Origin of the sequence: Oryzibacter oryziterrae, from assembly GCF_021864535.1 — a bacterium.
Lineage (GTDB): Bacteria > Pseudomonadota > Alphaproteobacteria > Rhizobiales > Pleomorphomonadaceae > Pleomorphomonas > Pleomorphomonas oryziterrae.
Window position 1 is genome coordinate 1 of sequence record NZ_JAKJIC010000025.1, and the last position, 53165, is coordinate 53165.

The 53165-nt window shown below is 63.9% G+C and carries 48 protein-coding genes, 1 tRNA gene and 1 pseudogene; 19 read left to right on the plus strand and 31 right to left on the minus strand.

Annotated elements, in window-relative coordinates:
- Together L2I41_RS19115 and L2I41_RS19120 are read left to right on the plus strand one after the other, a co-directional pair.
- Window positions 1-495: pseudogene (locus L2I41_RS19115) on the plus strand (hypothetical protein); the annotation flags it as partial.
- A gap of 93 nt (window positions 496-588) precedes the next feature.
- A complete protein-coding gene (locus L2I41_RS19120) occupies window positions 589-918 on the plus strand; it encodes a phage tail protein (RefSeq protein WP_313791152.1) in 330 nt (109 codons plus the stop codon).
- A gap of 60 nt (window positions 919-978) precedes the next feature.
- Here L2I41_RS19120 and ldtR read toward each other — a convergent pair whose 3' ends face one another.
- Both ldtR and L2I41_RS19130 read right to left on the minus strand, forming a co-directional pair.
- Complete coding sequence (gene ldtR, locus L2I41_RS19125; protein WP_237155185.1) at window positions 979-1494, minus strand: transcriptional regulator LdtR; 516 nt, start codon at window positions 1492-1494, stop codon at window positions 979-981.
- Between the two features lie 303 nt (window positions 1495-1797).
- Complete coding sequence (locus tag L2I41_RS19130; protein ID WP_237155186.1) at window positions 1798-2226, minus strand: DUF6163 family protein; 429 nt, start codon at window positions 2224-2226, stop codon at window positions 1798-1800.
- 203 nt (window positions 2227-2429) lie between these two features.
- Between L2I41_RS19130 and hemB the strand changes: the two genes are divergently transcribed.
- The 3 genes from hemB (at window position 2430) to L2I41_RS19145 (ending at window position 6271) form a co-directional block, all read left to right on the plus strand.
- Window positions 2430-3419: a porphobilinogen synthase gene (gene hemB, locus L2I41_RS19135; protein ID WP_237155230.1), complete on the plus strand. Its 990-nt coding sequence runs from the start codon at window positions 2430-2432 to the stop codon at window positions 3417-3419.
- A 14-nt stretch (window positions 3420-3433) separates the two neighbouring features.
- Window positions 3434-4828, plus strand: coding sequence for a branched-chain amino acid ABC transporter permease (locus L2I41_RS19140; RefSeq protein ID WP_237155187.1), 1395 nt, complete (start codon window positions 3434-3436; stop codon window positions 4826-4828).
- Window positions 4829-4984: 156 nt separating this feature from the next.
- On the plus strand, window positions 4985-6271 hold the full coding sequence (locus L2I41_RS19145; protein ID WP_237155188.1) for an O-acetylhomoserine aminocarboxypropyltransferase: 1287 nt from the start codon (window positions 4985-4987) through the stop codon (window positions 6269-6271).
- 97 nt (window positions 6272-6368) lie between these two features.
- On the opposite strand, the gene L2I41_RS19150 is transcribed toward L2I41_RS19145, so the two are convergent.
- Together L2I41_RS19150 and L2I41_RS19155 are read right to left on the minus strand one after the other, a co-directional pair.
- Entirely contained in the window at window positions 6369-6623 is a 255-nt protein-coding gene (locus L2I41_RS19150) for a hypothetical protein (protein WP_237155189.1), read from the minus strand.
- Between the two features lie 19 nt (window positions 6624-6642).
- Complete coding sequence (locus L2I41_RS19155) at window positions 6643-7707, minus strand: COX15/CtaA family protein (RefSeq protein ID WP_237155190.1); 1065 nt, start codon at window positions 7705-7707, stop codon at window positions 6643-6645.
- Between the two features lie 110 nt (window positions 7708-7817).
- On the opposite strand from L2I41_RS19155, the gene L2I41_RS19160 reads away from it, so the two are divergent.
- Complete coding sequence (locus L2I41_RS19160; RefSeq protein ID WP_237155191.1) at window positions 7818-8027, plus strand: DUF2842 domain-containing protein; 210 nt, start codon at window positions 7818-7820, stop codon at window positions 8025-8027.
- Window positions 8000-9115: a GNAT family N-acetyltransferase gene (locus L2I41_RS19165; protein WP_237155192.1), complete on the plus strand. Its 1116-nt coding sequence runs from the start codon at window positions 8000-8002 to the stop codon at window positions 9113-9115. Before L2I41_RS19160 ends, L2I41_RS19165 begins: the two co-directional genes overlap by 28 nt.
- Here the strand turns inward: L2I41_RS19165 and L2I41_RS19170 are convergent.
- Entirely contained in the window at window positions 9095-11278 is a 2184-nt protein-coding gene (locus L2I41_RS19170; protein ID WP_237155193.1) for a GumC family protein, read from the minus strand. The genes L2I41_RS19165 and L2I41_RS19170 overlap by 21 nt on opposite strands.
- Window positions 11279-11750: 472 nt before the next feature.
- Between L2I41_RS19170 and L2I41_RS19175 the strand changes: the two genes are divergently transcribed.
- From L2I41_RS19175 to L2I41_RS19195, 5 genes are all read left to right on the plus strand, one after another.
- Window positions 11751-12323, plus strand: a complete 573-nt coding sequence (locus tag L2I41_RS19175; protein WP_237155194.1) for a polysaccharide biosynthesis/export family protein — start codon at window positions 11751-11753, stop codon at window positions 12321-12323.
- A gap of 244 nt (window positions 12324-12567) precedes the next feature.
- The gene (locus tag L2I41_RS19180) at window positions 12568-13794 is read left to right on the plus strand and encodes a glycosyltransferase (RefSeq protein WP_237155195.1); all 1227 of its coding nucleotides are present in this window, start codon (window positions 12568-12570) and stop codon (window positions 13792-13794) included.
- Between the two features lie 19 nt (window positions 13795-13813).
- Window positions 13814-15331, plus strand: coding sequence for an undecaprenyl-phosphate glucose phosphotransferase (locus tag L2I41_RS19185; protein WP_237155196.1), 1518 nt, complete (start codon window positions 13814-13816; stop codon window positions 15329-15331).
- 135 nt (window positions 15332-15466) lie between these two features.
- Entirely contained in the window at window positions 15467-16765 is a 1299-nt protein-coding gene (locus tag L2I41_RS19190) for an O-antigen ligase family protein (RefSeq protein WP_237155197.1), read from the plus strand.
- 274 nt (window positions 16766-17039) lie between these two features.
- Window positions 17040-18053 carry a LysR family transcriptional regulator gene (locus L2I41_RS19195; protein ID WP_237155198.1) on the plus strand — a complete coding sequence of 338 codons (1014 nt, stop codon included), beginning with the start codon at window positions 17040-17042 and terminating at the stop codon, window positions 18051-18053.
- A 201-nt stretch (window positions 18054-18254) separates the two neighbouring features.
- Here L2I41_RS19195 and L2I41_RS19200 read toward each other — a convergent pair whose 3' ends face one another.
- Window positions 18255-18497 carry a hypothetical protein gene (locus tag L2I41_RS19200; RefSeq protein ID WP_237155199.1) on the minus strand — a complete coding sequence of 81 codons (243 nt, stop codon included), beginning with the start codon at window positions 18495-18497 and terminating at the stop codon, window positions 18255-18257.
- A gap of 8 nt (window positions 18498-18505) precedes the next feature.
- Complete coding sequence (locus tag L2I41_RS19205; RefSeq protein WP_237155200.1) at window positions 18506-19087, minus strand: GNAT family N-acetyltransferase; 582 nt, start codon at window positions 19085-19087, stop codon at window positions 18506-18508.
- A gap of 114 nt (window positions 19088-19201) precedes the next feature.
- Here L2I41_RS19205 and L2I41_RS19210 point away from each other — a divergent pair, with 114 nt between their 5' ends.
- Complete coding sequence (locus L2I41_RS19210; RefSeq protein WP_237155201.1) at window positions 19202-19420, plus strand: hypothetical protein; 219 nt, start codon at window positions 19202-19204, stop codon at window positions 19418-19420.
- A gap of 90 nt (window positions 19421-19510) precedes the next feature.
- On the opposite strand, the gene L2I41_RS19215 is transcribed toward L2I41_RS19210, so the two are convergent.
- The 7 genes from L2I41_RS19215 to L2I41_RS19245 all read right to left on the minus strand — a co-directional run bounded on the left by L2I41_RS19215 (window position 19511) and on the right by L2I41_RS19245 (window position 24476).
- A tRNA-Pro gene (locus L2I41_RS19215) sits at window positions 19511-19588 on the minus strand.
- A 148-nt stretch (window positions 19589-19736) separates the two neighbouring features.
- Window positions 19737-20468: a MerR family transcriptional regulator gene (locus L2I41_RS19220; RefSeq protein ID WP_237155202.1), complete on the minus strand. Its 732-nt coding sequence runs from the start codon at window positions 20466-20468 to the stop codon at window positions 19737-19739.
- 232 nt (window positions 20469-20700) lie between these two features.
- A complete protein-coding gene (locus L2I41_RS19225; RefSeq protein ID WP_237155203.1) occupies window positions 20701-21018 on the minus strand; it encodes an integration host factor subunit alpha in 318 nt (105 codons plus the stop codon).
- A 152-nt stretch (window positions 21019-21170) separates the two neighbouring features.
- The gene (locus L2I41_RS19230; protein ID WP_304610566.1) at window positions 21171-22142 is read right to left on the minus strand and encodes a beta-ketoacyl-ACP synthase III; all 972 of its coding nucleotides are present in this window, start codon (window positions 22140-22142) and stop codon (window positions 21171-21173) included.
- The gene (gene plsX, locus L2I41_RS19235) at window positions 22139-23209 is read right to left on the minus strand and encodes a phosphate acyltransferase PlsX (protein WP_237155204.1); all 1071 of its coding nucleotides are present in this window, start codon (window positions 23207-23209) and stop codon (window positions 22139-22141) included. The genes L2I41_RS19230 and plsX overlap by 4 nt, the downstream gene beginning before the upstream one ends.
- A 149-nt stretch (window positions 23210-23358) precedes the next feature.
- On the minus strand, window positions 23359-23907 hold the full coding sequence (locus L2I41_RS19240; protein WP_237155205.1) for a YceD family protein: 549 nt from the start codon (window positions 23905-23907) through the stop codon (window positions 23359-23361).
- On the minus strand, window positions 23904-24476 hold the full coding sequence (locus tag L2I41_RS19245; RefSeq protein WP_237155206.1) for a ubiquinol-cytochrome C chaperone family protein: 573 nt from the start codon (window positions 24474-24476) through the stop codon (window positions 23904-23906). The genes L2I41_RS19240 and L2I41_RS19245 overlap by 4 nt, the downstream gene beginning before the upstream one ends.
- Window positions 24477-24645: 169 nt before the next feature.
- Here L2I41_RS19245 and L2I41_RS19250 point away from each other — a divergent pair, with 169 nt between their 5' ends.
- Window positions 24646-25098 (plus strand): outer membrane protein assembly factor BamE, encoded by a 453-nt coding sequence (locus L2I41_RS19250; RefSeq protein WP_237155207.1) that lies wholly within the window; start codon window positions 24646-24648, stop codon window positions 25096-25098.
- 76 nt (window positions 25099-25174) lie between these two features.
- On the opposite strand, the gene rarD is transcribed toward L2I41_RS19250, so the two are convergent.
- The 7 genes from rarD to nusB all read right to left on the minus strand — a co-directional run bounded on the left by rarD (window position 25175) and on the right by nusB (window position 36330).
- On the minus strand, window positions 25175-26101 hold the full coding sequence (gene rarD / locus L2I41_RS19255) for an EamA family transporter RarD (RefSeq protein ID WP_237155208.1): 927 nt from the start codon (window positions 26099-26101) through the stop codon (window positions 25175-25177).
- 167 nt (window positions 26102-26268) lie between these two features.
- Window positions 26269-28404 carry a sodium-translocating pyrophosphatase gene (locus tag L2I41_RS19260; RefSeq protein WP_237155209.1) on the minus strand — a complete coding sequence of 712 codons (2136 nt, stop codon included), beginning with the start codon at window positions 28402-28404 and terminating at the stop codon, window positions 26269-26271.
- Between the two features lie 273 nt (window positions 28405-28677).
- Window positions 28678-29889: an MFS transporter gene (locus tag L2I41_RS19265; RefSeq protein WP_237155210.1), complete on the minus strand. Its 1212-nt coding sequence runs from the start codon at window positions 29887-29889 to the stop codon at window positions 28678-28680.
- 16 nt (window positions 29890-29905) lie between these two features.
- The gene (locus L2I41_RS19270) at window positions 29906-30487 is read right to left on the minus strand and encodes a YqaA family protein (RefSeq protein ID WP_237155211.1); all 582 of its coding nucleotides are present in this window, start codon (window positions 30485-30487) and stop codon (window positions 29906-29908) included.
- A gap of 304 nt (window positions 30488-30791) precedes the next feature.
- The gene (locus L2I41_RS19275) at window positions 30792-34247 is read right to left on the minus strand and encodes an autotransporter outer membrane beta-barrel domain-containing protein (protein ID WP_237155212.1); all 3456 of its coding nucleotides are present in this window, start codon (window positions 34245-34247) and stop codon (window positions 30792-30794) included.
- Window positions 34248-34829: 582 nt separating this feature from the next.
- On the minus strand, window positions 34830-35828 hold the full coding sequence (gene thiL / locus L2I41_RS19280) for a thiamine-phosphate kinase (protein ID WP_237155213.1): 999 nt from the start codon (window positions 35826-35828) through the stop codon (window positions 34830-34832).
- 1 nt (window position 35829) lies between these two features.
- A complete protein-coding gene (gene nusB, locus L2I41_RS19285; protein ID WP_237155214.1) occupies window positions 35830-36330 on the minus strand; it encodes a transcription antitermination factor NusB in 501 nt (166 codons plus the stop codon).
- Between the two features lie 283 nt (window positions 36331-36613).
- Here nusB and L2I41_RS19290 point away from each other — a divergent pair, with 283 nt between their 5' ends.
- Window positions 36614-37315, plus strand: coding sequence for a MarC family protein (locus L2I41_RS19290; RefSeq protein ID WP_237155215.1), 702 nt, complete (start codon window positions 36614-36616; stop codon window positions 37313-37315).
- A 46-nt stretch (window positions 37316-37361) separates the two neighbouring features.
- Here L2I41_RS19290 and L2I41_RS19295 read toward each other — a convergent pair whose 3' ends face one another.
- The 3 genes from L2I41_RS19295 to L2I41_RS19305 all read right to left on the minus strand — a co-directional run bounded on the left by L2I41_RS19295 (window position 37362) and on the right by L2I41_RS19305 (window position 40387).
- Entirely contained in the window at window positions 37362-37679 is a 318-nt protein-coding gene (locus L2I41_RS19295; RefSeq protein WP_237155216.1) for a hypothetical protein, read from the minus strand.
- 139 nt (window positions 37680-37818) lie between these two features.
- The gene (locus L2I41_RS19300) at window positions 37819-39903 is read right to left on the minus strand and encodes a molybdopterin-containing oxidoreductase family protein (RefSeq protein WP_237155217.1); all 2085 of its coding nucleotides are present in this window, start codon (window positions 39901-39903) and stop codon (window positions 37819-37821) included.
- A 94-nt stretch (window positions 39904-39997) separates the two neighbouring features.
- Window positions 39998-40387 carry a hypothetical protein gene (locus tag L2I41_RS19305; protein ID WP_237155218.1) on the minus strand — a complete coding sequence of 130 codons (390 nt, stop codon included), beginning with the start codon at window positions 40385-40387 and terminating at the stop codon, window positions 39998-40000.
- Window positions 40388-40472: 85 nt separating this feature from the next.
- On the opposite strand from L2I41_RS19305, the gene L2I41_RS19310 reads away from it, so the two are divergent.
- Window positions 40473-41075, plus strand: a complete 603-nt coding sequence (locus L2I41_RS19310; protein ID WP_237155219.1) for a TetR/AcrR family transcriptional regulator — start codon at window positions 40473-40475, stop codon at window positions 41073-41075.
- On the opposite strand, the gene L2I41_RS19315 is transcribed toward L2I41_RS19310, so the two are convergent.
- Window positions 41047-41406 carry a carboxymuconolactone decarboxylase family protein gene (locus L2I41_RS19315; RefSeq protein WP_237155220.1) on the minus strand — a complete coding sequence of 120 codons (360 nt, stop codon included), beginning with the start codon at window positions 41404-41406 and terminating at the stop codon, window positions 41047-41049. The two genes, L2I41_RS19310 and L2I41_RS19315, sit on opposite strands and share 29 nt — an antisense overlap.
- Before the next feature lie 691 nt (window positions 41407-42097).
- Between L2I41_RS19315 and L2I41_RS19320 the strand changes: the two genes are divergently transcribed.
- Complete coding sequence (locus L2I41_RS19320) at window positions 42098-44044, plus strand: methyl-accepting chemotaxis protein (RefSeq protein ID WP_237155221.1); 1947 nt, start codon at window positions 42098-42100, stop codon at window positions 44042-44044.
- Between the two features lie 71 nt (window positions 44045-44115).
- On the opposite strand, the gene L2I41_RS19325 is transcribed toward L2I41_RS19320, so the two are convergent.
- Together L2I41_RS19325 and L2I41_RS19330 are read right to left on the minus strand one after the other, a co-directional pair.
- A complete protein-coding gene (locus L2I41_RS19325; protein WP_237155222.1) occupies window positions 44116-45336 on the minus strand; it encodes an NAD(P)/FAD-dependent oxidoreductase in 1221 nt (406 codons plus the stop codon).
- A 79-nt stretch (window positions 45337-45415) separates the two neighbouring features.
- Window positions 45416-46825 (minus strand): pyridoxal phosphate-dependent decarboxylase family protein, encoded by a 1410-nt coding sequence (locus L2I41_RS19330; protein ID WP_237155223.1) that lies wholly within the window; start codon window positions 46823-46825, stop codon window positions 45416-45418.
- 532 nt (window positions 46826-47357) lie between these two features.
- Here L2I41_RS19330 and L2I41_RS19335 point away from each other — a divergent pair.
- Window positions 47358-47798: a hypothetical protein gene (locus L2I41_RS19335; protein WP_237155224.1), complete on the plus strand. Its 441-nt coding sequence runs from the start codon at window positions 47358-47360 to the stop codon at window positions 47796-47798.
- Window positions 47799-47894: 96 nt separating this feature from the next.
- On the opposite strand, the gene L2I41_RS19340 is transcribed toward L2I41_RS19335, so the two are convergent.
- Together L2I41_RS19340 and L2I41_RS19345 are read right to left on the minus strand one after the other, a co-directional pair.
- Complete coding sequence (locus tag L2I41_RS19340; protein WP_237155225.1) at window positions 47895-49280, minus strand: class II 3-deoxy-7-phosphoheptulonate synthase; 1386 nt, start codon at window positions 49278-49280, stop codon at window positions 47895-47897.
- A 157-nt stretch (window positions 49281-49437) separates the two neighbouring features.
- Window positions 49438-49872, minus strand: a complete 435-nt coding sequence (locus L2I41_RS19345) for a DUF1489 family protein (RefSeq protein ID WP_237155226.1) — start codon at window positions 49870-49872, stop codon at window positions 49438-49440.
- A gap of 164 nt (window positions 49873-50036) precedes the next feature.
- Between L2I41_RS19345 and L2I41_RS19350 the strand changes: the two genes are divergently transcribed.
- Entirely contained in the window at window positions 50037-50225 is a 189-nt protein-coding gene (locus L2I41_RS19350; RefSeq protein WP_237155227.1) for a hypothetical protein, read from the plus strand.
- A 78-nt stretch (window positions 50226-50303) separates the two neighbouring features.
- Here the strand turns inward: L2I41_RS19350 and L2I41_RS19355 are convergent, their stop codons facing one another.
- Window positions 50304-52220 carry an ABCB family ABC transporter ATP-binding protein/permease gene (locus L2I41_RS19355; protein WP_237155228.1) on the minus strand — a complete coding sequence of 639 codons (1917 nt, stop codon included), beginning with the start codon at window positions 52218-52220 and terminating at the stop codon, window positions 50304-50306.
- A gap of 165 nt (window positions 52221-52385) precedes the next feature.
- A partial coding sequence (locus tag L2I41_RS19360) for a LysM peptidoglycan-binding domain-containing protein (protein WP_237155229.1) occupies window positions 52386-53165 on the minus strand: 780 nt, incomplete at its 5' end.

Genomic DNA, 53165 nt, shown 5'->3' on the forward strand with positions numbered 1-53165 from the left:
GGGCCGCAGGGTCTCAAGGGCGATACCGGCGCGGCTGGACCGCAGGGCCTCAAGGGCGACACCGGCGCGACCGGGCCGCAGGGCCTCAAGGGCGACACCGGCGCGACCGGACCGCAGGGTCTCAAGGGCGACACCGGCGCGACCGGACCGCAGGGCCTCAAGGGCGACACCGGCGCGACCGGACCGCAGGGCCTCAAGGGCGACACCGGCGCGACCGGGCCGCAGGGTCTCAAGGGCGACACCGGCGCGACCGGACCGCAGGGGCCGACCGGCGCGACCGGGGCACAAGGTCCGGCGGGGGCAACCGGAGCGCAGGGACCGAAGGGTGATGCCGGGGCAACCGGCGCAACCGGGGCAACCGGCCCGCAAGGCCCCGCCGGATCGGGCGGAGTCTCGATAGTGGTCAAAAGCCTGCCGGCTTTCTGCGAGCACTATATGGTGATGGCCTACGATGCCCAGGGCAATCCGCTGTCCCTGTGCATCACCACACCCTGACACCCGATCATCATGTCAAAGGGCAAAGGGACAATCTACGCATCCGCTTTGCCCTGAACCTCAAAACCGCACCCTCGTTTCGGGATCCGACACATGTCACGCATGATCATGGCCGCGCTGCTGGCGGCTTCCACGGCCCTGCCCTCAACGGCGTACGCTAGCGAGACGCCGCATCTCGGTGAGGTGGCGACCTTTGCCTTCAATTACTGCCCCCAAGGCTGGGCGCCCACAAACGGGATGCTGCTGTCCATTCAACAGAACCAGGCTCTCTTCTCACTCCTGGGGACAAAATTCGGCGGCAACGGCGTCAACAGTTTTGCCTTGCCCAAGTATAGTGTGATCAGCGCACCGACGAACAGCGCTCCCGGACAGTTGATGACCGTCTGCATTGCATTGCAAGGGATTTACCCTGCGCAACAATGACGACAAAGCCGGCTGGCCTTGCGGCCAACCGGCTTTTTCTGCGCTTGGAGAGGCGATCGATCAGAGACGATAGAGGATCTGATCGGTCCAGAAGCGTTCGAGCCGCTGCAGCGACTTGTTGAGCGCCTTGAAATCGTCGCGGTTGATGCCGCCAACGGTCTCGATCGAGATGATGTGGCGATTGTAGAGCTTCTCGACGATGTCGGCCACGGCCTGCCCCTTGTCGGTGAGCTTCACGCGGACCGAACGGCGGTCCATGCGGGAACGCTGGTGATGGATATAGCCCATCTCGACCAGCTTCTTGAGATTGTAGGAAACGTTGGAGCCGAGGTAATAGCCGCGGGTGCGCAGCTCGCCGGCGGTCAGTTCGCTACCACCGATGTTGAACAGCAGCAGGGCCTGGACGGCGTTGACGTCGGTGCGGCCGGTACGATCGAACTCGTCCTTGATCACATCCAGAAGGCGGCGATGCAGACGCTCGACGAGGCGCAGCGCTTCAAGATAAAGCGGCTGCAGGCCCTGTTCGTCGTCCTGCTCGGTTGCGTATAGGTCGAAGGCGCGCTTCGCGTTGGCCATGGTAGACTGCCTCTCTGTCACATCATTTTTTGTACGGCTCTTTGTCCGTATTGATGGTGACTGTAGCCGACAGCCTTGAAAATCAGCTTAAGGGGCAGGCTGAATATTGTTTTAACAGCAATCTCGACATTTGACGCAGCAGGCGACCGATCCGCGCAATAACGGATGGCCAAGATGTCTTGGAATCCGGGCATTCATCGGCAAATCTGGCAAATTAGACTCAGTTTGCTAGCAGACGAACGGAAGCGAATCTGGACCTTGCGAAGAATTCGTCAATTTTATCGAATAAGACTCTGTTGACTCTCACTGACGATCGCGAGCGCGTTCATACAGATAGGTGAGAGCGGCGTAGAGGACGACGCTGCCGATGTGAAAGGCCATGACAGTGTAGTTCCGGCCGAACTGGGCGGCGAAGGCGCCGTAGAGCGCCGTCTCGGTCAGAGCGCTGATCATCCAGACGACGGTGCCCCAGGAAGCGAGCAGCCACAGGCCGACGGCGGCGACGAGATCGGCAACAGAAAAGAACAGCGTGGCGACGATCACCGGTGACGGCTGGGAGAGAAAATCGCCGCCATCAAGGCTGATGCCGAGGATGGTGGCCCAGCGGGCGAGGCCCGAGAACAGGAATACCACCGAGAGAACGCGCACGTAGACGACAAGGACAAGGCGCGCGTCAAAGCGGGCCCGGCCGATACCGGGGTTCTTCATGGGTCCGTTGGCAGATCCGCTCATGGCGCCGTTCCCGTTCGCATCCGACGCGAGGGGCGCGTCACGCCCATCGAATAGAGCATCGCCGCAGTGCGATCAATTCTCATCTCCAATGGTGGAGCGCTCGCGGACAGCGTGCTAAGAGGCTTCATCCTCAATCCCGTCCCCCACACCTTGAGTCTGCCATGAACGACAAGCGCGCCGCCTCTCATGCCCCCCTCCCCGACATGCGGGACATTCTCGGCGGCAAGCGGATGCGACGGTTGCGGCAATCGGACTGGTCGCGCCGGCTGGTGCAGGAGAATGCGGTAACGGTCAACGACCTGATCTGGCCGATCTTCGTCATCGACGGCGAGAAGACCCGCACGCCGATTGCCTCCATGCCCGGCGTCGAGCGGGTGACCGTCGACGAGGCGGTGAAGGATGCGCAGGAAGCGGCCAAGCTGGGCATTCCCGTGATCGCGCTGTTTCCCTATACCGATCCGAACTTGCGCGATCCGGACGGCTCCGAGGCGCTGTCGCCGGACAATCTGGTCTGCCGTGCCCTGCGCGCCCTCAAGGAAGCGGTGCCGGAGATCGGTCTGATGACCGACGTGGCACTCGACCCCTATACGAGCCACGGGCATGACGGGCTGCTGGACGGCGACACCATTCTCAACGACCAGACGGTGGCCGTGCTGTGCCAGCAGTCGGTCAATCAGGCGCGTGCCGGCGCCGACATCATCGGCCCCTCCGACATGATGGACGGCCGCGTGGGCGCCATCCGTCAGGCGCTCGACGCGGAAGGCTTCGAGCATGTGCAGATCATGGCCTATTCGGCCAAGTATGCGTCGGCCTTCTACGGCCCGTTCCGCGACGCCATCGGCACCAACAAGACGCTGCGCGGCGACAAGCGGACCTATCAGATGGATCCGGCCAACACCGACGAGGCGATCCAGGAAGCCGCCCTCGACATCGCCGAAGGGGCCGACAGCATCATGGTGAAGCCGGGCATGCCCTATCTCGACGTTGTGCGGCGCCTGAAGGACGAGTTCGGCGTGCCGACCTTCGCCTATCAGGTGTCGGGCGAATACGCGATGATCAAGGCCGCCGAGCTCAACGGCTGGCTGGACGGCGAGCGGGCGATGATGGAGAGCCTGCTGGCCTTCAAGCGCGCCGGCGCCGACGGCATTCTCACCTATTTCGCGCCGGCGGTGGCGCGCAAGCTCAGGGGATGAGGCAGGCCTACCGCATGCGCGCCCTGGTCCGCCTTGTCCTGACACTGGGATGCCTGCTGGCCGGCGCGGTGTTGCTGGCCGGCTGTTCATCGGTCGACCCCGGTCAGGCCGATCTCTGCCGGCAGATGCTGCCGGCACTGGAACCGGACGGGATGGTGCGCGTGCTCTCCATACAAGGAGAAGCTCAGCTCGCCCATGTGATCCGCGTCGCGTATCAGGTGGAGGAACCGGGCGACATGCCGCGCGGGGGGCTGTTGCGCTGCGCCTTCGGCGGCGGGTCCTTCGACGAGGACCGGATGAAGATCACCGGCATCGAGCAGGATGGCCAGCGCATTGGCGATGCACGGCAGTTCTTCCTCGAGCGCTTCTGGCTGGGCAAGCCCGACGCCATGCGCGAGGGCGAGGCCCGCCTTCTGGGCAAGATGAGCTTCGACCCGATCCTGCCCTTCAAGGTCTCGAGCGACACCGGCTATTTCGTGCAGCAGATGATCAATGCGCTGCCGGTGGGCGCCTTTTATGCCTTCCTGGCGGTGGCCTATGCACTGGTTTACGGCCTCGTGGGCCGGATCAACCTCAGCTTCGGGCAGCTCGCTGTCGCCGGCGCCTATGGCGCGGTGGCGATGACGGCGCTGGTGGGCAATGCGCTGACCGCGCTCTCCTCGCAAGGGGTTATGCTGGCGGCGCTGATCACGCTGGCAGCGGCGACGCTCTATGGTGCGGTGATCGGCGAGGTGACGGGGCGCGCGGTGTTCCTGCCACTGATGCGCGCGGGCAGCCGCAGCTTCCTGATCGCCAGCATCGGCCTCGGCATCGTGATGGCCGAAGTGGTGCACCTGGTGGCCGGGGCGCGGGTGAAATGGGCGCAGGTGATCCTCGACAATCCCATCGCCGTCATTGGCGGCGGCTTTGAGGTGACGATCACGGTGATGCGCGTCTTTGAGGTGGTGGGCGCCGTGGTGGTGCTGGGCGGCCTGATGGTGGCCATGCGCCGATCGGACTTCGGCCGGCGCTGGCGGGCGATCGCCGACGATCGGCAGATGGCACGCCTGCTGGGCATCGACGTCGACAGCGAGACGCTGGCAACGATTGCGCTCGCCTCCGCCCTCGCCGCGTTGGGCGGGGCGATGATGGCGCTGCATTATGGCGAAGCGAGCTATGAGGTGGGTCTCGCCTTTGGCCTCAAGGCGCTGGTGGCCGCCGTGCTGGGTGGCATCGGCTCGCTGCCGGGGGCGGCGCTGGGCGGCCTCATCATCGGCATCACGGAAACGCTGTGGTCGGCCTATCTTCCCAACGACCAGCGCGAGATTGCGATCTATGCCGTGCTGATCTTGGTGCTCATCTTCAAGCCCAGCGGGCTGTTCGGCATCAGCGACGACGGGCGCAGCTTGCCGGACCGTTCAGAGGTATAAATTAAGGTGAGGGTGAAAGGGCGCAAAACCATTTCCCTTTCAACCTACCTTGCAGCAACGCATTCCATCGAGCCGCATTTCTGTGGGATAATCTTCGTCGTCCTCAGGGCCCCGCTCTGCAATGATCACAGATAGAATTCAAACGGGAGGTTTGTCATGACCGATCATACGCCTGGCTTTTCCACGCTCGCCATTCATGCCGGCGCCGCGCCCGACCCGACCACGGGCGCGCGTGTGACGCCGATCTACCAGACCGCCTCCTATGTGTTCGAGGACGTGGATCACGCCGCCAAGCTGTTCGGTCTCGAAGCCTTCGGCAACATCTACACCCGCATCAACAACCCGACGCAGAGCGTGCTTGAAGAACGCGTCGCGGCGCTGGAAGGCGGCACGGCGGCGCTGGCCGTCGCCTCTGGCCATGCGGCGCAGCTGCTGGTGTTCCACACGCTGCTGCAGCCGGGTGACGAGTTCATCGCCTCGCGCAAGCTCTATGGCGGCTCGATCAACCAGTTCACCAACTCGTTCAAGAACTTCGGCTGGAACGTTGTCTGGGCCGATCCGGCTGACATCTCGAGCTTCGAGAAGGCCGTGAGCCCGCGCACCAAGGCGATCTTCATCGAGTCCATCGCCAATCCGGGCGGCATCGTCACCGACATCGCCGCCATCGCGCAGGTGGCCAAGCGCGCCGGCGTGCCGCTGATCGTCGACAACACGCTGGCCTCGCCCTATCTGGTGAAGCCGATCGAGCATGGCGCCGACATCGTCGTGCATTCGGCCACCAAGTTCCTCGGTGGCCATGGCAACTCGGTGGGCGGTGTGATCGTCGACGGCGGGTCGTTCGACTGGTCGCGCGAGGGCCGCTATCCGATGCTGAGCGAGCCGCGGCCGGAATATAACGGCGTAGTGCTGCACAAGACCTTCGGCAACTTCGCCTTCGCCATCGCCTGCCGCGTGCTCGGCCTGCGTGACCTTGGCCCGGCGATCTCGCCGTTCAACGCCTTCCTGATCCTGACGGGCATCGAGACGCTGCCGCTGCGCATGCAGCGCCATTCGGACAATGCCAAGGCCGTGGCCGAGTTCCTCTCCAACCACCCGAAGGTGGCCTGGGTGTCCTATGCCGGCCTGCCGGGCGACCGCTATCACACGCTGCAGGAGAAATATGCGCCCAAGGGCGCCGGTGCGGTGTTCACTTTCGGCCTCAAGGGCGGCTATGACGCGGGCATCGCGCTGGTGAAGAATGTGGAGCTGTTCAGCCATCTCGCCAACGTGGGCGACACGCGCTCGCTGATCATCCACCCGGCCTCGACGACGCACCGGCAGCTCACCGACGCCCAGAAGTCGGCCGCCGGCGCCGGTCCGGACGTGGTGCGCCTGTCGGTCGGCATCGAGGACGTGGCCGACATCATCGCCGACCTCACCCAGGCGCTTGACCAGATCGACTGAGGCAGGTGGAAAGGCCCGTCTCCGGGCTTTTTCGGCGCGGGGATGCGTGCTATATATCAGGAGTGGAGCGGGCAGCGCCAACCGCCCGCTCCGTTTATCATGCCTTGAAGCTTAGGCGGATCGTTATTGACCAGCGATCCGCCGTCTTCGAGAGCATGACTTCCAGCTTCCACGGTTTGAACCGCATCGTCTGGACTCCCTTATCGAGAGCGAGGCTGTCGCCACAGCCGTGGAAGCCCATTTTCCACGGTCGTGCTGCTGGCATGGCACTGCTGCTTCCGATCCTGATTTGTTCACCATCCAATAAGTTGCAAGCGCCGTCAATCCGCGGATTGCGCGGCTTGAAATCCATTTCCTCAGGTTGAGATTGTTCAGTCCTCGGCGACCGTGCGGCGGGCGTGGACGGTGGCGGCGGTGAGGGCCAGGACGGCGACCAGCTGGTGGGCGAGCGCGAGCGGCAGCGGGACCACCAGCAGCAGCGTGGTGATGCCGAGCAGCGCCTGGAAGCCGACGATGCCCATGAGGATGGCCGCGCGGCGGCGGACCAGCGGATCGACGCTGTGGCGGGCGACGAAGAGATGGTAGGCCGTCAGCGCCAGCACCACATAGGCGCCGAGGCGATGGACGAACTGCACGGTGGCGACATTCTCGAAGAAGTTGGTCCAGAGCGGCGACTGCGTGAGCAGGTCCGGCGGGATGAGCCCACCGTCCATCAGCGGCCAGGTGTTGTAGGTGAGGCCGGCGTTGAGGCCAGCGACCAGGCCACCCAGGAAGATCTGCACGAGGATGGCGGCCACAACGATGCGCGCGCTGCGACTGACGTCGCGCGGCTCGAAGTAGGCTGAGCGGCAGGCACGATAGCCTTCGGCGGTCCAGACGGTGGCCACCAGGATGAAGGAGGCGAGCGTCAGGTGCGTGGCGAGGCGATACTGGCTGACGTCGGTGCGATCGACGAGGCCGCTGGCCACCATCCACCAACCAACGGCCCCTTGCAGTCCGCCGAGCAGGAAAAGGACGCCGATGCCGCGATAGTTGTCGCGGTGGATATGCTTGGTGGCGACGAAGGCGAGAAACGGCACGAGAAAGACGAAGCCGATGAGGCGGCCCAGCAGGCGATGGCTCCATTCCCACCAGAAGATGAACTGGAAGTCGGACAGCGACATGCCCTTGTTGATCTCCCGATACTCGGGGATCTGCTGGTACTTGAGGAATTCCTCGTTCCACTCCGCCTCATTGAGCGGCGGGATGACGCCGTGGATCGGCTTCCATTCGGTGATCGACAGGCCGGACTGGGTGAGGCGCGTGGCGCCGCCGACCAACACCATGGCGATGATCATGACCGCAACGATCCAGAGCCACGCCCAGAGCGCCCTGTCCCGATCCGGATTGGAAATCGGGGGATACACCGGCGCCTTGCGAGGTACGATCTTGGTCATGGACAATCCCGGTACGGACTTTTCATCGATGAGCATGTAGCATAGCGACAGATCGGGTCAAATGTGCGAATGGTTTAGAGACCGGTCCAGAGTGTGTTCAGGAAGCCACAGTGTCGCCTCGCCTCAAGAAATTCATCGGAACTCTCATTCTGTTTGCGTTCCTGCCCTTCTACACGCTGACGGCCATGGTGTTTGCCGTGGCGCTGCTACCCGGCCAGAATTTCTGGCTGCAGGCCCTTTATTATGCGGTGGCCGGCCTCCTGTGGGTGTTACCGGCCGGAGTGGTCGTCACATGGATGTATCGCGCACCCAAGCGATGACGGGACAGATCTCGATCTCGGACGATCTCGGCGCCTTGCGGGATGCCTGGCGGCAGCTCGAACGGACGAACAGCACGCCTTTCCAGAGCTTTGCCTTCGTTGGTGCCTGGTTTCGCCACATCGGCCTGCCGCGCGGCCAAAAGCCGCTGGTGGTGGTGTTTGGGCCAGTGGAGGCACCGCGGTTCCTGCTGCCGCTGACGATCGGCAAGATGGGGCCCTTGCGCGTGGCCGCCTTTCCCGGGGGCTGTTTTGCGACGCAGAACGTCGGGGTCGGCGCCCCGCCGGCAGACGCCCTGCCCCTGCTGACAGCGGCGCTGGCAGCGCAAGGCATCGACCTGCTGCTGTTTGCCGACCAGCCCGTCGCGATCGGCGGAGAGAGCAATCCCCTTGTCGCCCACAACGCCCGCCTAGCGCCGCATCCCGCCTTTGCGGCTGATCTCGACGGCGACTTCGCGGCGCTGATTACGCGGCATGGCGGCGGGCGCAAGCGGCACCGATTGCGCACCAAGCTCAAGGCCTATGGCGAGGGAACGGCCGAACCGGTCGCGATAGAAGATCCGGCTGGGGTGCAGGCCAGCCTCGACGTGTTCTTCTGCCAGAAGGCACAGCGCTTTGCCGAGCGAGGGCTACCGGACGTGTTCGCGCCGCCGCAGGTGCGGCAGATGTTCAAGGACATTGCCGAAGTGCTTGAAGTTCATACGCTCTGCATCTCGGGCCGGGTGGCGGCCGTGCTGGTGCTGGGCAAGGCAGGGTCGACACGGCACCTGTTGATGAGCAGCTTCGACCCGATCTTCAGCAAGGCCAGTCCGGGCGAGAGCCTGTTGCATCTGGTGCTGGAGCGATGCGGTGAGCAGGGCGTCACCACGGTGGATTTCGGCCCGGGAGCCGAGCGCTACAAGACCGGCTGGGCCGACCGGACAGTGCCGCTCATGGAGAGCACGATCGGCTTGACGCTGAAGGGGCGCGTTGCCGCAAGCCTCTATCGCAGCTGGCGCCGGCTGCGAGCGACGCTGGCCGCGAGCAAGAGGCTGCGCGCGGCGATCCATCGGCTTCGCAGGCGCAGCACCTCAGGCGACAGCGCCGACTGAGGTGCTCTCCGGCGGAACCGCGATGGAGACGTCGGCGAGACCGTGCTTGAGCAGGATGTCGCGCGCGGTGGCGATCTCGGTATCCTGCTCGTCGCCCACCAGCACCACATGATCGGCAAGCGCGATGAAGGTGGTGATCACCGCATCCGAGCGCATGGGCCCGAGATCCAGCAGAACGAGATCATAGGTGCGGGCGAGCGCGTCGAGCATGGTGCCGACGCCGTCGCGATCGGACAGCGCTTCGTCCAGCGGCGACAGGCCGGCGGCGATCTCATGGGCGCGGGTGACCGGATTGCGGCGGATGATCTCGGCGAAATCGGCGTCGCCCATCAGCAGGTCGGACAGGCCCGGCAGGGCGGCGTGGCCCTCGACGGTGTCGGTCTCGATCACGACGACATGGGCGCCCTCCCCGGCGGCGCGGCGCGACAGGGCGTCGATGGTGCGGCGGCCGGCGGTGAGGTCGGAGAAGCCGACGACGGCGACGCGGACGCGGCCTTCCGACAACAGCAGCCCATGCAGACCGGCCACGGAGAGGAAGTCGGGATAGGACGCGGCGCGGGCCGGATCAGTGGCGGCAGCGGTGAGCGAGCCGACACGGGCGCGAAAACGGCGAACGCGTGGATCGAGCGTTTCATCATTGGTCGGCGCGGGCGGCGCGATGATTGCGATCGGTTCGGGTTGCGGCTTGGGCAGATCGGCGGACTGCGGCAGCGGTTCGACGGAGGCGGCGGGCTCGTCCTCGGCGTCATAGTGCGGCTTGCGCAGCGGCACCAAGGCGCGACCGGACGTGAATTCGGCGGTGATCACCCAGGCGACCGACAGCAGGAAGGCGGCCAGCGTGGCGACGATGCCCATGGGAATGACGCGCGGGAACACCGGTTCCGCCGGCACCATGGCGCTGGCGATGACGCGGGCGTCCGCCGGCGTGGCATCGGCATTCTGGCGGGCGAGCGCGGTGCGATAGCGCGCCATCAGGTCTTCGAGCAGGCCGCGCTGCGAGGCGGCGTCGCGTTCGAGGGCGCGGAGCTGCACTTCGCTCTCGCCATCAGCCGACGAAGCGGCCTTCAGTTGGTCGAGGCTGGTGGTGAGGGCGGTGATGCGGCTGCCGGCGACCTTGGCGTCATTGGTGAGACTGGCGAGGATGCGGCCGGCTTCGGCCTTCTCCTGGCTCATGATATCGCCGATCTGCGACTCCACCGCCTTCACCTGCGGGTGGGCGGGCAGCAGGGTAACGGACAGTTCGGACAGGCGCGAGCGCAGGGCGATCTCGCGGCTGCGCAGCGAGCGGAAGGTGTCGGACGTCAGCACGTCGCTGGCGGCGTCGAGACTGGACCCGCTTTTCAGCACGCCGGCGAGCAGCTGCGCCTTCGACTGGGCGGAGGCCTGATCGTTGCGCGCGGCGGCCATGGCGTTGGTGAGATCGGAGATTTGCTGGCGGGTCGGGGATGCATTGTTCTCTCCGACGATCAGGTCGGAGCCCGAGCGGTATTTCTCGACGGCGGCCTCTGCATCCTGCACCTTGGCCTGAAGGCGGGTGACCTCCTCGCCGAGCCACTTGGTCTGATCGGCGCCGGCGCTGCGCTTGGCCTCGCCCTGCAGCGTCATGTATTCGGCGACGATGGCATTGGCGACATCGGCCGCCAGCCCGCGATCGCGGGCGGTGAAATGCACGGTGATGACGCGCGAGCCATCGACGCGGAACACCTCGAGATGTTCCATGAAGGTGTCGATCATCCGCTCTTCGGGCGAGGCGCGCGAAGGATCGGCGTTGATGCCGAGCATGACCGCCACGCGGATCAGCGGATTGGTGAGCGCGCCGTTGAACTCGGAACTGTCCTGCAGGTGGAAGCGCGCAGCAACGCGGCGGGCAAGATCACGGGACGTGAGGAGCTGGACCTGGCTGGCGACCGATTCCTGGTCGAGCAAGGTCTGGTCGGTGGCGTCGGGCTGGGAGGACTGGGTGATGCCGACTTCCCGCCGCTCGATGAGGATCTTGGTCTCAGCCTGGAAGCTTGGCGGGATCAGCGACAGGCCGACGAACGCCACCACGGCGGTGAGGCCGGTGACTGCGACGATCCGCAGACGGCGACGCCAGAGCGCGGCCAGAATCCCCTTGAGATCCAGCGCGATATCGTCGTCGGGATGGGCGTGGTCAGCGGACATACTCGATACTCGACCTTTGCGCACCCACCGACCGGGTTGAACCAACCTGATCGACAAGCGGTTGCTCAAACTTTTGTCTCTGGAGCGATTTCGTCTCGAACTGACTTTGGTCAGATCGGAAAGCGCTCCAGCATTCCGGCCAGGCAGGCGCCGGCCCCAAGTTTTCCTGGCGGGGCAAACCCATACGGTAAACCGTTTGCCTGTCGCGGCGTCCGCGGCCAGCTTCACGGCGGCATCCGAACAGCGGAGTGCCGACGGAAAACGGCGCAGAGCTGCACAAATCCAGTTTCTTCTGCGTAATTCTTGAGGCTATTATGGTAACCACGGAGTTAAATTGGCTCAACAATCGCCGGCGCGCCAGTTCTTTTGATCCCGCCTATTAATAAACTGTCAATATTGGTAAACAGGCGTTTTCATTTCATTAACCATGAGCCCTTACCATGACGCGCGTCTGTCCAAGAGGTCTCATGGTATGGCCAACATGCACCGTCGCACTTTTCTCGTCATGGCTCTTGCTGGCCTGAGCGGATGCGTCTCCACGCGCCCGGCTCCGAAAGCAGACCCTGCCATGCCGACGGGGCTCGATGGTCCCTATCGCCTCGACAGCGGCGACAAGCTGCGCGTGACCGTGTTCGAGCAGGCCTCGCTCAGCAACACCTACAGCGTCGATCAAGCCGGCTATATCTCCTTCCCGCTGATCGGAAACGTGCCGGCGCGCGGACTGACGACGCAGGAACTGGCGGGGTCGATCGCCAAGGGGCTGCGAGCCGGATATCTGCGCAATCCCGACGTTTCGGTGGAGGTGGACACCTACCGCCCGTTCTTCATCATGGGTGAAGTACGCAATCCCGGCCAGTATACCTATGTGAACGGGCTGACCGCGCAGACGGCCATCGCGATTGCCGGCGGCTTCACGGCGCGGGCCAGCGAAGGCTCGGTGCAAATCACACGGCAGATCAACGGTCAGGTCTATACCGGAGCCATCCCGCTCACCGCACCCGTGCGGCCGGGCGACGTGATCCGCGTGGGGCAGCGCCTGTTCTGAACGGCGTCGAAAATGCCTGCGGCGGGACGCCTTGAATGACGTCCCAAAGATGAAAATGAATTTGCTCAAATAGATCGCTTTTCCTTCATGATCCGGAAAGCCTAAGACGCGTTTACCCAAGGGCTTAACGAAAATAAGATTGGTCCAAGCCGATAGTGCCCCCTGAAAAAACAACGCGCCGGACACCGGTGCGGACGGCGTTCGATCCTCGCAAACCGGACGTCGACAACAGGGAAGCGAAGAAATGTCGGATACGGGCAAACTCCGGATCGTACATATCGTGCGCTCGCCGATCGGCGGCATCTTTCGGCATATCGTTGATCTTGCGGAAGGGCAGATCGCAGCTGGCCATGATGTGGGCGTGATCTGCGACTCGCTGACGGGCGACGCCATGTCGGCGCGCTGGATCGCGCGTCTTTCACCGCAATTGAGCCTGGGACTGCATCGTGTGCCGATGCTGCGCACGCCCGGCCCGCAGGACATGCTGGCAGTGTGGAACCTTGCCCGCCTGATCCGCAAACTGTCACCCGACGTACTGCACGGCCACGGCGCCAAGGGCGGCGTGTTCGCCCGGGTGATCGGCAGCTGGCTCGGCTTTGTGGGCAAGCGCCCCTTGCGCATCTACTGCCCGCATGGCGGCAGCCTGCATTACGATCCGAAGTCGGCGCAGGGCCGCATCCAGTTCATGATCGAGCGCCTGCTGGCGCGGGTGACGGACGGCTTCATCTTCGTGTCCAATTACGAGGAGCGCACCTTCCGCACCAAGGTCACGGTGCCGCTGAAGCCGGTTCGGCGCGTGTTCAACGGCCTGAAGCCGGAAGAGTTCGAGCTGCTGGAACCGTCGGAATATGCAGCGGATCTGGTGCATGTGGGCATGCTGCGCAAGCTCAAGGGCACACAGGTGCTGATCGAAGCCCTGAAGCGGCTGGCCGAGCGCGAGAACCTGCGTCCGACGCTGCGCATCATCGGTGCCGGCGAAGATCGCCATGCCTTCGAGGCGCAAGTTGTCGAAGCCGGTCTGTCATCGCAGGTGCACTTCTTCGAGCCGATGCCGATCCGCGATGCGCTGGCGCAGGGACGGATCCTGGTGGTGCCGAGCCTTGCCGAGTCCATGCCCTATGTGGTGATCGAGGCGAGTGCGGCGGGGATGCCGGTGGTGGCGACACGCGTCGGCGGCATCGGCGAGATCTTCGGCGACCTGTCGGACCATCTGGTGCCGCCTGACAATCCGGCGGCCCTTGCCGCCAAGATCGGCTCGACGCTGCGAGCCGAAGCTGAGGCGCGCGAGCGGGCTCTGGCGATCCGGGAGGCGATTGCGGAAGACTTCTCGGCGGACCACATGGTCGCCAGCACGCTCGAGTTCTACGGCGATCTGATGACGCCGCGGCGTGCGCGCCGTGTCGAAGCTGCGGACACAACACAGCCGCAGGGCAAGCCTGCGCGCGGACGCACCCTCCCCCTTTCGCACTGACATTTCAGGACACGCCCCCATGGCCCTTCAGGAAACGTCACCCGACTTCGGGGTTCCGGCTGCCACGCCCCCCGCCTCCACCACAAGCGCGACGCCGCGCGGCGATCGAGCAAAGAGTGTAGCCAAGGCCTTTTCCGAGGCAACGATTGCGCCCTCGCTGGTCAGCGGCAGCGCGGCGGCCTTCGAGTTTGCCGCCCTGACTGCGGTTGGCGTTCTGATGGAGCGCCTTTGGGCCGCGCCGGCCTCTCTCGGCGACTATCTTCCCACGGTGGGGGCATCGCTGCTCGCCGTACTGACCGCGCAGGTGCTCGGCGCCAACGAGGTGCCGATGCTGCGCCGGCATGCGCATCGTCTCGGCCGGTTGCTGGGCGTCTGGGCCGCCGTGTTCAGCCTGTGCGCAGTGGTGATGATTGTGGGCGATTTGACGCCTGCGCTCGCACGCAGCTGGTACCCGGTGTGGTTCCTGAGCGGGTTCGTGACGCTGATCTTCGCCGCGGCCGTCTCGGCCACGGCCGTGCGCAACCTGACGCGGGCCGGGCGCCTGCAGAAGCGGGCCGTTATCGTCGGTGGCGGCCCCCTGGCGGAGAGCCTGATCAACGCGCTGGAAACCTCCGGCGGCAATGAGCTCAAGGTGCTGGGCATCTTCGACGACCGCAACGACGACCGCAGCCCGGAGAGCCAGCAAGGCTTCCCCAAGCTCGGAAATGTCAACGAACTCGTGGATTTCGCGCGCGTGGCCTCGGTGGACATGGTGATCGTGTCGCTGCCGCAGACCGCCGAGGTGCGCATCCTCCAGCTTCTCAAGAAGCTTTGGGTGCTGCCGCTGGACATTCGGCTGGCGGCGCACTCGAGCAAGCTGCGCCTGCGTCCGCGCTCCTATTCCTATGTGGGACGCGTGCCCTTCCTCGACCTGTTCGATCGGCCGATCGCCGGCTGGGACTCGGTGGTCAAGCGCGTGTTCGACGTGACCATCGCCTCGCTGGCCATCGTTGCCCTGTCGCCGGTGCTGCTGGGAACGGCGATCGCCGTGCGCCTGTCCTCGCCGGGGCCGATCCTGTTCCGGCAGAAGCGCTATGGCTTCAACAATGAAGTCATCTCGGTGATGAAGTTCCGCTCGATGTATAATGACAAGGCCGACTATGCGGCGTCCAAGGTGGTGACCAAGGGCGATCCGCGCGTGACGCCGGTGGGGCGCTTCATCCGCAAGACCTCGCTCGACGAGCTGCCGCAGCTTTTCAATGTGCTCAAGGGCGACCTGTCGCTGGTGGGACCGCGGCCGCATGCGGTCAACGCCCATACCGAACAGCGCCTTTGGGAAGAAGTGGTCGACGGCTATTTCGCCCGCCACAAGGTCAAGCCGGGCGTGACCGGCTGGGCGCAGATCAACGGCTGGCGCGGCGAAGTGGATACGCCGGACAAGATCCAGGCGCGCGTGGAGCATGACCTGCACTATATCGAGAACTGGTCGGTGCTGTTCGACCTCTACATCCTGATGCTGACGCCGATCCGCATCCTCAATCAGGAAAACGCGTACTGATACCATTTCGCCCAGGATGCATATGCATCGGCTCAATGACGAAATCTCGAACTTCTCAATTGCGTCAGAGGCGTGAGACGTTCGAAAGCGGAACACCAAGTGTCATTTCAACCACTCTTGGTGCAAGGTGCCCAGATGACGCTGGCAGTGGAGCCTATGCAGAGCCGTGGTGGCCTGGTCTCGCTTGCGAGGCTGGGCCGCGCCGTTCTGGCGCTGTCGGTGTTCCTCGGCGGCTTCGTGGTGTTCGAGCCGGCGCCTTACGAACTGTTTCTCGTGGCGGTGATCCCCCTGTGGTTTCTGGGCGGGCTGAAGATCCCGTCTTCGGTGGGGCCGCTGTTCGTGCTGCTGATCGTCTACATGTGCGGCGGTCTGCTCTCGACGACGCAAACCGGCGCGCCGCGCTTTGTCGACGCGTTGGTCTACATGGGCGTTTCGCTGTTCCTCTCTCTGTCGGCCGTATGGTATGCGGCGCTGATCTCGGAGGACGTGACGCGGGTGCGCCTGGTGGAGCGCGCCTATATGGCGGCGGCGCTGGTGTCGGCCCTGGTGGGCATCACCAGCTATTTCCATCTTCTGCCGGATTCCGATCTGTTCCTGCTCTATGACCGGGCTCGCGGCACCTTCCAGGACCCCAATGTCTTCGGCCCCTATCTGCTGCTGCCGACGCTTGTGCTGGCGCGGCGGCTGATGACGCGACCGGTGCTGACGCAGCCGGGCAATCTCTTGCTGCTGGCGATCTTGACACTGGCGCTGTTCCTGTCCTTTTCGCGCGGCGCCTGGGGCATGACCGCGCTGGCGCTGATCATCCTGGCGATGACGGTGGCGGCAACGGCGAGGACCAATCGGCAACGGCTGGTGCTGGTGGGCATGGTGGTGGCGGGACTGGTGTTCATCGTGGTGCTGCTCGGTATCGCAGCCTCGATCCCGTCGGTCCACGACATGCTGCTGCAGCGGGCCAAGCTGGTGCAGGACTATGACGGCAAGACCGGCGCCGAGCTCGGCCGCTTTGCCCGTCACTGGGTGGGCTTCATGATGGCGACCGAAAGACCGCTGGGCATCGGCCCCTGGGAGTTCGACCGCCTGTTCATCGAGGCGACACACAACACCTATCTGAAGGCCCTGATGGAATATGGATGGCTGGGTTTTGCAGCCTATGTGACGTTGATCATCTGGACCGCGCGCAAGGCTGGACGAATGATGTTGCAGCGCAACGATAGTTGTATAGATTTTTCACAATGTGTGGCGGCAGCCTTCTTCGCCCATGTAGCAGTCGGATGGATCATTGATACCGATCACTGGCGGCATTTCTACATGATCGTCGGACTGATCTGGGGGCTGGAATCGCAAAAAAAGGCCCGGCTCAAAGGGCCGGGCCAGTTGCAGGACCAGCGCAAACAAGTTCGCGCCGTTTCACCCGTTTTCCGCGCCGAGTGAACCCTGATCAAAACTAGTATGATTATTGATCAAAAATTTTAGCCGAAAGCAAGCTCCAGTCGCATCATGACGAGTGGAAATAAGCATTAGTTTTCAGTTTTTGGGATGGGCAAATGTGCCGAGCGGCTCAGGAAAGTGCCCATTTTGGCGGAAATTAATATATACCAATATGCATCGTTTAGCTTTATAAGCCTTGCAGCCCAACCGGTGTATCACCTAATTGAACACTATAGCTTGCATCGAGCTTGCCAGCGCCATACGGGATGTGAAGAACATGCAGCCCTTCGAGCAGGAACAAACGACACTAACAAAGTCTGCTTTTGATGACCCCTCGATCCTGAGCGGACAGTTCTGGGGCGAGTTGCGCGTCTTCCTTGCGGTCGCCAAGGCCAAGTCTTTCAACAAGGCCGCCGACATTCTGAACACCAGCCATCCCACCGTGTCGCGCCAGGTCAAGCGGCTGCAGGACATGATGGGCTCGCAGCTGTTCGTTCCGACCAAGAGCGGCGTGCGCCTGACGCCGAAGGGCGAAGAGCTGGCCCGTTCGCTGATCAATCTCGACCAGTCGCTGTTCTCGCTGACCAACGACCTCAAGGCCGAGTCGCGCGACACCGAGGGGCTGGTGCGCATTTCGATCACGGACGGCCTGAACACAGCCTTCCTGACGCCGAACCTGCCCTCGTTCACGTCCAACTATCCGCGCATCCAGATGTCGCTGAAGGCGCCGCAGAACGTCAACAGCCTGAGGGAAAACCAGACCGACATCATGATCGGCTTCTCGGTTCCCACGGCTGCCGACGTATCCTACAAGCAGCTCGGCTACCTGCACTTCATTCCCGTGGCTTCCCGCGAGTATGTGCGCCAGAACGGACTGCCCTCGCGCGCCAACATCCACCAGCATTTCTTCGTCCACTCGGAATATTACACCGCCAAGACGGGCCTGTGGGATCGCTGGCACAACATCATCCACCTGGGGCAGATCGTGCATCTGTGCGAGAACCCGGTGTCCTACGCGATGATGACGAAGGCCGGTGTCGGCATCGGCCTGCTCGCCAGCTACACGACGCTGGACCCGCAGCTGATCCCGCTGGATCTCGACATCCACGTGGCGGTGCCGATCTATGCGATTGCGCTGGCTGAGCGGCTGCAGGCGCGCCCGGTGCGCATCACCTATGACTGGCTGTGCGACATGCTGTCGACGCAGAACCCGTGGCTGGCGCGCGAGATGGTGCTCGGCATCCTGCCGAACGATTATGACCTCGGGTTCCGCCTGACGTTCAACATCTGAGCCCATCGGCGACACAGCTTGCGCCTCGCGGCGCCCTGCAAGCCGCCTGAAATCGACAAGGCCGGCCCGACGGGAACGTCCGGCCGGCTTTGTCATTCCGGTTCGCAGGATGCTGACGCATCGGCTCGTTGACGATCTTGGGTGGTTTCGCGCTGGCTGCGGAGGCGGATCGCCAGCAGCCGATACAACCGAAACCTGAGACTAAAGGCTGCCAAGCCAGCTTGAGAGCTCCGGAGCAACCGTCACCCGATCGGCTGCCTCCTCCGCCACACGCTGATAGAACTCCGCCATCTGCGTCAGCTGGGCAACCAGTGCCGGGCTCACCTCGTCGCTGTCGGTATCCAGGAGGCGTTGCAGCGCCTGCTGGTGGATGACGCCGGTGTCGCGGACCATGGCGACGAATGAGCGTTCCTCGGCCGGATCGAACTGCAGAAAGGAAGCCATCGCGCCGCCTACTGCCTGTTGTCGAGTTCGAAGACGGACGGCACGTCCCACTGGCCCTCGACGCGGAAGAGCACGGTGGCATCGGTCTCTTCCGAAATCATGTTCTCCGGCGGCACCAGCTCGCGCACGAGTTCCACATAGGGCTCGGCGTGACCGGCGAACTGGACCGGCTGCTTGTCGACCTGCTTGAAGCCGAGCAGCATGCGCCACAGGCGCGCATATTGCGGCATGGCGTGGGTGAGCACGCGGGTATAGCCCTTGCGGGCAATGTGATCGAAGGCGAACTCGGCGGCGGCCTTGATGGTGCGCGGATCGCGATACTCGGGACGGAAGCAGGTGCGTTCCATCTTGGCGAAGTCCTTGAACCAGCGGATGCGGACAGTGCCGGCCGGCTCGTCGTTCACGTAGCAAAGAACGTGAGTGGCCTGGTAGTCGTTGCCGTCGAAGGCCTGAGTCGCCTTGACGCCATGCTCTTCCATGAAGCCGATGGCGCGAATGGCATAGGTGTGCAGCAGCTGTTCGTATGAAGTTACAATTTCCGTGCGTATGGAGTTGTGGCTACGCGCTGGCTTGTCGGACTTGATCGACATGATGCGGCTCCTTTGTTTACCGTCCCTGCTGCAAGGATGAAATACCGCTTTGAGGCCAATCGGAATGGTGCGAAAATTGGAACCGTTGTACAGCATCGTTGAAGCGGAGAGATCATGCGGGTTGGCGATACGGCTATTCTGAAGCGTCTGGAATCCATCGCCCTCGATGCCGCCGTCGATCATGGTGCCGATTTCAACCGTGTGGTTGAGGCCATGCGGCAAGCAGTTGCAGCCATGCCCGCAGACGAGCGCCAATCGCTGGAAGACACGATCGCCATCCTGACGGATGAACGCTTCAGCCCGGCCCAATCAAGCCGCATGCTCAAGCCCTGAGGCGCAGAGGCCACGCCACGAAGCACCCAAGCGCATCGGCCAAGCGCCTGACGGCGCTTCCGCTACAATCGATCTTCAGAGAGAATTGGATGGTCGGGCAGAGAGGATTTGAACCTCCGACCCCGTGTCCCCCAGACACGTGCGCTAACCAGGCTGCGCTACTGCCCGTCCAACAAAGCGTCCGGTGCCTGTTCGTCCGGACGGGAGGGGTTTAGCCGGTTCGTCGGCCCCCGACAAGAGCTAATTTCGCAAAAACGCATTCACCGCCAAAGCCCGCGTCATGTGCGTGGCGGCGCTGTGGAAATGTTCGCCGGCATCACCGGGTCTGGTCGAGCAGGCGCTTGCACTCGAGCAGTTCGAACAGGGTGGACTGCAGGCGGCGAATGTCTTCGCGCGACAGAGCCCCCGTCGCCGACGCGTGGGTGGCACCGTGGTCGGACGAAGAGCCGCCACGGAAGCGATCCATGAACTTGAAGCCGCCGCGGGCGGGCGCGCCCTCGGGCAGAATGCCGGCGGGAAGCACGTCTTCCTCGACGGGCTGGGCCTGGGTCGCCTTGGCGACGGCGGCGGCCATGAAGGGCGCTGGCGCCGGACGGTCGACACGCGGCTCCAGAGGACGTGCAGAGACGCGTGGCGCCATGGGCGGCTCTGGCGGCGGTGCATAGGCCTCATCGGCCTCACCGGCGTCATCAGCGGCAAGCGACGGCTCGACATCGCTGCCCTCATCCTCATCCATGTCGGCGGCCGTGGGACGATCGAGCGGGATTGGGGCGCCGGGATTGTGCCAGATGTCCATGACGAAGCGGACACCCTGCTCTTTCAGAATCCGCTGCACACCCTTGATGGTGTAACCTTCGCCATAGAGGAGATACTGGATACCGCGCAGCAACTCGACGTCGTCGGGACGATAATATCGCCGCCCGCCGCCGCGCTTCATCGGACGAATCTGGGTGAACTTGGTCTCCCAAAAACGGAGAACGTGCTGCGGCAGATCGAGATCTTCCGCAACCTCGCTGATTGTTCTGAAAGCGTCCGATGCCTTTTCCACTCTGAAGGCCTGTCACTCAAATTCAGGCGCCAAAACGCCAAATCAAATCGCTCCGCGCACTATAGCGTCGAGCGAGAGGCAATTCCAAGCATCAGATTTGTGCTGCATTGCCTCAGGGAATACCATCTCGGGAAATCGCAGAAAACTGCAGTCCGTCGCGAGTGTGCGACGGCCCTGCAGCTCACTGCAGTTCCAGACAAGACAGCACGAAATCAGCAAGGCGGCGAGACGATCAGACGTCGTCTTCCATTTCGCCCTCGCCACCATTGATCTGGTGCTTGAGGACGTTGCTGGGCTTGAACACCAGCACGCGGCGCGGAAGGATGGGGACTTCCTCACCGGTCTTCGGATTACGGCCCACGCGCTCGGTCTTCGAACGGACCGAGAAGGTGCCGAAGGACGACAGCTTCACGGTCTCGCCGGTGACGAGGCAATCGGCAATCTCACGCAGGACCGATTCGACCAGTTCGGCCGACTCGCTCCGAGACAGCCCGACGTTCTGATAGACGGCCTCGCACAGATCGGCGCGGGTGACGGTTTTGCTCCCCATGGATCGCAAGCTCCCGTTTTCCATCAACCGAAGATAGACTCCGGTCGAGGCACATACATTGACGTTGGTCTCAGACGGTAGAGCCTGACGCAAGTCCGGTCAACCGATTTTTCAGCGCAAGTCTTTCCAAACACAGCACAAACGTCTGCATCCTACCAACGGACGACGATGGCACCCCAGGTGAAGCCGCCGCCCATGGCTTCCAGCAGCACGATGTCGCCGCGCTTGACGCGCCCATCACGCACCGCAAGGTCGAGAGCCAGCGGGATCGAGGCGGCCGAGGTGTTCCCGTGCTGATCGACGGTGACCACTACCTTGTCAGGGGCAATGCCGAGCTTCTTGGCGGAACCGTCGATGATGCGGCGGTTCGCCTGGTGAGGAATGAACCAGTCGATCGATTCGCCGGTGAATCCGGTGGCCTCGAAGGCGGACTGGATGACGTCGGTCACGGCGCCGACGGCAAACTTGAACACTTCCTGGCCCTGCATGCGCAGATGGCCAGCGGTCTGGGTGCTCGACACGCCGCCATCGACGAAGAGCTTCTCCTTGTGGCGACCGTCGGAGCGCAGATGCACGGAGAGCACACCGCGATCGTCGGTGGTGCCAGCCCCCTCTTCGACGCCGAGCACGACGGCACCGGCACCGTCGCCGAACAGGACGCAGGTGGTGCGGTCCTTCCAGTCGAGGATGCGCGAGAAGGTTTCGGCGCCGATCACCAGCGCCTTCTTGGCCAGACCGGCCTTCAGCATGCTGTCGGCGGTGCCGAGCGCAAAGACGAAGCCGGAGCAGACCGCCTGCACATCGAAGGCAACGCCCTTGACGATGCCGAGGCGGTTCTGAACTTCGACGGCGGTGGCCGGGAAGGTGTTGTCCGGCGTGGAGGTGCCGAGGACGATCAGGTCGATTTCGGAGGCGTCGACGCCGGCGCTTTCAAGAGCCCGCTGGGCGGCACGCGTGGCCAGATCGGAGGTGAACTGCCCGTCGGCGGCGATGTGGCGCTGGCGGATGCCGGTGCGCTGCACGATCCACTCGTCGGAGGTATCGACGAAGGTGGCGAGTTCGTCGTTGGTGACGGCCCTGTCCGGCAGATAGCTGCCCGTTCCAAGAATAACGCTGCGGATCACGCCCGGTCTTCCTTCTCGCTGTCCACCGGGCCACTCGCCTGACGCTCGCGGTAATAGTGGGCCAGATCTGTTTGAATCTTGCTGATCAAATTGTTTCGCGCCATGTCATAGCCGAGATCGAGGGCGCTTGCGAAGCCCAAAGCGTCGGTTCCGCCGTGGCTCTTGATGACAATGCCGTTGAGGCCGAGGAAAACAGCACCGTTGTGCTTGTTCGGGTCCATCTTGTCGCGCAGACGCTTGAAGGCGGACCGCGCGAACAGATAGCCGATGCGGGCCATCATGGTGCGACCCATGGCGGCCTTGAGAAAGGCGGCGAGCTGCTTGGCGGTGCCCTCGGCGGCCTTGAGCGCGATGTTGCCCGAGAAGCCCTCGGTGACGATCACATCCACATAGCCTTGGCCGATGCCGTCGCCTTCAACGAAGCCCGCGTATTCGAGGGACGGAAGGTCGGCATCGCGCAGCAGCTGGCCGGCGGTGCGGACTTCCTCGTTGCCCTTGACCTCTTCGACGCCGATGTTGAGCAGCCCGACGGTGACCTTGTCCTTCTGGAACAGGGCACGGGCCATGGCACCCCCCATCAGGGCGAAATCGAAGAGCTGCTGGGCGTCGGCGCCGATGGTGGCGCCCATGTCGAGCACCACCGACTCGGACCGCGTGGTCGGCCAGATGGCGGCGAGTGCCGGACGCTCGATGTCGGCCATCATGCGCAGGCAGAATTTGGACATGGCCATCAGGGCACCGGTGTTGCCAGCGGAGACGGCAACATGGGCCTCGCCGCGCTTGACCGCTTCGATGGAGCGCCACATGGACGATTTGCCGCGCCCGTGGCGCAGGGCCTGCGACGGCTTCTCATCCATGCCGATGGTGACGTCGCAATGATGGAAATTGGAGACGGCCTTGAGCGCCGGATATTTCTCGAGCTCCGGCAGGGCATGCGCCTGATCGCCGTAGAGTTCGAAGCGCAGATCGGGACGGCGCTTGAGTTCCATGTCGGCGCCGGCCAGCGTGACAGAGGGACCGAAATCTCCTCCCATCACGTCAATGGATATGATCGTAGGCTGCGCCATGATACCTCGGAAAGCGATCGGCAGACGGGATACGCCGCGGCCGGAATTTATCCATTCCCCCGCGGGATACAACAGCTAATCTGATGCTGTGGGAAACGGGCGAAATTGTGCGAGGCAACGGGAAATCCATGGCCTCGCAACGTTTTTTCCTACTTGTCCTTCAACGTGGACAAGGCGGCGAAGGGCGACGCAGGCGCGTCGTTGGAGCCATCATCCTCGATGAAGGGCTCGAACTCCACACCGGGCAGACGCGGATAGGGATCAAGGCCGACGGCGACGAATTCGGTGGCGAAGATGCCGAGATCGATGGTGGAGCCTTCGATGGGCTCGGAGGGGTCCTCGACATCGAGCAGAACCTCGACCTCGTCGGACACGGCCTCGATCTCCTCGGGCGGCAGGAAGGTCAGTTCGACCACTTCGCGGATGCGCTCGGCAACGGGATCGAGCGTGACGACGCAGGCCTGCTCGACTTCAGCCTCCACGGTGCCGACAAGCTTGTAGCCGGTGCGGCGCCAGGGCGTGAGAGTGAACTCGGCGTGGACGCGGGCGACGGTGAGGATATCCAGCGCCTCGGCGATGGCCGCGCACTCCGCCTCGGTGGCGTCGAGCGTCACGGTCGTGCCCTTGGGCTGGACACGGTCCCAGGCGAAGGGGCGCGAAAAGGGAATGGGGAGGCTCGGTTCGGTATGGTCGGTCATGAAAGCTGCGAATTCCGGAAGTCGGGCCCATCAGAGATGGGTTCTGCAAGAGCGGCGGACAATACGTCACCGGCAAGGATTGCCGCAAGCGGCGCGGCGGCAAGATTGGCATGCAGCCGCTGCACATGACGAGCAAGACGTTCGGCGGCCGCTTCGGAACCGGCGCCGTCCCAGACGTTGCGATTGAGCACGGTGGCCAGAGACGCCGGATCGGCCGCCGACAGGGCGGCGGTGTAGGCGGTGAGGCGGCCGTAGAAGGATTTGGCGACGTGACCCATGCGGCGCATCAGCGACTTGTCGGAGATGCCGTGTTCGCGCAGGACCACTTCCATCTCGCCGAAGAAGCGCTCGGACAATCGCTGGGCGACCTTGCGACCCTCCCCGCCGCCAGCCGTCAACCGGTCGACAACGAGACCGACGTGCAGCATCAGGAGCTCGAGCCGGCCCTCGACGGTATCGGGAACGCCGTCCGGGCCGTAAAGCCAGGCCGCCCGCGAAAGCGCGGTGACGGCAGCGTAGAGATGCTCCGCCGGATCGGGCCGCCTGCGACGCAGAAAACCGAAAACCATAGATTTGCCACCAAGGAGAGGAATGAAGGATCATCGGCCCTGACAAAGGGCGAACATTCCGGTGTGCATTGACGAATTGACGTTGCTTCGTCACCTATCGCAGGATAACCAAGTTGCCAAGTGTATTGGTTGGGAGGCTCAAGTGAAGTTTTGCCGGAGTGAACGCCCGTTGAGCACGAAATTCATTGCGAACGCCCTGGTGGTTACCCTTCTTGCCGCGACCGGACTCACGGCTTGCGGTACCCCGCCGATCCAGCATGGCTATGTGATGTCGGAAGACGCGCTGGCGCAGGTGCCGGTGGGCTCGTCGCGCGAACAGGTGGCGCTGGTGCTCGGCTCGCCCTCGACCACGTCGACCGTCGGTGGCGAGAGCACCTATTACTACATCTCCCAGACCATCGACGAGAACCCGCTGACGGGGCGTTCAATCACCGACCAGAAGGTGATGGCCGTCTATTTCGACGACAAGGGCCTGGTCAAGCAGATCGCCAACTACGGCCTGAAGGACGGCAAGGTATTCGACTTCATCCAGCGCAAGACGCGCACCGGTGGCGCCGATCTCAACCTGATCAGCCAGATCCTCGCCGGCGTCGGCAACGGCAATCCGCTGGCGCCGCACTGATCGCAGGCGCAAGCGACGAAAAGACAAACCCCGCGACGGTCGCCCGGCGCGGGTTTTTTGTTTGGGCCGTCGGCGATCAGGTGCGCCGGGCGAACATGGTGGAGGTGTAGAGCGCCAGCGCGCCCCAGATGCAGCCGAAGGCGATCATCTTGCCGGCGTTGATCGGTTCGCCAAAGACGAAGATGGCGATCAGGAAGATCATCGACGGGGCGATGTATTGCATGAGGCCGATGGTGCTGAGGCGCAGCAGACGCGCGCCGAGGCCGAACAGGATCAGCGGCACGGCGGTGACGAGGCCGGCGGCCATCAGCAGCCAGGTGTCCGTGGTGACGCCGGTGGCCGGGCTCCAGAAGTGGCTGTCGCCGGTGGCCAGCGTGTAGACGACATAGGCAAGCGCCGGCGGCGTCAGCACCAGGATCTCAAGGAGAAAGCCTTCGGTGCCGCCGATGGACAGCGTCTTCTTGAAATAGCCGTAGGCGGCAAAGCTCAGCGCCAGCACCAGCGATACCCAGGGCAGGCCGCCGCTCACATAGGTCATGATGGCAACGCCGACGACGGCCAGAGCGACAGCGACGCCCTGCACCGGCGTGAAGCGCTCGCGCAGCACGAAGATGCCGACGAGGATGTTGACGATGGGGTTGATGTAATAGCCAAGCGCCGTTTCAAGCGCCCTGCCCGCGGCAATGGCCCAGACATACGTGAGCCAGTTGACCGAGATCAGCGCCGCGGTGAGCGCTCCGAGAGCGAGGACGCGGGGATTGCGGGCTGCGGCGAGCACGCTGCCAAGCTTGCCCTGCCCCCAGAGAACTGCCGCCCCCACGGGCAGAGACCAGACGATGCGCTGGGCCACAACTTCAAGGGCCGGCACGTGCGCCACCGCCTTCATGTAGAAAGGCAGGAAGCCCCACATGAGATAGGCCGAGAGCGCAAAGACAAAGCCCTGCATGCCCTTGGCGTTGCCGGGCGTCGGGGTGGCGGTCGGGATGGGCGTGGTGCTGGACATGATGCCGATTTGACTTGAGAGGTGACGGTTGGGAACAACCGCGGGACGCGGTGGCCCGCATGGCGTCACCATGGGAGCGGCCGCCACACCGGCGCCACCCGAAAAGCAGATCGGCGGCCGGACAAGTCCGACCGCCGATCCATGAGTCGTTACTGAAGATCAGCTTATCAGCCGTGGGCAAGAACCGCCAGAAGCAGCAGGGCCACGATGTTGGTGATCTTGATGGCCGGGTTGACGGCCGGGCCGGCGGTGTCCTTGTAGGGATCGCCGACGGTGTCGCCGGTCACCGAAGCCTTGTGGGCGTCGGAACCCTTGAAGTGCTTGACGCCGTCCTTGTCGACGAAACCGTCTTCAAAGCTCTTCTTGGCGTTGTCCCAGGCGCCACCACCCGAGGTCATCGAGATGGCAACGAACAGGCCGTTGACGATCACGCCGAGCAGCGAGGCACCGAGAGCGGCGAAGGCGTTGGCCTTGGAGCCCGAAGCCAGCAGCACACCGAAGTAGACGACGAGCGGCGACAGAACCGGCAGCAGCGAGGGGACGATCATCTCGCGGATGGCGGCCTTGGTCAGCATGTCGACGGCACGACCGTAGTCGGGCTTGTCGGTGCCCTGCATGATGCCCGGCTTTTCCTTGAACTGGCGACGGACTTCTTCCACCACCGAGCCGGCTGCACGACCGACCGCGGTCATGGCGATACCGCCGAACAGGTAGGGGATGAGGCCGCCGAAGATCAGGCCGGCAACGACATAGGGGTTGGACAGCGACAGGTCGATCTCGCCGATACCCTGGAAATAGGGCACGCCGCTTTCGACGAAGTGCTTGATGTCGTTGGTGTAGGCAGCGAACAGCACCAGGGCGCCGAGGCCAGCCGAACCGATGGCATAGCCCTTGGTCACGGCCTTGGTGGTGTTGCCGACCGCGTCCAGCGCATCGGTGGTGTGACGCACGTCCTTGGGCAGGCCGGCCATTTCGGCGATGCCGCCGGCATTGTCGGTGACCGGGCCGAAGGCGTCGAGGGCGACGATCATGCCGGCGAGGCCGAGCATGGTCGAAACCGCGATGGCCGTGCCGTAGAGGCCGCCGAGCTGGTAGGTGGCGATGATGCCGGCGACGATCACGAGGGCCGGCAGAGCCGTCGATTCCAAGGATACCGCGAGGCCCTGGATGACGTTGGTGCCGTGACCGGTGACGGACGCCTGGGCGATCGACACCACGGGACGCTTGCCCGTGCCGGTGTAATATTCGGTGATCCAGACGATCAGGCCGGTGACGACCAGACCGAGGATGCCGCAGATGAACAGCTTGGTGCCGGTGACGGCAACGCCGTTGACCACGAGCACTTCACCCCAGCCGATGGTCAGCGAGGTGGCGCCGCCGAGGCCGATGATGGAGAGCAGAGTGGTTGCCCACAGGCCCTTGTAGAGGGCGCCCATGATCGAGTTGTTGGCGCCGAGCTTCACGAAGAAGGTGCCGATGATCGAGGTGATGATGCAGGTACCGCAGATCATCAGCGGGTAGAGCATCGCCTGCGACAGCAGCGGAGACGCGGCAAAGAAGATCGAGCCGAGCACCATGGTGGCGACCACGGTCACCGCATAGGTCTCGAACAGGTCGGCCGCCATGCCGGCGCAGTCGCCGACGTTGTCGCCCACGTTGTCGGCGATGGTGGCGGGATTGCGTGGATCATCTTCGGGAATGCCGGCTTCGACCTTGCCCACCAGATCGGCACCCACATCCGCGCCCTTGGTGAAGATGCCGCCGCCGAGACGGGCGAAGATGGAGATCAGCGAGGCACCGAAGCCGAGGGCGACGAGCGCATCGATGACCGTGCGATCGCTCGGACCGTAGCCCAAGCCGATCGTGAGGATGGCGTAGTAGACGGCGACGCCGAGCAGCGCCAGACCCGCCACGAACATGCCGGTGACGGCACCGGACTTGAAGGCGATGTCAAGACCGCCGGCCAGCGACTGCATGGCAGCAGCGGCGGTGCGGACGTTGGCGCGGACCGACACGTTCATGCCGATGAAGCCGGCCATGCCCGAAAGAATGGCGCCAACCGCGAAGCCAACGGCGACCAGCCAGCCCAGCAGCACGCCGACCAGCACGAAGATCACCACACCGACAGCGCCGATGGTGATGTACTGACGACGCAAATAGGCCTGCGCGCCCTCGCGCACGTAGCCCGAAATCTCCTGCATGCGCGCGGTACCCGCGTCGGATGCCATCACGGAGCGGATTGCCCATACGCCATAGGCGATGGACAGCAATCCGCAGACGATTACCACATATAGAGCGTTCATATTCCCTCCGCTAAACCATGCCGGTGATGTCCGACCCTGGCGCCTCGTGCCGAAAACGGAGCAGATAGACCGCTGACAGCCGGTCTTGCCGCATCCGCTTTGGGGAGCGACTCTCTTCTATTCTGCCAACACCCGTAGCATCGGAATCGGGTGGTAGCCCGTCCTGTTGTCATTGGCGAGAGCCGGACTACCGTATAGTCTCGGAATGGGACGTCAAGGGCGTGGATTCACCCATGGGAACGTTCCCATGGTGCATCGCAGCGTAAGGATATGTTAGCCTTTTGCCACAGCGCGGCGACGGGCGACCGCATCGGCGGAAATCAGCATCAGGCAAACGCCAACCACGGGAAACACAACGAGATTCACGGTTTGCCAGCCATCGGCCACCAGGATCTTGCCCGAGGAATAGGATGCCAGCGCCACCAGCCCGAACAGGATGAAATCGTTGACAGCCTGAACACGGAAGGACTCCTCGGGGCGATAGACTTCGGCAACCATGGACGTTGCAGCAACAAATCCGAAGTTCCAGCCGACGCCAAGGAGAATCAGCGCGCCCCAGAAGTGATAAAGCTCGGTGCCCGTCAGCGCGATGGTGGCGCAGAGGGCGATCAGCAACAGACCCGCGACAGCGACCACTTCCTTGCCCAGCCGCGCGATGACGGAGCCGGTGAAGAAGCTCGGCGCAAACATGGCAATGACGTGCCACTGGATGGCCAGCTGCGCGTCGGACTGGCTGTGATTGTGACCGATCATGGCAAGCGGCGAGGCGGTCATCACCAGCGTCATCAGCGCATAGGACGCGACGGCGGTGACCAGCGCGACGACGAAGCGGCGCTGGGTGATGATGGCGGCGAGCGGCCGGCCCGCGCTCTGTCGCAGGGCGGGCGACGGCGGCGGCACGCGCAAGAGCGACAGGATGGCGGCGGTCACCAGCAGCAGGGCGGACAGCGCGACGAAGGGGCCGGCGAAGGCCGCGCCGGAGATTGCCTCGCGCGTGTAGATGACGATCTGGGGGCCGAGCACGCCAGTGACGACACCGCCGACCATCACCCAGGAGATGGCCTTGGCCTTGAAGGCCGGTTCGGAGGCGTCGGCGGCGGCAAAGCGGTATTGCTGGCCGAAGGCGCTGGCGACGCCGAGCAGGAAGTTGCCGAGCGAAAGCAGCCAGAAGGACTGCAGCATGATGGCGGCGGCAACGCCGGCGGCGCAGGCCGCGCCCATCAAGGCACCGCCGACAAAGCCGGCGCGACGACCGACTCGGCGCATGAGCAGGGCCGCCGGTATGGAGGCGAGTGCCGAGCCGAGAATGAAGGCGGTGACCGGCAGCGTTGCCAGATACTGACGCTCTGCCGGCAGCAATGACGCGCCGATCAGGCCGCCCGAGCCGATGGCGATGACGCCGATGGAGCCGCCGATGGCGGTGGCAACCGCCAGCAGCAACGCCGTGCGGCGCGCCTCCGGCAAGGGCAGATGAGCTGAGGTCACGGTGACGGGCCGCCGGTCAGAAGGTGTATTTGGCGATGACGAAACCGCCGACGATGGCCACGAGAACGCCCATCATCACCCATTCAAGGCGCTTCTCGATGAAATCACGCACCGGCTCGCCGAACATGCGCAGCAAGGCCGCCTCGACGAAGAAGCGGAAGCCGCGGGTGATGGCGCAGAGCAGGATGAACAGCGGGAAATTGAAGGCGGCAAAGCCCGAGGCGATGGTGACCAGCTTGAAGGGGATGGGAGTCAGGCCCTTGATCAGGATGATCCAGACGCCGTAGTCGGCGAAGGTGGCGCGGAAGCTGTCCATCTTCTGGCCGTAGCCGTAGAGCTGGATCAGCCACAGGCCGACACTGTCATAGAGCCAGAGACCGATGAAATAGCCCAGGATGCCACCGGCCACCGAGGCAAGCGTGCAGACCAGGGCATAGAGGAAGGCACGATCGCGGCGGGCGAGCACCATGGGGACCAGGATGACGTCGGGCGGGATCGGGAAGAAGGAGCTTTCTGCAAAGGACACCAGCGCCAACCACCAAAGGGCACGCGGACTGGCGGCAAGCGACATGGTCCATGCGTAAAGCTTGCGAAACATGAATTCGGGCTCCAGTTCATGCCAACGCGCCAGAATGCTTGCGCATCGGCTCATCGAGGACAGTTCGAAGTTTCATCAGCCTCAATGGCATGAGAAGTTCGAAAGCGGAATACCGAGAGCCATTTTCAATGACGCGCGGCACCAATCGCCAATCAAACCGCTGGTCCAGCGACGGCTGTCCCTGACAGAGGACGACAAGCGCTAGCGAAGCAAAGGCCACAAGACAAGGCGAAAGATGAGGCGACCAAAGGCAACGGGGCGGCCACTGCTGTGACCGCCCCGTGATGGTTTGCGTGATTTGATCTCAGAAGGCGACTTTCAGGCCGAGGCGCCCGACATAGGACCGGGACTTGTCGCTGCCGAGGGTGCCCTCGACGCTGCCGTAGACACCGATGTTGCTGGTGAGCTGGCTGTCGAAGCCGACGCCCAGCGTTGCGCTCAGCACGTTCTTGTCGGACCGGTCGGTGATGGAGAAATCGCTGCCATCAAGGCTGGCCTTGAGGACCGAGTTGCCGACATATTGCGTGTCGCTCACCGCGCCGGTCAGCGTCAGCTGGGTGCGCAGGCCTTCTTCGGTCATCAGGGTATAGGCGAGGTCCACCTGCGCCCTGCCCTCTAGGGCATGCGACTGGCGGGCATCATAGGTGAGGTTCTGCATCGAACCGGTTTCGCTGTAGCCGTCGTAGAAGGCCCCGGTATAACGGCCCTTCAGGCTCGGCGTCAGCGTCCAGGTGTCGTTGAGGGCGATGGCGCGGCTGATGGCGACTTCGGGCGACAGGTAGATGCCCGTGAAGTCGCCCGTCGCCACTTCGGTACCGGCGTTGATCGAGCGATCGCTGGTGTTCCAGATGGCACCGAGGGTCAGCGCGGCGTTGAGGTCGAAGCCGTCGATGCGAGTGGAGCCATAGCTGCCAACGAAGCCGGTGTCGCCGGAGATCGAGGAAGCCCCGCCCTTGACGTTGCTGGTAATGTGACCGGCGCCTCCGAACAGGCCCAGGCGGTAGCCGTCGAACTGGTGGTCGACGCCGCTGATGAGACCGATGTAGCTGGAATCATTGGCCGGATCTGTGTTGCTGGCCGACTGGTCACGACCGCCGCCAAAGGCGCGGATCCAGAACAGGTTGCCGGCGGCATCGACGGCAAGGCCATCGCCAAGGGAGGCCACGGCGTTGGCGGCGGCGGTCTGCTTGCCCGTCTCGCCATAGGCGAGTGCGTTGGTGGAGGCCGACGGTGTGACCGTGGGACGGGCGACATCCAGCGAAAGGATGCTGCCGATCACCAGCGACGTCGACGCCGTGTACTGATTGCCGATCTGCGACGCCGACGGCAACTCGACCACATTGATGCTGCCGGTGGTGTCGGGGTGGTTGAGGACCACGGTCTGCGAGCCGTCGTGGAGCGTGATGGCATTTTCGGCATCGAGATATTCGGACGCGGCAATGTGATAGCTGCCGCCGCCGAAAGTCGTCGTGTTGCCGGTGGTGTTGTTGAAGTCGACCAGGCCGCCGAAGGTCGTCGACTGCGAGATGTTGAGGGTGTTGCCGCCCTGATTGTACAGGATCGCCGCGGTGCCGCCGGAGATGTGGCCGCTGGACGACAGCACGTTGCCGGACGAGTTGAAGACGATGCCATAGGTGGTGCCGTCAATGGTGCCGGTGTTGGTGATCGTGCTGGCGGCATCACTGACAGACAGACCGGTCGAGCCGGAAATGTCGCCCGAGTTGACGATGGTGGAACCGCCAAGCCCACTGATGTCCGCGCCGATTCCCGACGTCGCAGAGATCGTACCGGCGTTCAGCAAGGTAACCGGATCATGGCTGCCACCCAATACGACGCCCGACGCCCCGGAGATCGTGCCGTGGTTATCGAGCGAAACGCCATTGCTTATCACCGTCGCCTCAAAGGCTGCCCCGGTGGTGGCAGAGATGGTGCCGAAATTGGATGCGACCACTGAATCATGAGCGCCCAGGACCACGCCCGAAGCACCCGATATTGTCCCGGAGTTGCCAAAAGTCAGGTCGCCGTCGCTGGCCGCAGCGGTGAACCCGGTTCCGCTCGTCGCCGAAATGGTGCCACTGTTGGCAACGGACGCCGAGTCGATGCCGGACAGAAGCACGCCATCAAGTCCGGAGATTTCGCCCGCATTCTTGAGGATTGCGTCGCCGCCGTTTCCAGCAATGTAAGCACCGACCCCCGAAGTTGCCGTGATGCTGCCGACGTTGGTCACCGACGCGGACCCGTTGCCATCCAGAGAAATGCCCGAAGCGCCAACGATGTCGCCCGAGTTGCCGAACGCGATATCCCCGGCCACATGCGCCGCATCCACGGCGGTTCCGGTTGTCGCCGTAATGGTCCCGGTATTGGTCGCAGAGACATTGCCGCTGCTGTCCAGATGCACGCCAGAGGCACCGCGGATTTCGCCAGAGTTCTCGAAGGAGATATCACCGCTCACCGCTTGTATACTGACGGCAGTTCCCGTTGTGGCCGCGATGGTGCCCGTGTTGGCGACCAATGCCGAGCCAGAGGCGGCCAAAACCACGCCAGATGCACCGGAAATGTCGCCGGAGTTGCCGAACGACACGCTCCCGGAACTTGCCACCGCGTTGACGCCGGTTCCCGTTGTGGCCGTGACGGAGCCTTCATTGACAATCTCGACGTCCCCACCCGTCGCGTTCGCGCCAATGCCGCTTGCGCCCTGAACGTCGCCCTGGTTCAGGATTTCGATGTCGCCATCGGTGGTCATGGTATCGATGCCCATGGCCTCCTGCGAATGGATCGAACCACCGGTGGCATTGATGACCTGGACGTCGCCCTCGGTCAGCGACCAGGCCTGCACGCCGATCCCCGCATAGGACGACAGGGACAGGGTGGGGTCGGAACCGGCTTCGACCGTACCGCTGTTGACAATGGAGACGTCTCCGCCTGCCCAGCCCTGCAATCCGATACTGTCGTTTGAGGTCACCGAGCCCGTGTTCCGGATCGTCACGTCACTGGTGTCGGACCAGCCGATGATGCCTTGCATGGCATGCGAGAGGATCGTGCCGTTGTTCACGATCTCCAGCGTGTCATTGTAATTGATGCCGCGGATACCGGGGCGGAAGGCGTCCACGGTACCGTTGTTCTCGATGTAGACGCTACCGGCGCCAGGGGTCGACGAGCCGTTCTCGCCGTAGAGCCCGGCATCGTTGTTGCTGTTGCTCGACGTGGTGGTGACCGACCCATTGTTGACGAGGTGCACCGCGCCGCCGTTGGTAACAAGCGTGATCGCCGCACCTGTGTCGGTGTGAACCGTTGCGCCGCTGGTGAGCGAGAGATCGCCGGAGGTGTCGTTGCGGAACCAGATGCCGCCGAAGCCGCCGCCCGTCGCGGTAATGTTCACGCCGGAACCGATCTGAGCGGTGAGGTCGTGATTGGCAGCGTTGGTCTGCGAATAGACCCCGCTATAGCCGTTGTTGTAGATCGTCGAGTTGCCGACGATGTTCAGGAACTGGGTCGTGGCGCCAACCGACGGGTCCGACGTGGACATTTCGATGAACTTCGCGTCGGCGTCAGTGACGGTCAGCGTACTGGTGCCGGCGCCGGTCAGATATTGGACCACGTCTTCCGCGTCGGACTCGCAACGGGTGACGGTCGGCGTGGCGGTGCCGGAGAAATCGCAGGACGCCATGGCAAGACTGGACGATGCGGCGACAAGCGCAAACATGGAAGACGCGGTCATCAGCAGGCGCTGACGGGTCGTAATTGAAAGACGCTTGTTCACTTTGCCTCACCCCCAAATAGCCTGATCCACGCGGCACCAGACGTAAGGGGCAAGTGAAGCCCAGTAGAACCCACGCCGCAACAGCACGTATTGCGAGCAGAATTATCAGAGTCTCCCTGAGCGCGACTGATGCGAGAAGTGCAACAACCTTTACAGGTAGAACCGGCATCGAGAAACAAGCCAAGAAAAAACAACGCCATTGAAAATGGTTTTAATTCAACAAATTAATAAAATACATCGACTACCACCCATTGCCTACCCTTGATTTTTCGTGGCATCACTCACTCAACGATTGATTGCTAACATGCATGAATTTATATTCGCTACAATTTGTTAACGCGCAGCGTTGCGTCCGTGTCACAGTTCCGCCCGCCACGGCATCGAGTTATCCACAGCAGAGGCCTCAAATGATGCGGTGACGGCGCGCGTTGACGGCACGTGTTGAGGATTCGCTTCGGCTAAATGCCGGAGTTCATCCAGCCATCGCAAAGGGTGCCGATCAGTCCGGGGACGGCAATGACATCTGGAGTCAGGTGAGGATCGGCAGTGCCAGGCTGCCATCGCAGCGTCTGCCGCAGAAGCTCAGAAATGGCGATAGGAGCCGGTGCCGAGGTCGGGGATGGGGCGGAGGTCGGAGAAGACCTCGATGCCCTTGCCGCTCACCGCGCGGCCGATGACAGTGGCTTCGACGCCGGCTGCGTGGCAGGCGGATCGGAAGGCATCGACGGCGGACGGCGGGAGGCTGAGGGCGAGTTCGTAGTCGTCGCCGCCGGTGAGCGCGGTGACCATCAGCGCCGGGTCGGCAGCGACGGCAGCCTGGGCGGCTGCGGAGAGCGGCACGTGATCGGCGTTGATCTCCAGCGCGACGCCGGAGGCGGCGGCCATCTTGGCAAGGTCGCCGACGAGACCGTCGGAGATGTCCATGCCACCGTGAGCGAGGCGGCAGACGGCGTCCGCGACAGCGTTGCGCGGGCGCGGCAGGAGATAGCGATCGAGGAGGTGGGCGCGGTGAGCGTCGGCGAGGCCGAGGCGATCGGCCAGCGTCGGGTCAAGGCGCAGCTGCAGGCCGAGCGCGGCATCGCCGATGCTGCCGGTGACGACGATGACGTCGCCGGGCATTGCGCCACCGCGGCGGACCATGCCGCCGCGCGGAACCTCGCCGATGGCGGTGACGCAGAGCGTCAGGCCATCGCCGGAGCGGACGGTGTCGCCGCCGAGCAGCGAGATGCCATAGGTGGTCTGGTCGGCACCGAGACCGGCACCGAGCGCGTCAATCTCGGCGACGGAGAAGTTTCTTGGCAGGCCGAGCGCCAGCAGGTAACCGACGGGGCGCGCGCCCTTGGCGGCAAGATCGGAGAGGTTGACGCGCAGCCCCTTCTGGGCAACGGCATTCCACGGGTCGTCGGGGAAGAAATGCACGCCACTGACGATGGCGTCCTTGGTGAACACCAGATCGAAGCCGGGCTTGGGCGTGTAGACGGCCGCGTCGTCGAGCAGACCGAAGGTGCCCTCCCCGGCCAGCGGCGCGAAGACGCGAGCGATCAGTTCGAACTCGCCGATGCGCGCGCCGCCCTCAGCCATGTCAGGCGCTCCGCTTGGGGAACTCGTCGGGCCGGTTCTCGTGGGCGATGCGGTCGAGCACGCCATTGACGAGGCGAGGCTCGTCGTCGCCGAAGAAGGCGCGGGCAATGTCGATATATTCGGAGATGATCACCTTGCCCGGCACGTCGCCGCGCTTGAGCAGCTCATAGGTGCCGCAGCGCAGGATGGCGCGCAGCGTGGCGTCGACGCGCTTGAGCGGCCAATCCTCGACGAGCGCTGTGTGGACCATGGGATCGACGGTGCGCTGCTCGGCAACAACGCCGGCGACGATGTCGCGGAACCAGCCGGCGTCAGCCTGGCGGTATTCGAAGCCGTCGATCTCCTTGCCGAGGCGATAGGCCTCGAACTCCTGCACGACGGCGAGCATGTCGCCACCGCCGATTTCGAGCTGATAGAGCGCCTGCACGGCGGCCAAACGAGCGGCTCCCCGCTGATTGGCCGGACGCGGCTCCGGCCGCTCACCCGATCGGATTTCGCTCATCTTCCTGTCACTCCAAGGAGCGGCGGTTCGCTGACCGGCCGCTGCCGATCACGCCGCGCACCGCTCGCGGACGGACCACGGGCTGGAAACAGGGAGGATACGGACTTCAAATAGCTGTGGCGGGGGAAAAATCACGGAACGCCCGATTTGTCCAGCGCAAAAGGGGAATGGCTGGGTGGCGACAAGGACTACAAGGTAAACAGCAGCGCCAAACAGAAGGTTGGTGTCGATAATTCGCGATGTGCTCTGATCACGGACTTTGCAAATCAATCGAGCTGTGAGCATGGTCGGCACGTTCTGGAGACAAACCGCCGTGATCGCCGACTTTCTGCTCAACTCCTTCGCCACCATGCTCGTGACCATCGATCCGATCGGGCTGGCGCCGATCTTTCTGGCGGTGACGCGGGGGGCGGATCCGAAGATCCGGCGGATCATTGCGGTGCGCGCGTCGATCATTGCGGCGCTGATCCTGATTGCCTTTGCCTTCATCGGCTCGGGCATCCTGTCGTTCCTGGGGATCTCGCTGCCGGCCTTCCGCATCGCGGGCGGCTTGCTGCTGTTCTGGATCGCCTTCGAGATGGTGTTCGAGAAGCGGGAGCGGCGCAAGCAGGCCTCGGCCGAACAGGCGCTCGGCCATGACAAGGTGGACGCGGCTGCGGCGCCGCGCCAGCATGGGCCTTCCAATGACGACTATCGCAGCCTCGCGGTGTTCCCGCTGGCCATTCCGCTGATTGCCGGACCAGGCGCCATTTCGGCGACCATCCTGATCGGATCGCAGACACGCGGCGTTGCCGATCAGGCGGCGCTGGTGGGCCTGCTGCTCGGCATGACGCTGCTGTGCTTCATGGTGTTCATTGCCGCCGACAAGCTCGACCGCTTTCTGGGCGAGACGGGCCGCACGGTGCTGACCCGCCTTCTCGGCGTGCTGCTGGCCGCCCTCGCCGTCCAGTTCGTGGCGGACGGCGCCAAGGCGATCTTCATGTGAGGATCAAGGCGGACGGCGGCGTCTGGCCGCCGACCTCAGCCCATCGTCACTTCTTGGCGAAGCAGGCGGCGATGCCGGCCTTGATGGCCTTCTCCTGATCGCCCGTCAGCTTGGAGCGACTGGGCTGCTCGAAGGCGTCGCCTTCCATGCTTTCAAGCGCCGCCTTCTGGGCGCACTGGCACTTGTTGATCATGGAGTTGCGATCGATGCCGTCCACCCGGTACTGGGTGAAGACGCAATAATCGAGGAACTTGCGGGACAGATTTTCCCGCGTGATCGTTTCGGCAAAGGCGCTGGAACAGAAAACATTGCTCACAGCCGCGCCGGCCACCAGCGCAGCAACGAGACCCTTGGAAATCCGCATTTCAAACACCATCAACATCTGTGACGGCGCGCGCCGCGCGCGCCCTCAGGCACGCCTTTTTCCTTAATTGAGGCGATCGTGCGATTGCAACAGGATTGCCGCCGCAGGAGTCCTTATCCACGACATCAGCGCATGGCACTCAGGCCTTGCGCAGCCAGACCTTCGAATCATGGAAGGCTGCACCACCGTAAGGTGCGACCTGATCCGCCCCGACCAGCGTGTTGATTCCCACCCCACCCTCATGGGCGGCCAGCGACCAGATGCCCTCGGCGATGACAACGCCGGGCTGGACGCCGTCGAAGATCTGCGCCGTCAGACGCACGGTGCCGCGCATGTTGCCGATCTCGACGAGGTCGCCGGTGGCGATACCGAGACGGCCGGCAGCGTCGGGATGAACCTTGAGCGTGGGCCGGCTTTCCTTCTGCAGCGACGTCGGGGTCTCGACGAAGGTGGTGTTGAGGAAGTTGCGCGCCGGCGGCGTGACGAGACGGAAGGGATGGGCCTCGTCGGCCTCCTCGATCACCGGCCAGAAATCCGGCAGGCGGGGCATGGCGTCCCACGGGCCGAGGCGCTTCTGGCCGTCGCCGTAGACGGAGCCCCAATCGGGCTTGAAGCGGAACTTGCCGTCCGGCCAGCCAAAGCCGTTGACGAAATGGGCTTCGTCAAAGTCGGGCTGGCAGTCGAGGAAGTGCTTTTCCTCAAGCTCGGCCAGGGTGCCCCAGCCGGAGTTGCGCAGCAGCCAGTCGATATGCTCGCGCGGGGTCATGTCGAAGCCGGGGTGTCTGGCACCGAGGCGGCGGGCGAGCTCGGATATCACCCAGTGATTCTCGCGCGCCTCGCCGGGCGCTTCGACCAGCTTGGGGCCGAACAGGATGCTCTGCTGGCCGCCGCCCTTGTAGATGTCGTCATGCTCGAGGAACATGGTGGCCGGCAGCACAAGATCCGCCATGCGGGCGGTGTCGGTCATGAACTGCTCGTGCACGGCGACGAAGAGATCCTCGCGGGCAAAGCCCTGGCGGATGCGCGTCTGATCGGGCTGGACGGCGACCGGGTTGGTGTTCTGGATCAGCATGGCCTTGACCGGAGGGCCGCCGGCCAGCGCCGCCGGGTCGCCGGTCAGGAAGGCGGCCATGTCGGTCTGGACGAGTTCACGCGTGCCGGGATCGACCATGTCGAGGCCTTCGATCATGGTCTTGTTGAAATGGTAGATGGCGCCGTTGTTGTGAAAGGCGCCCGCCCCTTCGCGCTGCCACAGGCCGAGCACGGTGGCGATCGACGTGGCCGCATGCATGGAGGCGGCGCCATTGCGCGAGCGGGTGAAGCCGTATCCCAGACGGAAGTAGGTGCGCGGTGTGGCGCCGACCAGACGGGCGAAGGCCTCGATCTGATCGACGGACAGGCCGGTGATGGCCGCAGCCCAGGCGGGATCGCGGCTCTTCACATGGGCTTCGAGCTCCTCGGGGGCGTCGGCAAAGCGGGCCATGAAGGCGCGGTCGGCATAGCCGTCGCGGAAGGCCACGTGCATGACGGCACAGGCGAGCGCAGCGTCGGTGCCCGGTCGGATGACGAGGCCGAGATCGGCCTGGCGGACGGTTTCGGTCTGGTAGACGTCGACAGCGACGATCTTGGCGCCGCGCGTCTTGCGGGCCTTGATGGCGTGCGTCATCACGTTGACCTGGGTGACGACGGCATTGGTGCCCCAAATCACCACGCAATCAGACAGGGCGATCTCGCGCGGATCAGGACCGCTGAGCTTGCCGGTGCCGGCGAGCCAGCCGGTCCAGGCGGGATTGACACAGATGGTGCCGAACTCCCGCGAGTATTTCATCTCGTGGCGCAGGCGGTTGATGCCGTCGCGCTGCACCTGCCCCATGGTGCCGGCGTAGAAGCAGGGGTAGACGCTCTCGGAACCGTAGGCGGCGGTGGCCTCGGTGAAGGCGCCGGCGATGCGATCGAGCGCCTCGGTCCAGGAAATCTCGCGGAACTGGCCCGAACCCTTGGGGCCGGTGCGCAGCAGCGGCTTGGTCAGCCGGTCCTTGTGCGAGACGCGCTCGGCATAGCGGGCGACCTTGGCGCAGATGACGCCGGCGGTATAGCGATTGTCGGCAGTGCCATGCAGACGCCCGATGCTGCCATCGGCCTTGATCTCGACATCGAGCGCGCAGGTCGACGGGCAATCATGGGGACAGGCGGACTTTCCGATTCTGGGCACAGCGACGTTCATGGTGACAATCCGGATAGATGCATGAGCGCGGCAACATAAGCGGAAAGAGGCATCAAGTCCCATTCAAAATGGTCATCGGACCGATCGGGTCTGTCTATGAGCCTGCGGCTTGGGCCGTCATGCGGAAGCCGGCACCGATGATCAGGGCGATCGCCACGAAGGCGATCCATTGCGGCAGGGTCCACAGCGAACCGAAGCGGGAGAGATTGTAGGTGAGGAAGAGGCCGGCATAGGCGAGGAACTGGAAGGCGGCACCGGCGGCGGCCATGCGCCAATCGGCGGACAAGGCCGCGGCGGCGAGCAGCAAGGCATTGATCAGCATGACGACGGTGACGCCGTGCCAGACGACCGCGGCGACGGCGAGGACGCGTGGATCAAGACCGGTTGCCTGGATGGGCACATCGATCTCGGGGCCACCGAAAAAGACGTGGACGCCGGTGAGCCCGACAGTGAGGACGGATGCAGACAGAAACCACCAGTTCATGATCAATCTCCCTTTCCATACGCATGCGTATGGTCGAAAAGAGGTGTATTCAGTTGGGATGAGCGAGTCAATACGGAGCCGTATGGTGGGAGACGAGACGACTGGCAGCCTGACCCCTGAGAGCTGGATCATGGCCGGCTTCCGCGCACTTGCGGCGGGGGGGCCGGCAGCGATCAAGGTGGAGGCCCTGGCGCGCGAAATCGGCGCGACAAAGGGATCGTTCTACTGGCATTTCAAGGATGCGGCGGCGCTCAAGGGCGCCATGCTCGCGGCCTGGAAGCAGGCGGCAACCGAAGAAGTGATCGCGGCGACGGCGCAGCAGGACGATGCGGAAAGCCGCCTGATGGCGCTGATGGCCATGGCTGCAGCCGAGCCAGGTCCGCAATGGGCTGGGCGTCTGGCGGAGCCGGCCATCCGGGATTGGGCGCGTTATGAGCCTGCCGTGAAGGCGTTCGTGGAGACGATCGACCGGCAGCGCGAAGCCTATGTGGCGCAGCTGTTCCAGGAACTTGGGGCCGATGAGGCGCGGGCCAGAACCCTCGGCGCCCTGCTCTATGCCGCTTATGTGGGGCGCTCGCACATGGACCGCCTGGCAGGAGAAGCCGGCGCTGAACTCGCCGACTTCGCAGGGGCACTGATCAAGTCAGTGCAAGCTGGCCTCAGCCCGCAGACTGGGCAGCTTCCTTGAACTCGCGATAGGCGGTGGCGGCGTGCGAGGCGTACATGACCGAGGGGCCGGCGCCCATGTAGATGGCCATCCCGAGGGTTTCCATGACTTCCTCGTCGGTGGCACCCTGCGCGACGGCGGCCTTGGCGTGGAAGGCGATGCAGTCGTCGCAGCGGATGGCGACGCCGATGGCCAGGGCAATGAGTTCCTTGGTCTTGGTGTCGAGCGCCTTGGTGGCCAGAGCCGACGCCGCCATGGACGAGAAGGCCTTCATGACGTCAGGAGCACCGGCACGGACGTCCTTCAGCTCACCGGAAATGTATCTGGCGGTTTCGGCCCATTCCTTGATCATCTACATATCTCCTTATATTAGTATGTTCTTATATTTTAGACGCAGAGCTGCAGCTTGTCCACCCGTAGATTCACGGGGCCACAGGCCCCTGTGGAAAGGGTTGGTTGGCGATACCGCCGCCGAGCGAACGAGAGACTGGTGGGCAACACGCCCTGCCGGAGAGGAGGCGGGCAAGCAGGGTTTGGAGGCAGACGCTGCGTGCGGGGCAATCGCTGGAGAGGGCGTGTGGCGAACCTGTCATTTCCACCTAGGGGAATTGGTCCTTCAGCCAAGCAGGTTGCGCGTTCCACCTCCGTTTGTACCTAGTTTCCCAGATCAAGCGAGGAACTCGCGCCTGTGCGGCATGCACTCATGAAGCAAGTTCAAATCAATCATTGAAGACCGCTGTCATAAGTTCAAGGACTAGCAACGTCCGGGAGGCGACCGTCCTGCCTCAGCCATCGGGAATCAACTATTGCTCAGTGAACCCTTACATTCGTGCAAGTTGCAGGTGTCTTTGCATCTTAAATGACCTCTCCGCCGGAAATTGATGCAATGTAAACATGCTAATTCTTTCAGGCATTAATCGCCCATTAAGTTCAGGGCGGGCAATTGTGGTGATGTCGAAACTGAAGGAATCGTCATGACCGTCGGCACCAGCGTCGCTACCAGGGCTGGAAAAGGCTTGGTAAATTTCTCTATCCGGGCAAAAGTGACGTCCTTGTCGGTCGTCTGGTTGGTTGGCCTGGCTGCAGCCTCTGTCGTCTCGACGCAAGCCATTCGGTCGATAACAAATCTGGACGCCGTCACCAGCAAGGTCTCGGACCTGTCGCTCCGCGCGGAGTCCTCGCAGAGCCTGGCCAACAAGCTCAAGGCCACCGAGTGGGTCTACATGATCAAGCCGACCGCTGACGGAGAAGGTCAGGTCAGGGCGCTGATCAGCTCGCTTGGCAGCGAAGTCGACGGACTGATGGCACAAGCCAACGACCTTGGCGTCGCCGCGGAACAGGCGAGCAAGCTGAAAGGCATCGTGGAGACTGTCGACAAGGAGTTCGGCAAGCTCGCAGACCTGCAGAAGCAGATCGGCCTTGCTGCGGACCAGGGAGCCATCGGCACCATGGAAGCGGCCTTCCAGGCGTTCCGCACCAACTTCAACAAGGTGTCCAAGAGCGGGCAGAACCCGGACACCGTGCGCGCGGCGCAAGCGCTGGCACAGATCAATCAGGCGCGCGCCGAGTTCATGCTGAAGACCGACGACGTGAGCCGTGGCGCCTTCAGCGCCGGTGTCGGTCGCTTCCAGCGGGAACTGGCGAAGGCTGCAAATGTACCCGAAGACGTCAAGGCTTCGCTGCTCAAGGATCTCGACGCCTATGCGCAGGCCTTTGCCGCCTATGACACGCTGAAGACGGCCTGGCTGCCGGTGGCCGATCAGGCGACGCTTGCCTTCGACCTGGCCGAGCCGCTGACATCGCAGATCCGCGAGCAGGCCAAGAGCCTCCGCGACAGCACGAAGGAAGAAGCCAAGGCAGGTGCCGGGCGCGAGGGACTGATCGCGCTGCTGACATGCTTGCTGACCGCCCTGCTGGGCGTCGGGCTGAGCTGGCGCATCGGTCGCTCGATCACCCTGCCGCTCAACCGCATCCGCAGCACCATGGAAGCGCTGTCGCGCGGCCAGACGGCGGTGGTCAGCGACACCGATCGCGGGGACGAGATCGGCGCCATGGCGCGGACACTGACCATCTTCCAGGACAACGAGATGGAGAAGGCGCGGCTCGAAGGCGCACAGCGTGACGATATCGAGCAGCGGATGAGCCGCCAGCGGGCATTCGAAGAGGCGGTGGCCGATTTCCGCCGGCAGGTGACGCAGCTGACCGGCACGGTGTCCAGCACGATGCACGAGATGTCGACCACGGCGTCGGACCTGCTCGACGCGACCGAGTTGAGCCGCAGCCAGGCGGAAGGCGCTTCATACGCCTCCACCGGCGCGTCGGACAAGGTTGCGGTGGTGTCGGGCGCCTCGGAAGAGCTGGCGCATTCGATCGCCGAGATCGCCGGCCATGTCCAGCATACGACCCATGTGATTTCGGAAGCGACCGAGGGCGCCCGTCGGACCAACGACCAGGTGGCGGCGCTGGCGGAAGCAGCAAGCCGCGTCGGCCAGGTGGTGACCATGATCCGCGCCATCGCCGAACAGACCAATCTTCTGGCCCTCAACGCCACCATCGAGGCGGCGCGTGCGGGTGAAGCGGGCCGCGGCTTTGCCGTGGTGGCCGCCGAAGTGAAGGGCTTGTCGGACCAGACCTCGCGCGCCACCGAGCAGATTGCCGCGCAGATCACCGAAATGCAGAACTCGACGGCCGATGCCGTCGCCTCGATCGGCGCGATCGCGCAGACGATGGAACAGGTGAACAAGGCGACGCTCGGCATTGCCTCGGCGGTTGAGGAACAGGAAGCCTCGACCTCGGAGATCAGCCGCAGCGTGTCGGAGGCGGCCACGAACACCTCGATCGTGTCGCAGAACATGTCGCAGGTGGTGGAAACCGTGCTGAGCACCTCGCGCTCGGCGCAGCGGATGGAGCAGGCTTCTTCGGAAGTGATCCACCAGACCCGCGAGCTCGAGCAGGCGATCGAGGCCTTCCTGCGCCGCGTGGCGGCCTGATCCCAACCAGCAATTTGAACACGCAAGGCCGGTAAATCCCACGGGGTTTGCCGGCCTTGTCGTTTTCGGGTTCAGGCCTTCATGAGGTCCTTGATCGGAACCGTCTCGATGTCCTGGCGCGTGACCTTGCGCCCCATCTCGAGAAGCTTCTTGGCGCCGGCATAGGCGACGGGGAAGTTCAGGGCGTCGACCGCGATCATGACGCCGGCGCGGAAATACCAGACCGCATGGCTTCCCTCACGCGGTCCGGCCTGCTGCAGCACCTCGTCATAGCCCTGGAACAGGCCCGCGCTCTGCAGCTTGGCGTCGAACTGGTCGGACCAGAACCAGGGGACGGGCGCATAGGGGGCGCCCTGCCCCATGACATGGGCGGCTGCGGCCTCGGCCTGGTCGATGGCGTTCTGCACGGACTCGAGACGCAGGCGGCGATCACCAAGCGGGAAGGACGCGCAGTCGCCGAAGGCATAGATGTCGGGATCGGAGGTCTGGGCAAAGGCGTTGACGGCGATGCCGTTGTCGACGGCAAGGCCGGCGTCGCGCGCCAGCTCGTCACCGGGGAAGACGCCGATGCCGAGCACGACGAGGTCGGCGGGGATGAGCCGTCCGTCGGAGAGCTGGACGCCGGTGAGCTTACCGTCATGGCCGTGCAGGCGGACCGGATAGGTCTTCTCCAGCACCGCGACACCGCGGGAGACATGCAGCGCGCGAACGAGTGCGGCGGTTTCCGGCGCCGCAACGCGGCTCAGGATGTTGGCCGATCGATGCAGGACCGTCACCTCGAGGCCGGCCATGCGGGCAACGGCTGCCGCTTCCAGGCCGACATAGCCGCCGCCGATGGCAACGAGGCGACGGCCGGGGCGGAACTCGCCCATCAGCGCATCGGCATCCGCCTTGGAGCGCATGGGATAGACACCGGCGAGATCGCCGCCCTCACTGGCCGGCCAGGGGCGCGGTGCGGAGCCGGTGGCGAGCGCCAGCGTCGCATAGGGCAACAGCGTGCCGTCGGAGAGCTTGAGCTGGCGATCAAGGCGGTCGACGGCGAGCACGCGGGTGCCGGTACGGACGGTCACGGCGTTCGCTTCGTACCAGCTCTCCGGGCGCAGCAGCAGGCGGTCGAAGGTCATCTCGCCGGTGAGGTATTTCTTGGAGAGCGGTGGCCGCTGGTAGGGCAGCACCGGCTCATCACCGACAAGGGTGATCGGTCGCGCGCAGCCGAGCGCCCGCAGTCTGGCTGCAAAGGCAACAGCGGCCTGCCCTGCCCCGACGACGACGATGCTTTCGCTTTCCGGCATGCTCTCACTCCACATTGGTCGCCCTGAGGTAAAGCCTCGGAACGGCCGGTGCAACACCAGTCGTTCCGATGGCTCGCGATCAGGTGGTGATCCGTCGGGCCAGGGTGACGATGACCTCAAGGGCGGTTTCCATGTCGGCGCGCGTCATGTCGAAGGAGCCAGCCTGGAAGCGAAGCGCGATGGCCCCGTTGACGCGGGTCTGGGTCAGATAGATGCGCCCGTCGTCGTTGATCGCTTGCAGGAGCGTCAGATTGTGGGCGTTGACGTCCGCGTCGGCTCGGTGACGGAAGGAGAACAGGGACAGCACCGGCTGGGTCACCAGCTCAAAGTCCGGCTCGGCGGCGAGCCGGGCGGCGAGTTCCTGCGCCCAGGCCACATGGTTGCGGATGATGGTGCGCAGACCGTCGAGACCGTGGTGACGCAGCAGGAACCAGAGCTTCAGAGCGCGGAACTTGCGACCGAGAGGCACCGACCATTCGGAGTAGTTGATGAGGCCGTCATGGCCGTGGGTCTTCAAGTATTCGGGGTGGATGGCCAGAGTGCGCACCTGATCGGCGGGCGTCTTCAGGAACTGGACGGAACAGTCGAATTGCGCACCGAGCCATTTGTGCGGGTTGAAGACGATGCTGTCCGCCTTGTCGATGCCCTCCCAGAGGCCGCGGAACTCGTGGCAGATCATGGCCGATCCGGCCCAGGCGGCGTCCACGTGCAGCGTCAGGCCATGGGCGTGGGCGACATCGGCGACGGCGCCGATGGGATCGCAGGCCCCGACGGAGGTGCCGCCGACACAGGCGATCACGCCAGCGGGGATCAAGCCGGCGGCCCGGTCGGTTCGGATGGCGGCGTCGAGCGCAGAAGGATCCATGCCCTTCAGCGAGCCTTGGGTGGGAATGCGCACCAGATTGGACGCCCCGATGCCGGCGATCCAGAGGGCGCGATCGATGGAGGTGTGCACTTCGGCCGTGGCGTAGATGCGCACGGCCGCATGGGCGGCGAGGCCGTCTGTGTTGCCTCTCCAGGACAGGGCCCGCTCGCGCATGGTCAGTACGGCGGCCAGAGTGGCGGTGGACGCGCTATCGTGGATGACGCCGGCGAAATCCGGAATCAGACCGAGGGCCTGTCGCAGCCAGTCAACGACGCGCGTCTCCATTTCGGTGGCGGCCGGCGATGTCTGCCACAACATGCATTGGGCGGCGATGGCGGTGACGAGATAGTCCGCGATCACCGATACGGGCGCGGCATTGGCGGGGAAGTAGGCGAAGAAGCGCGGATGCTGCCAATGGGTGAGACCGGGCGGGACGATGCGCTCGAAATCGGCGAAGATCGTCTCCATGCTCTCGCCCTGCTCCGGCGGCGCGTCGGCCAGCTGGCGAAAGATGTCGCCGGGCTGGGTCTGGGCGCGGACCGGTTGATCGCGCAGATTGGCGCGGTAGTCAGCGCCCCAGTCGGCAACCTTGTGCGACCAGAGCCGGAAATCTTCGCTATCCATGGGAATGCCTCCATCCCTCCTCAAGGTGAGTCCCTGTCGATCCTATCCGATCGAGAGGCGAAAGAGGGAAGTTGGCGACGGGAAAGTTGGCGCTACAATATTGAAACGCCTTGCCAAGGTTGAAACTCATGCCGGAGGAATACACATTCAATAATTACAATGAAAACAATTTATTATCTAAAATCTATATGATGCGCTCTACGCATGATGCGAAAGGCTGAATGCCCATTGTTTCTATGCCATAAACAGTCTGTGCAGCTACTCCCGTCTTCCCCGGCGCAGCGAAGGCAATTAGCAATGTACGTTTGACAATGAGTTCTGGATGATCCGGATGAGCAAGGCAGTTGTTACTTATCTTTTCGACCCTCTCTGTGGCTGGTGCTACGGTGCAGCGCCGACAATCGCCCGATTGGCAGAGAGCGGGGTCGACCTGGAGGTCTTGCCGACCGGTCTCTTCTCGGGGCGCGGCGCGCGACCGTTCGATCGGTCGTTCACCAGCCATGTATGGGCGGCGGATTCGCGGATCGCCCAGATGAGCGGGCAGATCTTCAGCGAAGCCTATCGCGAGAATGTTCTCGGCGTATCCGGCGGCTGGCTGAATTCGGAGGCGGCGACCCTCGGCGTGGTCGCGGCCGGTCTCAACGATCCGATGCAACGGCTCGCAGCTCTCAAGGTGCTGCAGGAAGGCCGATATGTGCACGGACGGGACAATGTCACCGCCAAGGGCGTGGCCTCGATCCTGGAAGATGCCGGATACATGGAAGCCGCGGCCCTGGTGCGGGCGCCGACGCAGGCCGTTCTCGATGCGCGCGATGAGATCGTCGGGCAAGGCGAAGCGCTGTTCAACAAGCTGCACGGTAATGGCGTTCCGGCGCTTGCGGTGACGCGCAACGGCGTGCCGCAGCTCCTTTCGGCCAATGCGCTGTTCGGTGGCTTCGAACGCCTGCTGAGCGCCATTGGCGCCGCCGCCTGAGATCCTTTCAAGAGCGAATGCGACCGACTGATGCCATGAAAAAAGGCGCCCCTTCCGGAGCGCCTTTTTCTTTTCATCCCAACGAAGGGGCTGCGGTCATTCGCCAGCGATGGCGTATTGCACCGGCTCCTTGCCGTCGCGTTCCTTCTTGAGGTTCTCGGCGACGAGGAAGGCGAGCTCAAGGGCCTGATCGGCATTGAGACGCGGGTCACAGTGGGTGTGATAGCGATCCGACAGCTGCTCGCCCGAGATGGCAACGGCGCCGCCGGTGCATTCGGTAACGTCGCGGCCGGTCATTTCCACATGGATGCCACCCGCATGGGTGCCTTCGGCGCGGTGCACCTCGAAGAAGGCTTCCACTTCCTTGAGGATGCGGTCGAAGGGCCGGGTCTTGTAGCTGTTGAGCGTGATGGTGTTGCCATGCATCGGGTCGCAAGACCAGACGACGGAACGCCCTTCCCGCTTCACCGCACGCACGAGAGCCGGCAGGTGGTCGCCCACCTTGTCGGCGCCGAAGCGGGCGATGAGGGTGAGACGGCCGGGCTCGTTGGTCGGGTTCAGCGTGTCAATCAGGCGGATCAGTTCGTCCGGAGCAAGGCTCGGGCCGCACTTGAGGCCGATCGGGTTCTTGACGCCACGGCAGAACTCGATGTGCGCATGGTCGGGCTGGCGGGTGCGATCGCCGATCCAGATCATGTGGCCGGAGGTGGCGTACCAGTCGCCCGACGTGGAGTCGACGCGGGTCAGCGCCTGCTCGTAGCCGAGCAGAAGGGCCTCATGGCTGGTGTAGAAATCGGTGGTGCGCATGTCCGGCACGCTGTCCGGCGAGATGCCGCAGGCGCGCATGAAGGCCAGCGCTTCCGAGATACGATCGGCCAGCATCTGATAGCGGCTGCCCTGGGGCGAGCCATTGACGAAGCCGAGCATCCACTGATGCACGTTGTCGAGATTGGCATAGCCGCCCTGAGCGAAGGCGCGCAGCAGGTTGAGGGTCGCCGCCGACTGGCGATAGGCCATCTCCTGGCGCTTCGGATCGGGGATGCGGGCCTCGGCAGTGAACTCGGTGCCGTTGACGATGTCGCCACGGTAAGCCGGCAGTTCGATGCCGTTGATGGTCTCGGTCGGCTTGGAACGCGGCTTGGCGAACTGGCCGGCAATGCGGCCGACCTTCACCACGGGCTGAGCCGCGGCATAGGTGAGCACGACCGCCATCTGCAGGAAGACGCGGAAAAAGTCGCGAATGTTGTCAGCGCCATGCTCGGCAAAGCTCTCGGCGCAATCGCCGCCCTGCAGCAGGAAGGCTTCGCCAGCAGCGACCTTGGCCAGCTGCTTCTTGAGCTTGCGGGCTTCGCCGGCAAACACCAGCGGCGGATAGGTGGCGAGACGGCCTTCGACAGCGGCGAGCTCCGCCATATCGGGATAGTCGGGGACCTGCTGGATCGGCAGGGCCCGCCAGGAATCTGGCTTCCAGGGGGTAGGCATGACGCGACTCTTCTTGCTTTTCAGAAACAGGACGATGCGGCCACAAGGACCGGTCGCCTGGCTCCAGCCTCCAAAACTCGGGGGTTATACATAATGCTTCGCCAAGGCGCCACCTACAATCGGACTAGGTGGCGGCTTTTCGGCGAAAACAGGCCGCTCAGATCAACGCTAAACGCCGCAGCTCCTGGCGCATGCCCTCGGGAATGTCATTGCCATGCTCGGCACGACGAATGTCGGGCGGAGCATCCTTGGCATCGAGATAGCGCCAGCCCTGGAAGGCGCGACGCGGCTGGTATTCCGTGCGGTGCAGCACAGGCTCGAGCACGATGTCGCACCGCTCGATGCCGTCGGCGCCCTTCACGGGACGCAGGTCCATAATGCGCTGACGAGCCTGAACGACGCCCTTGATCACCCAGTAGAGCGAGCCGCCGTTGAGGATCTCGTCGACCCGTTTGGGAAACATGCGCGTGGTATGAGCCGGCTGGTAGGGCACGCCTTGGCTGGCGTGCGCCAGCTCCTCCTCGCGGAACCAGCGATCCAGTTCCTCGAAGGTTTCAACGCCGACACAGAGCTTGATGATATGCAGGGCCATGGGGTGATCCGCAGTTGTTCCCGGGCTGTTAATCTCTCGTTAACATATTGGAAGAAAAGAGAAATTTGCAACAGCACAAAGATCGGCAGACAGGATTTCGACAGGTAGATGTTCTAAGGTGAGATCGGCAGAGAAAGTGCCTGCCAACGCGCCAGGAGGCCAACTTGAATATTTCTTCCATCAGCTCGTCGTCAATGTCGGCGGTTCGCCCGACCCAGTCCGCCAGTGAGGCGACCGAAGGTTCGGGCCCGGACAAGGACGGCGACTCGGACGACGTCGGCGCTGCCGCCTCGTCTTCGGCCAAGGCTCCCGCCCCGCAGGGCATGGGTCAGCTGCTCGACATGACGGCCTGACCGCCGCGTCAACACACGATTTCATCGCGCGCATCCATTCGCCCCTGGATGCGCGCGATTGCTTTTTGGGGCCTTGCGCTATTGCGCCGGCACCAGATCCTCGGCCTTCTGGCCACGATCGATGATGCCGAGATCGTCATCGGCCTTGACGCGTGCCAGACGCTCTTCCGCCTCGGCGGCCTCGCGTTGGCGGTTCCACATAGTGGCGTAGAGACCGCCGCGGGCGATCAGGTCCGAATGCGAGCCGCGCTCGGCAATCTGCCCCTTTTCCAGCACGATGATCTCGTCGGCATTGACGACCGTGGACAGGCGGTGCGCGATTACCAGTGTGGTGCGGCCCTCGGCGACGCGATCAAGCTCGGCCTGGATCTCGCGCTCGGTGTTGGTGTCGAGGGCGGAGGTGGCCTCGTCGAGGATCAGGATCGGCGGGGCCTTCAGAATGGTGCGGGCAATGGCGACGCGCTGCTTCTCACCGCCGGAGAGCTTGAGGCCACGTTCCCCGACCTGCGTCTCGAAGCCCTGCGGCAAAGTCTCGATGAAGTGACCGATGCGCGCCTGCCGGGCGGCTTCCCGAACCTCCTCGGTGGAGGCGGAGGGGCGACCATAGCGGATGTTGTAGAAGATGGTGTCGTTGAACAGCACGGTATCCTGCGGCACCATGCCGATGGCAGCGCGCAGGGACTCCTGCGTCACCTCGCGCACATCCTGCCCATCGACCAGCACCCGGCCGCCGGTGACGTCGTAGAAGCGGTACATCAGGCGCGACAGGGTGGACTTGCCGGCGCCGGACGGGCCGACGATAGCGACCGTCTTGCCGGCGGGAATGTCGAAGGACACGCCCTTGAGGATCTGACGATCCGGATCATAGGCGAAGTGCACATCCTCGAAGCGAACGGCGCCGCCGGTGACGGCGATCTCCTTGGCGTCCGGCGCGTCGACGATCTCGGCGGGCTGGTCGAGGAGGTCGAACATCTGTTCGAGATCGGCGATGCCCTGACGGATTTCGCGGTAGATCATGCCGATGAAGTTTAGCGGGATCGACAGCTGGATCAGGAGCGCGTTGATGAGCACGAAGTCGCCGAGCGTGCGCGTCCCGGCCGTCACATCATGGGCAGCCATGGCCATGCAGATGGACATGCCCACCGTGAAGATCAGGGCCTGCCCCATGTTCAGCCAGGCGAGCGAGGTGCCGGTTTCGGTGGCGGCCTTCTCGTAGCGGGCCATGGCGGCATCATAGCGCTCGGCTTCCATCCGCTCGTTGCCGAAATACTTGACCGTCTCGAAGTTCAAGAGGCTGTCGATGGCCTTGGTGGAGGCGTCGGTATCGCTTTCGTTCATGCGGCGGCGGATCGAGATGCGCCGGTCTGAGTAGCGCACCGAGAACCAGATGTAGAGCCAGATTGTGACGGAGATTACCGCGAGATACAGCAGGCCGAAGTTGAAGGCGATGACGGCGGCGGAGAGGACGAACTCCAGCAGCGTGGGCAGACCGCTCAGGATGGTGAAGCGGACGATGTTCTCGATGCCCTTGACGCCACGGTCGATGACGCGGCTGAGGCCGCCGGTGCGGCGCTGCAGGTGAAAGCGCAGGGACAGGGCGTGCATGTGCACGAAGGTGCGATGAGCCAGACGGCGCACGGCATGCTGGGCGACCGAGGCGAACAGGGCGTCGCGCAGATTGTTGAAGCCATTGAGCAGCAGACGGCCGATGCCATAGACGACCACAAGGAACACCGGCCAGGACATCAGCAGCGTCGTAGTGGTCTGACCGCCGGCGCCCTTGGTCAGCGCGTCGGTGGACCAGGCGAACAGGTAGGGCACGAGCACCGTGATCACCTTGGCGAACACCAGCGACACCAGCGCCAGAATCACCTGCAGCTTCAGGTCCGATCGGCCAGCCGGCCACATGTAGGGCCACAGTTGCGCGATGGTGGACATCAGAGTGGCGTCGGCGTCCAGGCGTTTGGACGCGGCCGGCTTCTTGGCCTCGGACATGAGCGTTTCCAGACGTTCTTATCGAGTGGCCGCAGCACGGACACGCCACTCAGTTCTGCAAAGGAAAACCGCCCGGCGACCTATCGGTGCCGGGCGGTCAGGAATTAATCGCTATGGGACGGCCCCGCAAGCTTCATCGCGGGCAATCCTTCGTGAACGCCAGTTTCACTGGCCAACGGGCTGCCAGGACGCGTCTCCCTTGGGGATGACGAAGACCTGGCCCGGATAGATCAGGTCCGGGTCGCGGATCTGGTCAGTGTTGGCCTGATAGATGGTCGAATAGCGGATGCCGTGACCATAGAGACGCTTGGCAATCATCCAGAGATTGTCACCCTTGCGGATGATCAGCGTCTTGGGCTGGGCGGCATCGGCTTCGCCGGTGGTGCCGGAGCCAGCCTGGGCCGTACCGGAACCGGAGGCATCGGTCGGCGCCGGAACAGCGGCGTCAGCATAGTCGAAGGGCACTTCCGAACGGGCGAGCACCTTGCCATCGACGTCGATCTCGTCGGCGCGGACGAGATGCTTGCCGGGCTGCAGGACGATTTCGCCTTCATAGAGCCAGCGGCCCTTGTCCACCTTGGCGTCGCCGACAACCTTGTCGTCGATGTAGAGGCGGACGGTGCCATTGGCATCGCCCGAACCGGCGGCGTAGAGCTTCTTGCCGTTCTCATATTCGACGGCGTCGATCTTCACCGTGCCGGTTGCCGTAGCGGCGGGCGTAGCAGGCGTAGCGGTGGCAGGCGCGGCAGCAGCCGGAGCGGCTTCTACCGCGGGAGCGGCAGTAGCCGGAGCCGCCGGCGTCGTTGCGGCGGGAGCCGCAGCAGCGGGAGTTGCCGGCGTGGCGGCAGCTGCGGGCTGAGCCGGGGTCGTCGCCGGCTGGGCGGGAGCCGCCGGCTGGGCCGGGGTGGCAGCGGCAGGCTGGGCCGGAGCCGCGGCGTCAGCAGC

What these genes read in the sequence shown, in the direction of transcription:
- L2I41_RS19120 (WP_313791152.1), top strand. Translation starts at nt 589, where the DNA reads ATGTCACGCATGATCATGGCCGCGCTGCTGGCGGCTTCCACGGCCCTG.
- L2I41_RS19185 (WP_237155196.1), top strand. Translation starts at nt 13,814, where the DNA reads ATGGCCCTTCAGGAAACGTCACCCGACTTCGGGGTTCCGGCTGCCACG.
- L2I41_RS19170 (WP_237155193.1), bottom strand. Translation starts at nt 11,278, where the DNA reads ATGTCCGCTGACCACGCCCATCCCGACGACGATATCGCGCTGGATCTC.
- L2I41_RS19190 (WP_237155197.1), top strand. Translation starts at nt 15,467, where the DNA reads ATGACGCTGGCAGTGGAGCCTATGCAGAGCCGTGGTGGCCTGGTCTCG.
- L2I41_RS19335 (WP_237155224.1), top strand. Translation starts at nt 47,358, where the DNA reads ATGAGCGGGCAGATCTTCAGCGAAGCCTATCGCGAGAATGTTCTCGGC.
- L2I41_RS19305 (WP_237155218.1), bottom strand. Translation starts at nt 40,387, where the DNA reads ATGAACTGGTGGTTTCTGTCTGCATCCGTCCTCACTGTCGGGCTCACC.
- L2I41_RS19240 (WP_237155205.1), bottom strand. Translation starts at nt 23,907, where the DNA reads ATGACCGACCATACCGAACCGAGCCTCCCCATTCCCTTTTCGCGCCCC.
- nusB (WP_237155214.1), bottom strand. Translation starts at nt 36,330, where the DNA reads ATGAGCGAAATCCGATCGGGTGAGCGGCCGGAGCCGCGTCCGGCCAAT.
- L2I41_RS19330 (WP_237155223.1), bottom strand. Translation starts at nt 46,825, where the DNA reads ATGGATAGCGAAGATTTCCGGCTCTGGTCGCACAAGGTTGCCGACTGG.
- L2I41_RS19245 (WP_237155206.1), bottom strand. Translation starts at nt 24,476, where the DNA reads ATGGTTTTCGGTTTTCTGCGTCGCAGGCGGCCCGATCCGGCGGAGCAT.
- hemB (WP_237155230.1), top strand. Translation starts at nt 2,430, where the DNA reads ATGCGGGACATTCTCGGCGGCAAGCGGATGCGACGGTTGCGGCAATCG.
- L2I41_RS19325 (WP_237155222.1), bottom strand. Translation starts at nt 45,336, where the DNA reads ATGCCGGAAAGCGAAAGCATCGTCGTCGTCGGGGCAGGGCAGGCCGCT.
- L2I41_RS19290 (WP_237155215.1), top strand. Translation starts at nt 36,614, where the DNA reads ATGGTCGGCACGTTCTGGAGACAAACCGCCGTGATCGCCGACTTTCTG.
- L2I41_RS19300 (WP_237155217.1), bottom strand. Translation starts at nt 39,903, where the DNA reads ATGAACGTCGCTGTGCCCAGAATCGGAAAGTCCGCCTGTCCCCATGAT.
- L2I41_RS19315 (WP_237155220.1), bottom strand. Translation starts at nt 41,406, where the DNA reads ATGATCAAGGAATGGGCCGAAACCGCCAGATACATTTCCGGTGAGCTG.
- L2I41_RS19340 (WP_237155225.1), bottom strand. Translation starts at nt 49,280, where the DNA reads ATGCCTACCCCCTGGAAGCCAGATTCCTGGCGGGCCCTGCCGATCCAG.
- L2I41_RS19155 (WP_237155190.1), bottom strand. Translation starts at nt 7,707, where the DNA reads ATGACCAAGATCGTACCTCGCAAGGCGCCGGTGTATCCCCCGATTTCC.
- L2I41_RS19225 (WP_237155203.1), bottom strand. Translation starts at nt 21,018, where the DNA reads ATGGGGAGCAAAACCGTCACCCGCGCCGATCTGTGCGAGGCCGTCTAT.
- ldtR (WP_237155185.1), bottom strand. Translation starts at nt 1,494, where the DNA reads ATGGCCAACGCGAAGCGCGCCTTCGACCTATACGCAACCGAGCAGGAC.
- L2I41_RS19130 (WP_237155186.1), bottom strand. Translation starts at nt 2,226, where the DNA reads ATGAGCGGATCTGCCAACGGACCCATGAAGAACCCCGGTATCGGCCGG.
- rarD (WP_237155208.1), bottom strand. Translation starts at nt 26,101, where the DNA reads ATGTCCAGCACCACGCCCATCCCGACCGCCACCCCGACGCCCGGCAAC.
- plsX (WP_237155204.1), bottom strand. Translation starts at nt 23,209, where the DNA reads ATGGCGCAGCCTACGATCATATCCATTGACGTGATGGGAGGAGATTTC.
- thiL (WP_237155213.1), bottom strand. Translation starts at nt 35,828, where the DNA reads ATGGCTGAGGGCGGCGCGCGCATCGGCGAGTTCGAACTGATCGCTCGC.
- L2I41_RS19260 (WP_237155209.1), bottom strand. Translation starts at nt 28,404, where the DNA reads ATGAACGCTCTATATGTGGTAATCGTCTGCGGATTGCTGTCCATCGCC.
- L2I41_RS19140 (WP_237155187.1), top strand. Translation starts at nt 3,434, where the DNA reads ATGCGCGCCCTGGTCCGCCTTGTCCTGACACTGGGATGCCTGCTGGCC.
- L2I41_RS19150 (WP_237155189.1), bottom strand. Translation starts at nt 6,623, where the DNA reads ATGGATTTCAAGCCGCGCAATCCGCGGATTGACGGCGCTTGCAACTTA.
- L2I41_RS19345 (WP_237155226.1), bottom strand. Translation starts at nt 49,872, where the DNA reads ATGGCCCTGCATATCATCAAGCTCTGTGTCGGCGTTGAAACCTTCGAG.
- L2I41_RS19355 (WP_237155228.1), bottom strand. Translation starts at nt 52,220, where the DNA reads ATGTCCGAGGCCAAGAAGCCGGCCGCGTCCAAACGCCTGGACGCCGAC.
- L2I41_RS19175 (WP_237155194.1), top strand. Translation starts at nt 11,751, where the DNA reads ATGGCCAACATGCACCGTCGCACTTTTCTCGTCATGGCTCTTGCTGGC.
- L2I41_RS19145 (WP_237155188.1), top strand. Translation starts at nt 4,985, where the DNA reads ATGACCGATCATACGCCTGGCTTTTCCACGCTCGCCATTCATGCCGGC.
- L2I41_RS19295 (WP_237155216.1), bottom strand. Translation starts at nt 37,679, where the DNA reads ATGCGGATTTCCAAGGGTCTCGTTGCTGCGCTGGTGGCCGGCGCGGCT.
- L2I41_RS19205 (WP_237155200.1), bottom strand. Translation starts at nt 19,087, where the DNA reads ATGTCGATCAAGTCCGACAAGCCAGCGCGTAGCCACAACTCCATACGC.
- L2I41_RS19165 (WP_237155192.1), top strand. Translation starts at nt 8,000, where the DNA reads ATGGATGTATCGCGCACCCAAGCGATGACGGGACAGATCTCGATCTCG.
- L2I41_RS19210 (WP_237155201.1), top strand. Translation starts at nt 19,202, where the DNA reads ATGCGGGTTGGCGATACGGCTATTCTGAAGCGTCTGGAATCCATCGCC.
- L2I41_RS19180 (WP_237155195.1), top strand. Translation starts at nt 12,568, where the DNA reads ATGTCGGATACGGGCAAACTCCGGATCGTACATATCGTGCGCTCGCCG.
- L2I41_RS19270 (WP_237155211.1), bottom strand. Translation starts at nt 30,487, where the DNA reads ATGTTTCGCAAGCTTTACGCATGGACCATGTCGCTTGCCGCCAGTCCG.
- L2I41_RS19200 (WP_237155199.1), bottom strand. Translation starts at nt 18,497, where the DNA reads ATGGCTTCCTTTCTGCAGTTCGATCCGGCCGAGGAACGCTCATTCGTC.
- L2I41_RS19195 (WP_237155198.1), top strand. Translation starts at nt 17,040, where the DNA reads ATGCAGCCCTTCGAGCAGGAACAAACGACACTAACAAAGTCTGCTTTT.